Here is a 42,310-nt window from a genome sequence, read left to right as displayed (position 1 = left end):
TTTTCGTACGAGGACTGCGCTGACCCGCACTGCGGTCCATGACCTGTTCGAGTTCGGCGAGCCAGGCCTTGTAGGGGGCCTTGTCGGTGTCCGAGGCCATCCACGTCCACCCTTTCTTTGCGGCGCTCCCCCGGCTTGCCGTCGACCGGCGGTGGGGTGCTGCACGTGATCGCCGAACCGTGTTGGGGCCGGTGGTTGTCGTGTCCAGAAGTTAACGCACACCAACACCACACACACCCCTGACTGCACACCGGTGTGGCCCGAACGTAGGTGCCGAAGCCCGACACCACCCGAGGTCGAAGGCCACAACCACCCTCCAAGGACACCGACATGCAGAGCAAGGAAATCCGCCGCCTGGTCAGTCGATTGAACGACGCCGGCTACGACACTCGTGTTACCTCGCGCCAGCATCTCCTGGTCTCTCACAACAACCAGGTCATCACCTGCTTCGCCGGGACACCCAGCGATCACCGCAGCTGGCGCAACTCGATGGCCCCGCTCAAGCGTCTCGGCTTCAACGCATGACCAGGTTGTCCCCGTCCCCTGTCGAAAGGCACACCATGTCCCTCCACACCTTGATCGCCCGGTTTCGTTCCACCCCGCCTGCCGTCGTCGTAGCTGTCGCGGTCATCGCAGCGATCGTTGCCGGCGGACTGACTGGATGCAGCCTGCCTGCTCGGCCTGGACTGACTCTGGCGTACACCGCCTCCATCAACGAGCCGGCTCCGAGCACCGGACCGATCACCGAACTGATTACCGAGCATGCCGACAGCGCCCGCTACCCCGAAGACGGCATGGTCACCATGGTTGCCCCGGGCACCAGGACGACGATCGATCTGACCCCTATGCGCGGAAGCGAGGTCGAAGCCAATCCCGGCGTGCGCCGCGATGCGATGATCGCCGACAAGAGCACCGAGCTGGCCAACACCGTAGGTGACCTCGCTGCCACCATGCCTGGACTCGACCCCGTAGGTGTCCTCGACCAGGCTCTTCAGATCACCGAGCCCGGCGGCACCGTCATCATCACCACCAGCGGATTCGCCACCGTCGCTCCGCTCGACCTCACCTCGGCTGGTGCGTGGATGTCCGCGCCCACCGCCCTCGCCGACGCCGTCGGCGAGGCGGACTTGCCCGATGCGACCGACAAGAACATCACCTTCGCCGGTCTCGGCTATCCCGCCGTCACCAGTCCTCAGCAGGCCGCCGGCCCGGCGGCAAGGGATGCCTTGACCACGCTCTACACGCGTCTGTGCGAGCGTATGAATGCCGCGAGCTGCACCATCGTCGACGGCCCTGCCGGCACCTTCGAACCCACCACGACGGTCGCGTCGCCGACCGTCACTCTCGACCGGATCGCGACGCATTGCGTCGGTCAGATCGACATCGACAGCAATCTTGCCTTCTCGCCGAACAGTGCGGATCTGCTTCCCGCCATCGACCCTCAGCTCAACCAGGTAGTGGATAGTCTCCGTGCTTGCCCCGCCACCGCAGTCATCACCGCCACCGGACATAGCGCCACCATTCCTGGCCAGGACGAACCGGGGACCAACCTCGAACTCGCCCGCGCCGCAGCCGTACTCACCCGGCTGCGCGACCTCGGAGCCCCCAGCCACATTCTGGGCGCAGCCACCGCCGGAGGACAGATCATCGACAACTCCCCCGGTGGCACGTATCGCGAGGATCTCGCGACTCGCAACCGGGTTGTCACCCTCACCGTCAGCCCCGGAATCTGATCCGACGGTGCAACGAATCCCCTGCCATCATCGGGCAGGGGAGATTCGTCGCGTGCGGATCCCGGCACGCCCTGTATCCATCGCAGTTCTCGCGTCGGACGCTCCCGGGCCTATGTGATGTTCCAGTCGATGATGAGCGTCGGTACGAAATCCAGCTCGTACGAAAAGTCTTGATATGCCGGGTACCGATATACACTTGGACGCTCTGTGCCGCAGCTATTTTCGTGAGGCATGTCGCCAAGCGGCACATTCGTCGGTGCCCGGCTCTACTGTGACGGGTGTGAGCGACAACGAGTCCGTGGCCACGGTGCCTGAGCGCGTGCTCGACGAGCTTGCGCAGGTGGTGATCGACAAGATCGATCAACTACTCGATCGGGTGACCGACCGGGCTGTGGGCGCGCCGACGCCGGGATCGGCTGCGTGGGAGTTGGAGTGGAGCGTCCGGGACACGGCGATCGGACGTGCGCGCGAGGCCGAACGCTCGCGTGTACGAGAGGAATTAGCGCGCCGCGCGTGCGCCGAACTCGGCATCGCCGAAGGTCCCGCACCGGCGGTGCCGGCTCGGCACGCTCCCCCGGTCCGACCCCGTAGGACGAGTGCCCGCGTCGACGAGGCACAGCTCACCTTCTTCTGAACCCCGCCGCTCGAACTCGTTTCCCGATGGGTGCAGGCGTACGACCCCGCTGCTGTCCTGCGGCACCCGTTTACCGACGCACGGTGCGCTTCTTGGTGCCTGCCGTGGATTTGCGGTCCTCGAACTTCAGCTTGAATCCAAATGTCTTGCTGCCCTGGTAGGTACCTGCGGCCAGTGCGCCCTTGGCCCGGTACGTCTTACCTGTCTTGCTTGTGGCGTCGAATTCGATGGTCTCCCCGGCCAGCAGCGACGCGAGTTCCTGCTCGGTGAAGTCCTTGCCCGGCCAGTGTTCGTTGGCACCCCATCCGCGGCCTTTGAACGTGACCTGCTTGCCTTTCCACACTCCGCTGACCAGATCGGTCCGAGGTGCACGCTCCTCGAATTGAGGGTTGAAGCTCACGTGTGGGTACTGCTTGCCGTCTTTCTCCCTCACTCCTGGTTCGAGCTTTCCTGTGCAGGTGAACGTCTTTCCCGACTTCGCGCTCGTCGCGACGATCTCGATGGCCCGGCCGGCGAGCAGTGCCGCTACTTCGGTGTCGGTGAACCGGTGGCCACCGAATACCCGCTTCGCGCGGGTTACGACCGTGCCTGCGTGGGTGAGATGCAGCTCCGGTGGCAGCTCGATCATCTCCACCGCCGCCCGAGTCACTCCGGCTTTGCCCATGCGTGCCTTGAGTTCGCCGGACAGCGTGCTCGAATTTGCCTTCATCCTCTGCAGGTCGTGACGAACGAGATCGGCAACGAGGGACAGATAGTCGGCTGCCTCGCCGGTCCCGGCCTCGATCTGCGCCATCTGCTCGAAGACCTGCTCGGTGATCGTCAGGTCACCGATGTGTGTACCGGGCAGAATGCGGTGGTTGAGTTCACCGATCGCGCTGAGGGTGATCTTGCCGCGCTGCTCGACCATCAGGGCCTTGCCGCCCGAGTTGTTCGTGACCTCGGCGTACGTGCTTGTCCGGGTCGCGCCAGTACCCACGTTCCGCTTCTCGAGCTGTTTCATCAGCCAACCCATCGTCGGGTGCGGGGGCCGAGTGGGGAAGCCCTCGTGGACAAAGGGGTCGGCGACGGTACCGAGCGCGGTGGCTCCCTCCGGCTGGTCGTCGTTCTGCTGGTCCTCCTCATCGCTGTCGAACACGCCCCTCCACCCGGCGACTACGGGCACATTCAGCGAGCCGACGAAGCTCGGGTATTTCCCGACGTGGCCGCGATGCTGGTCGTACTCGTAATCGGGGGCGAGCATCGTCAGGTAGTTCTTCGCGAGGAGCTCGTAGATCTCCCGACCCAGCTCGCCGTAGGCCTTCTCCACTGCCGCGAGGCTCGGCGGTACGTTGAGCCCCGGACGGTTGGCACCGTGCGCGCCACCGGACTTGATGTGGCTCGTACGTTGTCCGCGATGGCTCAGCGCCGCCGGATCCACGCCCACCACACCGGCGATCGCGTCGACCGATGGAAGCAGCTCGTTGAACTGCTCGATCGAGATGAACTTGTCCTCGGTGCGCGGGTAGGACACCACCTGCGCCTCGTACATCTTCTGATAGGTGTCGAGAACGTTCTTCGCCCCGAAACCTTTCTTCGACAACAGAGATGACAGTGCGGCCAGGTCCATCAGTTTCGGCGGTCCCGTTTTCTTGCGTGTGGTCCCGTCGTGGACGACCGGTGACGACTGCAGGCCGCCGGGAACATCGCTCTCGTTCTCGAATCGATCGATATCGGGGTCGGTGTACGTCACGCCGTTCTCGTCCCGAAACCGGTTCTCGTAGAACGCTTTCTTGAGGTATCCGTGGTGCGCGTCGAGCCCGTCACCGACGATTACGACCATCGCGGACTTGAGTCGCCCGTTACGCAGTACCGTGCTCGCCCCGGTCGTCTTGGTCGCGAGTCTGGTGAACTGCATCGAAAGCATGTCCCACTTCGACCGGAAGTCGGCCTTGCGGTAGTCGCCCTCGGCGGCGATCGCGGTGACCGGCCGACGGGCTGTGAAGGCCTTACGCAGCGATGCCGGTGTCTCGTCCAGGAACTCCATGCGTTCGAGCTTCTTGTTCTCGAGGCCCAGGTACTCCACGATCTCCCAGCCGAGGAGTGAGCCTTCACCGGTCGGATCGAGATCGGCTGCATTGCAGATGCTCTCGCAGCCCGAGAGCACCGTCTGGAGTTCTTTGAGCAGGCTTTTCGCGTCTGGATCGGTGACCAGCTTGCCGCCGGACACCCGGCGCCGGATCTCTCGCTCCCAGCGGAAGTCGTCGGCATTCCACGGGAGATGTTCGAGCTCCCAGCTCTTGTACTTGTCGGTGAGAGGCGCGGGCACCATCGCGGCGGGGTCTTTCAATTCCAGCAGGTGCCCGCGAGCGTGGACGATGACGTACTCCGTGCCTGCGAACGTGCCACTCATGCCGCCCAGTGCGGCGGCGAAGTTACGTGCTGCGGAGGGCTTTTCGGTGAGGATTCCCACTCTTCCCATGACAATAGATCCTTCTTCTCTGCGGTGCGTGCAGCGTGTGGTCGGCGCGGGTGTTGTCGGTGGTGAGTCGGCTAGAGGCCTGCGCTGACGAGGCGATAGTTCGCGACTTTCCAGCCGTCAGCAGTGAGTTCGACGTCGACGGCTCCGGTGTAGCCGGTGAACGGGGTGATCTCACCGCTGCGGTGTTGGACGACGCGGTCGATGACGACAGCCACGGTGGCCTTGGCGTCGCCGTCCTTGTCGAGGCTCTCACCGTCGAGATTGACGCTGGTGTCGGGTCGGGCGACGGCGGTGACGATGTCGCCGCTGCGTGCCCACGCCGACCATTCCGGGATCGGTTGCGGCGCTGGATCGGGTGGTGTGGCGGCGGCGGTGGCCATCGATCCGGTCAGATGTTGGCGTTGCCCGTGCATGGCATCCCAGGGCGAATCCTGCACTGCGGGTTGCCAGGTGTACACAGCGGACATCACCGCCGTCGCGACACCCACGGGGTCGGTGGCGGACGGGTCGATGGCGATCCCGGCGTCGGTACCCGGTGGTGGCGGTGTGTCCGAGCCGCGGAAGACGAACACGATCACAGCGGCAATGGCGACCACACCGACGATGCCGAGACACGCGAAAACGATGCCTGCTCTTCGGCTCATCTCGCGCTCTCCTCGGAGCCGGAGTCGTTCGCTGATTCAGCATCGGTGTCGCAGATCTGACCCAGTGCAGCGGCTTTGGCGATGACTTCGAGCCAGTCGACGATCGGTGCGTCCGCTCGGCGGCTGTGGAGGATCTGTGCCATGTCTGTGCTCCTTGGTCTGTGATGGTGCCAGTGTCCTGGTGGCCACCGACAACAAATGTGTGGGTGTGCAGCGCTAACCGACGGTGGGGACTCCTGCTGCGGCGATCACGCTGACCGTCCAAATCGCCCACATGACGAGCGCGGTCGCCGCCAAGTGGATGGCTTTGCGGAGCGCAGTGACAGTCCAGTTCTGCGCTCGCGCAGAGGCGTCGGCGACAGCGACGACGCTGCCTATGGTCATCGCCGCGGTGACGACGATGACGGCCCACCAACCATGCGCGAGAACGTCGCGGGTCGCCGCGGCGCGGCCGCTGTCGTCGATCGTGGTGATCATCGACTCCAGGATCAATCGGGCGACGGGAACAGCCCATACCGTCCATCCGATGACCGAGGTCAGAGCAAGGGCTGTCAGTGCTCGATGCCGGTCGTGGGACGTCAGGTGGTGGCTGGTGCGTGTCGGTGCGGTGCTCATGAGTGGGCCTTTCCGTCGAGCATTGGTCGGTGGCGGCTATCGGGCCAGGTCGTAGTCGGATGCGGTGGCGGTGATGGTGGTGACGTAGTTCTGGGTCTCCGAGTAGGGCGGGACGCCGCCGAACTGTTGGACCGCTCCGGGGCCGGCGTTGTATCCGGCGAGCATCAGCTCGACGGGATCGCCGGTGATGGCCCCGGATTCGATGCCCGGTCGTAGGGTGTCGGCGACCGAGCAGTTGTAGCGGCCCTGCGCCATGACGGCGTCGCCGATGTCGTTGGGATCCCCCTCCCCCGCTGCACCGGTGACGACGCCCTGATCGTCGACGGGGAAACCGAACGACGCCCACGTTCCGGGGAGGAATTGCGCATACCCTTCGGCCCCGGCCGGACTGGTCAGGCCCGGTGTGAAGCCGGATTCCTGTTTGAGCTGAGCGGCGAGGATCGCGGGTGAGAGCTCGCGGCACTGAGCGGCCGAGAGGGCGAGCCACGGCTCGAACTCGGGAGGGATCTGGCCGGCGGCGAGGTTCGCGTGATCACCGAGACCGGCACCGGGTGCGGTGGTGCAGTTCCCGGTCGCCTTCGGTGCGGATCCGCCGCCGCCGGGGACGGGCCCGTAGGTCTGGCCGGGTGCCGGTGCGCCGTGGCCGACTGTGGTGACGTGGACGTGGTCGAAGTGGTTCTGGGTGGGAGATCCCCTGTCCTCCATGGTGTTCGGTTCACCTTGGGAGGGGATGTATTCCTGTCGCCAGATCATGTATTCGATCTGGAGATAGTCGCGGTTCGCCCACAGGTAGTCCTTGACCTGGTCGCCGAGCGCTTTGCCTTCCTCGGAGGACCAGTTGTCGATCATGATGTCCGCGGCCCGGCCGGAGGGGTGGTCGTCGAATCCCCCACCGTCGGCCCGCCACCCACCGATCGTGGTGATCTGGGGGAACTTCGCGTGAACAGCGCGGGCGACGCGGACCGTGTCGACCTGAAAGTGCTCTTCGGATCCGACGCTGGCGGGTAGCGCGGCCATTTCCGCCGTACCGCCTCTGTTCGGGGTGGGCGTGGTCGGTGCACTCGTCGACGGAGACGGTGACGGCAGTGGGCTCTGGCCGGTCTGTCCGCTACCGGGCTCGGCGGCGGCGTCGTAGAACGGCTGCGGGTCGATCGCGTTGTCGGGTGACCAGGGCCCGGTGTGGTACTCGAAGTGCAGGTGCGCGCCGGTGGTGTCGCCGTTGTTGCCTTCGTCGGCGATGTGCTGCCCGGCGGTGACACGTTCGCCTGGCTTGACCAGGACACCGTCGGGGAACATGTGCCCGTACACCGTGGAGACGGTCTGTCCGTCGATGTTGTGCTCGAGGACGATCCACATCCCGAATCCGGTCGCGGGTTCGGCTTTGGTGACGATGCCGTCGGCGTAGGCGTAGATCGGGGTGCCGACGGGACCGGCGAGGTCGATGCCCTTGTGCATCGTTCCCCACCGTGACCCGAACGGGCTCGTCAGCTGCGCCTCGGAGGTCTTCATCGGCTTGGAGAACGACCCGGCCGGAACACCACCTGCAGCAGAGGAAATGCCCTTCCCGGGAAGACAATCGGTGGGCACTTCCTCGCGGACACCGGTGGTGACGAACAGGACCACGAACAGCGACAGTGCGAGCACCACGCTCAGCGCGATCGCGCCGCCCTTCTTCACAGCGCAGCCGCCCCGAACGAGTGCGAGCCGTAGGACTGGGTGGTGATCGCACGCGGCGAGCAGGCGTCGAGTCGTTCAGTGAGAGTGCGGTTCTCGCTGCGGAGCCGCCCGATCTCGGCTTCGGCCGCCCGTAGCTTCGCGGCGACGTCATCGGACGCCGGAGACCGGGAGGATCCGAACTTGTCCTTGACCCACCGTGTCACGGTGTTCTCGTGCGCTCCGATCGCTCGAGCAAGGACTGCAACACATTCGGCGCGCGAGGCGTAGTTCTGGCGTGACTTCTCGTACTCGGTCAATACCCATTGCCGGGTCTCGGCGGGGAACTCGGCTCGCCGATGCTCGCGGGGATCGTCGGCGCGCATCACCACGCACCGACTATCTGGGAGGCGTCCTCGTCGGCCCTGTAGGCATCTGCACCGTCGAGTTCGTGGTGCTGGCCGGCGAAGTACTCGGCGAAGCGGGCGTTGGTGTCGTGGACCCCGGTGTCGTATTCGACGTCGGTGAGCACGGTCTGGATGGGGATGCCGGGGGTGTTGTCCTTTGCGACCTTGATCAGGAACTTGCCGCGCCCGATCGGATTGCGGACGGTGCGGCGTTCGGACCCGCGAAGCGCTGCCCCCCGCGACCAGGAGGTGACCATGCCCGCTTCGGCGTCGGTGAACTTCAGCTCCCCGGACAGGCGCTCGACCTCACCGATCGGCAGTCCCCCGCACACGACCATGCCGGCGCGGTCGATGAATCCCTTCGCGGTCTTGATATCGGCTTCGGTGGGCAGGGTTTCGAGGTCGCGGCCGGTGTGGGTGATCATCAGCAGCCCGGTCGCGTCGGTGCGGTTGAGGCGGGTGATCTCGTTGACGCGGGCGACCATGCCCGGTCCTGCGCCGATGACCTGCCACAGCTCGTCGAGGGCCATCAGGAACAGGCGCTGGCGGTCCAGGCCTGCGTCGGCGAGCAGGTGCGCCGCTTCGACGGTGCCGTAGGCGTCGGCCCAGCAGGAGAGCATCACCGCGGCTTTGAGGGTTGTATCTCCCCGGTCGAGGGAGGAGACGTCGATGCAGATCATCGGTGCGTCGAGGTCGATCGGTTCGGTGGTGTGGTCGGCGAATATGTCCCCGAGCGGGCCGGAGGTCAGTGCGCCGAGGGCCTGCATCAGTTCGGTGATCGCCTCGCGGTAGCCCTCGCGGTCGGTCTTGTAGGCCGCTTGGAGCATGTCCGCCGACCCGGCGTCGATGCGGGTGTAGAGGTCTTTGAGCAGCGGCGGGTTGGTGTAGGAGAATCCGCCGTCGGCGTACAGCTCGCGCAGCGCGATACCGATCAGGGAGTTCTCGAATGCTTTCACCGAGTGGGTGTCGTAGCGGATCAGCTCGACCAGGGCGCAGACGGCGTTGATCTGGCGGGTGGAGATGGTGATGGTGGCGACGTCGATCAGCTCGTCGAGCTCGGCGATGCGATCGGGGTCGGTTTCGGCGTTGCGGGCAGTGATCGCGCGGACGACTGCCTGTCCGAGGGCTCCGGCGGCGAGGGGGTTGAGGTGTCCACCGCCGTGGCCGAGGGTGATGATCTGCCCGCCGAGTAGGCGGGTGAGCTTGACGTATTCGCCTTTGATGTCGCCGGCGACGATCGGGGTCTGTCCCCATCCGCACGCGCCGAGGAGGATCTTGCGGATCAGCGTCGATTTCCCCAGGCCGGGCAGGGACAGGACGAACATCGAGGGGTTGCCGATGAGCTTGTCGCGGAAGTACGCGAACGGATCGCAGGAGACGGCGTTGCCGGTGATGGCGTGCTGGCCGACGATGGTGCCGGCCGAGGGTGCGGCTGCGCCGATCGCCCACGGGTTGAGCCCGCACATCTGCACCGAGGTGGCTTCGTACTCGATCGGGGCCGGGACGGTGGACATGCGGCCGCCGCCGGGCCCTTTGAGGCCGCGTGTGCTCGACGACAGTGCGGCGCGCCACCACGGGTCCCCAGCGGCGTCGTGGACGGCCCGTTCGACGTGAGGGTGATCGTTGCGCCACCGTGCGAGGCCTATGCCGCGTCGGGAGTACTGGTAGGGCTCTTCGGCGTCACCGGTCGCGACGGCTGCGGCGAGCTCGGCGTAGTCGGTGTCGCCGATGATCCAGCGGACGAATGCCGACGGCCGCGCAGCGTCGGTCTCGACATATAGGTCATCTGCGTGTCCCAGGTCGGGGCGGTCGTCGGTCATGGTCATCGGGGAGTCTCTTTCTCACGCAGAGTGGGGGCCGGTGGGGGCGAGCAGTGTCTAGCTGCGGCGCACCAGGATCGAGGTGGAGATCTGATCGGGTAGCAGCACTCCGACGCCGAGACCGGCGACGAACGCGGCGTCTTGGAAGGCGAACGCGCGGCGCAGTCGCAGTCGGGAGCGGGCGGCGAGGGATTCGGTGACGGCGGCGGCGTTGGCGATCTCTTCGACCGATCCGACGGTGATGGTCAGCAGTGCCGAATAGCGTTCGTATCCGGCGCCGGAGACCATTTCGCGGCGGGCCTGCTCGGCGATCTCGTGGCGCTTCTCCGACCCGGCGGAGGTGATCTTGTTGCCGCGAGAGTTGATCGCGTGCAGGGCGTCTCGGTGTTGCTTGTCGACCTTCTTCGCGGCGTCCCCGGCGGTGTAGGGGCGGTAGACGAGAGTGAGGCGCTTGCGTGGGAGGTCGTCGTGCGGCTGCAGCAGGGGTTTGAGGACGGTGTCGGTGAATACCGATTCCGGTGGTGCGGCCATCTCCCAGACGACCGAGACGCCGCCGTCGTGGCGGTAGTGTCCCCATTCGGTCTTGGCGCGGCCGGGGCCTGCGTCGTCCCAGTCGACGCCGTGATCGAGACCGGAGATCTCGAGTTCCTCGAAGTCGTTCTCGGTCGAGGGGTTGTAGGAGCGGTGCACGGCCGCGGTGATTTCGGCGGCGGTCATCGGCTGGGCATCGATCCCGGCACCGGAGAGCGACTCGTACAGATCCGGCAGGCGGCGGGCCAGTTCGGTGGCCATCTCTTCGGGGTCCTTCTGTCGCTCGCGGGTGGTAGCGCGGAAGGTGATCGACAGTCGTGCCAGGGTGCGGTGCCGACCCGAGGGCATCCGGACGGCGGACTGCTCGACGAACGACGCCGCCAAGGGCGGTGCGGTGGGGACGAGTTCGTGTTCGGCTCGCCGCGCCAATCGCAGCCCGGTCGCGGGAATGTTCTCCACCACCACCACGGCACCGACGATGTCGCCGGGCAGGCCGAGGTCGGCGAGGTAGACGCCCCAGTCTGCGGTGTAGAGGTCCTTGTCGCGCTGGACGATCGCTTCGTCGCCGCCGGGAAGGGCGTCGAAGATGACGGTGTAGCGGTGATCGTCGGGGTTGTGGATCATCCCGAATTCGTTGCCGTGTCGGTCGATTCCCATGTAGACCTTGGTGCGGGCGAGCAGGCCGGGGAGTTTGTAGCGGCCACCGGGGATCCTCGAGTGCGGTCCGGCGTGGTACTCGGTGGATTTGTCGATGTGCTTGCGCCGCAGCCATTGCATTCTCAGTTGTCCTGTCTCGTAGAGGGTTCGGCCGTTCGGGGCGATGACCAGAGGGGCGAGAACGAGTGCGCCGACGCCCATCAGCGCGAGTCCGACGACGAAGTTGCCGAAGATCAGGACCGCGAACGAGACTGCGAAAAATCCTGCGCCGTAGGCGATGACCTTCGTCGGTAGTCCGAATGCGAACGTGCTTTGCGGCCGGTTACCTGCCGAGTAGATCGGTGGTTCGTACGGGGCTTCGAGCTGCGCGGTCATCGGAGGTCACCGCGCGCGATCACTGCCGCCCCCGCGACGGCTGCGCTGACGACCACGGCGATCGATGCCAGGGCAGCAGTACGTGCGCTGATGTTCTGCCACCATGCGCACTGCTCGGCGGTCCCCCAGGTGTGGGCGGCGGGTGGCTGCTGCCCGGTAGGGGTTCTCACTCCGATGGCGGGTGTGAATTCGGCGGCGTGCTGTCGCCAGTCCGGTGCGCGGCGAAGGCGAGTGTCGGAGGTGAGGGCGATGGTGCGCGGGTCGAAGAAGGTTTTGACGGTGCCCTTGTGTGCGTGCGGGTCGAAGATGAAGACAGCGCGCTTGGGTGCGTGCGGTGAATTGTGTTGCGTCATAGTTGGATCCGTCCGTGGTAGTTGCCGACTGCGCCTTCTGCAGCAGAGCCGAGAGTGGTCGAGACCGAGCCCGCGGTGCGGCCGACTGTGCCTGCGGTCTTGAGTGCCCCTGCCGCCCCGCGTAGGCCTGCCGAGGATGCTGTGCGACCTGCCGATGCTGCGGCCGAACCGGCTCTGCGGGCTGCGCCCATCGGCCCAGACGATGCGCCCGCGTGCGAGGGACTCGATCCTCCGTTGTAGCGGCCCTGAAAACCGGGGGTGGAACGCGCGCCTGTGCCGTTTCCGCCTGAGGAACCACCTTTGCCGCCGCCACCGGACGATCCGGCGACGGTGTTCGCCGCTGCCCCGAGGGCGCGGGATGCCGCCATTCCGCCGGCCCCCATCACTGCGCCTCCTGCTGCGCCGAGCGCTCCTACTTCCCGCCCACCGGCGGAGATGGATTCTGCTGCGGGCGCGACGATCTTGATCAAGGTGGGTAGGCAGAATCCGACGACGGCCAGGAGGACCGAGCCGATGATGACGGTCGCGATCTGATCCGAGCTCGACGCCGAGGACGCCCAGAACGCGAACAGGTACAGCAGCGTCGCGACCGGCTTGAACAGGAGAGCGCCTAGAGTGAAGGCGATCATCGACTTGTAGGAGCTGCGACCGGTGCCGGTGGCCGACGCTGCTGCGGCGAGCGGGATGACGGCGACGACGACGCACAGCACGGCCTCACGGATCAGCAGTGCGATGAGCTGCGCTACCGAACCGAGGAATGCGAATCCCGCGCAGGCGAGCGCGAGGATCGGGCCGAGGCCGGTCTTGTCGTCGAATGCGGTGATGGCAGTGATCTTCTCGTCGAGGTTGCCGCCGACGAATTTCTCCAGCGCGTATGCCGAGGCGATGTCGCCGCCTTGGTGGAACATCAACACCAGAATTGGCAGAAGTGACACGGTGACGACGGTTCGGACCAACATGGTCGCGGTCTCGGTGGCCCCTTCCATCACAGCTTGTTTGCGGGCGATCGCGAGCTTGATCATCGCAATGATGATGGAGGCGAACAAGGCGACGACGGTGAACCCGGAGATGATGTTGCGTAGGCCCGACATCGCGTTCTCCGCCGCGAGGCCCGGTATGCCGGAGGACATCCAGAACGTCATCACCGATCGGAATGCTTGGGTGTTGCCTTCCATCACCGATTTGGCGAAGTCCCCGACCGGGTCGCCCCAGAATGTCGAGAGTGTGGAGTCGACGGCGGTGGAGAACGCGTCACCGGGATGATCGCTGAAGGCTGAGTCCAAGCAGAAGAACTGGTCGGCGGCATCGCGTCCGCCGACCGCGTCCAGGAATTTGTCAGCAAGCCCGCCTTCGACGATCGCATCCGATCCGTCGGCCAGGCATTCGCGGCGTTGCTGCTGAAAGTCGTTGCCGTCGGCACCGGGGTTGATCTGCTCGGTCAGATTCGGTGCTGGGGCGGGGGTGGGGTCTTGAGCGTGGGCGAGCCCGCTGGCCGCGACGACCGCGATCAGCGACAGTAGCGCGATGAGGATCGCGCGGGCGGCGATGGCCGCTGCGCGCGTCACAGTGCCCACCGGGTGAAACCGTCGAGCGAGTTGTACGGGCCGAATGATGCGGGTCCGGTGGCTTCCCGGGCTTTCCATGTGCCCTGGTCCCACACCATGTTCAATCGCAGGCCTCCGTAGACCGGTGATTGCATGCGCTGGCCGCTGTCGTCGACGTCACGAATCATGGCGAGTTCGACGACGGTGAAAGTATCAGTGCAGGAGAGGATTTTGAATGCAACCGGTGCCCGCAGTGCCACAGTGCCGGTATTGATCGGCCGGTTCTCTTCGACTGCTCGTGCGTCGTCGCCGACGACGTCGCTGCCGTTCAAGATCAGCTTGTCGCCTGCCTCGATAGCAACCTGTCCTCCCGCGAGTGTGCGAGGCAGGATGTTGGCGGCGGCCAAAGCCGCTCCCTGCGGGGTGCGGGTGTAGCCGGCGAGGACCAGCCCGTCGATGTACGACGGCCCATCCGTCTCGGAGTACAGGGTCGAGACACCGAAGTTGCGTTGGATCATCATCGACTCCGGGGACGTCACCGGTTGCCCGTCATTGGTGCATTCGACACGCGGGCCGGTCGGCTCACGCTGCGGGAGCGGTTGGCCAGCAGGGTTGTTCGGGACCATCACCGTGCGCCCGGACAGGTCCGCGTCGGGAACACCGAAGCCTTCCGCGCCGGTGTCGAGCTCGGAGTCACCGGGGGTAGGTGCTGCTGTCGTGGGTGTTGGACCAGCGGTCGTCGGTGGGGTGTCGTCGTCGTTCACGTTCGGGATGACGAAGACGATCGCGCCGACGACCGCGACGACGACGAACACGGCGAGGCCGATGAGGAGTTTGCGTGTCAGGGCGCTCATCAGTTGTGCTCCAACGTGGTGAAGCCGTCGAGCGAGTCCAGCTCGACCGCGTCGATGTTCTCTTCGGTGGTCGGCAGGACAATGCGCCAGTCGTCGGCGATCCACTGCAGAGCAATGGGGTAGGCGTAGAGTTGGTCGTCGCCGCCGATGGTTTGTGCCACCGACACCCCCGCCGAAAGCGGATCACTGGAGTAGTCGGTGACCTCGAACCCGACGAACTTCGGTGCAGCGTCGGCAGGGACCGAACCGGAGACGGTGACGGCGGCGCGTGCGGCCGCGAACTCGTCGCGACCGGGCCCGGGTGCGGTCACGGTGTTGACCACTTCCGGCCACGCGCGGTCGTCGGCGACGGCAAGTGCGGTCTGCCCGTTGATCGCGGCCAGGACAGCACCTTGTGGGGTCTGTGCATATCCGCTGCGATTCACCGATGTTCCAGCGAGGGGCCCGTCGACCCGTGAGGTCGGCACCGATACCCCTGCGACCTCGCGCCAGGTCAGCTCGGCCGGAGCGGAACGCAGATCCGGTGCCGGATCCGGGGCAGCGGCGGGTGTGTCGTCGTTGCCGGATCCGCACGCAGCGAGTGCGAGGACGGTCGCCGCTGTCGCGGCGATCCGGAGTGTGCGGGAGACGGTCATCAGAGGAGGGCCTTTCGGGTCGATGCAGTTCGGGCGCAGGGAATGTCGGGGTTCTCAGGCGAGTACGGCTTGGGCGATTCCGGATGCGGATCCGATGATGGCGGCACAGATCAGGATCCGGGCCAGGGTGGCGTCCTCGACCATCTGCGTGCCGGTGGATTTGCGTTGGTTGACGAACACCGCCCCGCACACGAACAGTGCTGCGATGCAGGTGACGATGGCGAACCAGAGCAGCCACGACAGGCCCGTCATGATCGGCTGCCACACCTCGTCGGGCCACTCGACCGGTGAGGTCGGTGGTTGCGCGAGCACGACGGTGTTCATGTCATCGCCGCCGTGACCGCTGTATTCGCCACTCCAGCAACGAATCCGAGCAGAATCGACACATACAGCAGTCCGATGGCCCGCTGGTTGGCCTGACACCAGCGGCCCCTGAATTGGTCGTACGCAAGCTCACCGCCGCCAACCATGACTCCGACAATCGAGGCAATGATCAGACCCCACAGAGTCCAGTTCACGATGGTCATAGGACGAGCATGTTGACCAGGCCTGCGGCACCACCGATGACGATGGACCCGAACAGTCCGCCGACGAGTTTGCCGGTCGCATTGCCGCCTTGGCCTCCGCCGGAGATTTTCTCGTACGCGAGCATCGCGCCACAGATCATGATCCCGGCGACGGCAGCGATGATGCAGCCCCACATCAGCCAGGACAGCAGGGTCAAGATCTTGTCCCCGGTAGGGCCGTCCGGTGCTTGGGGGCTGACATCGCCGATGTTCTGCGCGAGGAACGTGGTCGTCGATGCGGTGAGGCTGGCAATCATGGTGTTCTCCTTGGGTGTTGGTTGAGAGGGTGCGGTTCAGTGGCCTGACGCATTGCGGGCGGCGGTGAAGATCTCCCGCCCGATCGCGGCGAGTTCGTGGTGTGGGCTGGTCGTCGAGGGGGCCAGTGCCCGCATCCGGCCGGGTGGCGGTGGGTCGGGTTCGGTGGGTGTCCAGATCGCGAGTTCGTTCTGTCTGTGGGTGCGCAGATCCTCGACGTACGGGATCCGCCACACCGCTGGTGCTGCGGAGGCGACGACGTCCGCCCATCGGCGCAGGGTCTTGGGGAGTGGGCCGGGGGCGTCGGGTACCAGGACCAGTCCGAGGAGAGTGCAGTCGCCGACGAGGCCGGCCTGAGCTTGCAGGAGAAGGTCGTGGGCAGCGTCGAGGCCGGCGCGGTCGGTGCGGCAGACGACGACGACATTGCGGTGCCGGTCGGCTGCGGGCCAGCCCCGGCGAGCATCGCCCGCCGGGGCCCAGATCTGAGCGAGGGTGCCTGCGCCGGAGCGCCCGTGAGCGGCGAGGAGCCACATCACGGGCGGGCGACCGCTGACCGCGACCGGGTCGTCGTGAATCGGTGCTCGGCGTGAGGGCGGCGGTATCCGCAGCCCGGCCGGGGTGACCGACACGTCGTCGTCTCGGTAGTAGTCATGGTGCTCAGCTGGTTGTGCGGCCATGTCGGGCGCACCTCCTTCTCCGGCGTTCTCGGTCACCGAGTGGTGGTTGGTGAGACGGTGGTCGGCACAGCGGCAGAAGCAGAGGGGGTCGTCGTGGTGGCCGCTGTGGTCGTTGTGGCGGTGCCGGTGGCTCCGACGGTGGCGTGGGCGGCGAGGATGCTCCCGGCGCTGCGGACGGTGTCGGTGGTGGCGAACAGCGCCGCACCTTGTTTGATCACTGCCCCGACCTTGTCTGCGAGGCTCTGATCGCCGGTCAGGTCAGCGGCGAGGGCGACGATCCATCGCACGGTCAGCTCGACGGGGGTCTCACCTTGGGATCCGACCGGAACACTGTCGTAGGAGCCGTGTTTGGTGGCGGTGTTCCAGTACGAGGTGTCGGTGACGAGCTGCGCGAGACCGGCGTTCTCGTCGATGGTGTTCGACACTTCCTTGAACGCGACGTCGACGGCCGAATCGATCGTGGCTGGGGGCACGAGCTTGACCGCCGAGGACAGCACCTTGGTGGCGAGTATGCCGAGGGCTGCGGGTGGGTTGGTCAGACCGACGGTGGCGAGCTGGCCGATGGTCTCGGGGGTGATGACGTCCTTGGCGACGGTGATCGCCGCGCCGATGGCCATGCCGGCGATCTTGGTGACCGCACCGACCGCTTCGTCGATCATCTCGTCGGTCGAGGTGGCGGAGGGGTCGGAGTACTTCGCCATCTTCGACAGCACCGTTTCCGAGGACGAGTTGACCTCGAATCGTCCTGCCTTGGAGTCGAAGTCGATGTTGTCGTTGATCACCGACGCGCCGGTCATCAGGGCGGTGCGTCCGACGGCGGTGGAGACGTCGGTGAGGATCCGGACGGGGTCGCGGGTGTCCATCGAGGACTGTCCGGCAATGGAGGCAACGAGCTTGGCGGCGGGGGCGTCGATGGGGGTGTCACACGCGAGATCGCCTGCGGTGCAGTACGAGGCGACCCGGTCCGAGACTGCTCCGAATCCTGCGATCTTCGGTGTCGGTGCGATACCGCCGCCTGCGGGGGCGGCTGCGGCGACGGCCGGGGCAAGTTGGACGGTGTCCACTGCTGCGCCGCTCGTTCCCGGTGCCGGGGCAGGAGTAGAGCCGCCGCCGGCGATGACGTCTTCGCCTTCGGCTCGGGTGGGGTCGGAGAACAGTGCTGCGCCGGCGAAGTGGTCGGCGTCGACGGGGCCGTATCCTGCTCCGATGTCGCGGGTGACTTGGGAGGCGACCTCGCCGCCCTGGGAGTAGCCGGAGAGGAAGACCTTGGTGCCGGGGCAGCGTGCTGCGATGTCGGAGATCATCTTGGTGGTGTTCTCGACGCCGATGTCGACGGACTGGGCGTAGGGAACGGCGGAGCGATCGCCGGGCTTGCCACCGAAACTCGCCGGGTAGGGAACGTAGCTGCGTTCGAGAGCGGGCCCGTCACCGGAGTTCGCATCACGCATCGCCGGAACGGTCAACCGGGAGAAGAAGCCCGAATCGGTGTCGGGTGAGGAGTTCTCGTCGATCTCGGTGGTGCCGGGGACGACGACGAGATGCAGCACCGGGCAGTCGCCGTCGGTGCTGGATTGGCTCGTAGTCGCCGATCCGGACGGGGTGGGAGTGGCGGAGGGCTGCGCGGCCGCGACGCCGCTGGCGGAGACCGCGACCGTCATCGCGGCGGTGGCGGCGAGCAGGCGCGGAGTGAGGCGACGAACCTGGTCGATGGATGTGTGCACGGTTTCTCTCTTCTTCAGTGGGGTCCAGCGGATGTGCCTGGTCATAAGGGGTCAGCGCGGGACGATGGCGGAGATGAGCGTCGTGCCGTCCTGCTGCTCGGTGGTGGTGATCCGTTGGCGGCTCATACGGCCGTCGATGCCGGGGCCGCGTTCGACGACGGTGACGTCGTAGATCCCCGCGTCGATCGGGTCGGCCAAGACACAGAACTCGATGTCGGGTTCGAGCTGGTCGATCCCCTGCTGGAGTCTCTGCGCGGACGCCATCACCGCGTCCAGTGCACCTGCTGCGCGGGCTGCGGCACCGTCGCGGTCGAAGTAAAAGGCCTTCTCGAACCGCCAGATCGCCACCGCGCCAGGGTCGTCACTGTCTTCGGTGACCGGGTCACCGTCGGCTTGGCCCTTGCACCAGGTGACATCGGCGGCGGCGGCACCGGCGGCAGCGGGGGCCGCCGATGTGGGAAGGGTTGTGGTGGTGACGATGTCGGCGGGAAGCAGTGCGGCAGGGGCCTGCGGTTCGTCACCGACACCGGTGAGGACCAGAGCTGCTCCCAAGCCTCCTCCGACCAGGACCGTGAGGGCAATCGTGACGGCGACAGCGGCGCGGTGGCGTCGCCACCACGACCGTGGGGGCGGCGTTTGCGCGGTGTAGGGGCCTCCAGTGCGAAGTAGAGAGGTCCGTTCGTCGAAGGAGCTGTATCCATCCGCTGCCCGGGCGGTGCCCATGTCCTCCGCAGAGTCGCCTGCAAACCAGTCGTCGTCGGGATCGACGTCGGTGTTGTGCTGGTCGGTCAGGACGGTCAGTCTGCGCTCGGACGCTGCAGCGGCAGTCTCTGTGTCGGCGACGACAGGGTCGGCGAACCAATCATCGGAGCTGTCGTCGGGGGTCTCTCGAGGTGCCACAACAGGGCCTTTCCGAGTGTCGAAGTGCAGGAACGGGATCGAACCTTCGGATACAGCCCGCCCACCGGTAGTGGTCGGGCTGCACCCGGAGATCAGATCGCGAGGTTCAGGCCTGCCAGGGCAGCGTTCGCCTGGTCGAGAACCGGTGCGACGGCGGTGTTCACCGCGGCTACCGTGTCAGCAACGGCGGGCTGCTCGAGCACCGTCGAGGAGAACTGCTGAACCTGCTCGTAGGCGGGTTCGGTCCATACCGGTGCAGCACTGATTGCCTGCCCGACGGTGGTGTCGACCGTGTTCTGGGTACCGGAGGCCTCGACAAGCAGCGGCGCAGCAGAGGCCGCTGGGACGCTCTCGGGTGCCGGTAGCGGGGCGGGCTCTTCGATGATTTGCTGCTCGCCGCCGAGCACGGTGGCACCGAGGATGCCGCCGATGGCAGCGCCGGTGCCGGTCAGGCCCAGCACGATCGGTGCCGACAGGGCAGCACCGACGCCTGCTCCTGCGAGTGCAGCCGCGCCGGGAATGAAGACCCAGCCGACAGGTCCGCCCCAGACGATCGCGCCGGTGCCTGTGGTGGCGGCGACGCCGAGTGCGCCGCCGATGGCGGCTGCGGTGCCGGTGATCACGGCGGCCGGGGCTACGGAGGCAGCGAGGCCGACAGCGCCACCGGTCAACACACCCGTGGCGGTGCCGGCGGCGATGCGGTCGGCGCGGGGTGCGTCGGCGAACCCGTTGTCCACGAGCCAGTTTCCGCCGTCGGCCTGTACAGCGGCTCCGGTGTTGTTGAACTGTTCGACCAAGTTCCGGTCCAGCACGTTCGGGTCGTACGGTACGAGTTCGCCACCGACGAGGACGTAGCCGTCGGGTGCGTCGATCGGAGCGATGATCTTGCGCTGCACAGTCGGGACAGGCGGTGGAGGCGGCGGGGTCGCTTGCAGGGCGGGCGGTGCCTCGGTCGGCGCAGCCTGCGGCGCGGGAGTGGTCTCGTAGTAGGTGTTCTGGTACGAGGACTGCTGATTACCGGACCGGTAGTCGTCGTAGCTACGCCACTGGGACTGCTGGACCTGAGGTGAGGCCTGGTAGCCGGGCAGGAACTGGCGTTCCTGGGTCGGGGCCGGCGGCGGCGCGACGGGAGTGGTGTCGGTGGTTCCGGACTGGGCGGTGTCGGGTGCGGTGACGAAGTCCTGCGGTGCTGCGTGTGCGGTCGCGGTGCCCCACGCGAGGGCGACGGCCACGGGAACGGCAGTGAGAACGAGAGCCCGGTCCCTGCGGCGGCGGTGACGCCCACCAATTCCTTGCTGAGGAGACATTGTGTGGCTGTGCCTTTCGTAAGCCGCTGTGATGCAGCGGTATTGGGTGATGTGTGACAGGAGTGGTTGATGGTGGAACCACCACCGTCCGCGCTGGGGAACGACCGAAAACGAGGGTCAGCCTTCGGGCGAACCCTCAGCGCGGACGGGTGATGCCTTGGGAGTGGATGCCAGCGGGCGTCCGTTGCACGCTGGCATCCACGAGCACTCAGCCCAGTAGGCCGAGCCAGAACCAGAGCTGCGAGAAGATCCAAGGCATCGGTCGTATTCCTTTCTGTCAGTGGACTAGTGGGAATGTGTTCGATGTCCCGGCGGGGTAGCGCAGTTCGGCACACGATGAGGTCGAAGCGTCACCATGCGACCCTCGCGCCGGTCCACCAATTGAGGGGCTACACGGGAGCCTCAGTGCAGTGAGTTCGCCGCGTAGACCCTCGCGACTGATCGCCTCTTCAGGCGTCAGTCGAGATTGGGGGGTACTAGGCCACGTGGCTGAAGAGCGGAGACCGTGGGAGTGGTTCCAGGAACGTCGCATTGGCGTCAGTCCATTCACCAATCACCGCGCCCGTCTCTTCGCAGATCAGCCTGTGGTGGCTGTGGTGGGGCACGGCTGGGAGCGAACACACGGCCAGGCCCGCAACACGGTCGTTGACCGAGGGGCAGAGGGCGATGCCGGGATTGCAGGTGGAGCCCGGATGTAACGTTCGCGGTTGCGCGACAGATGTCATAGGTGTCTCCGATCCGATTGCGGTTCTGCTAGATCCGCTTAGGCTGGGAGAGCCCCTGCGGATACAAGTTGGGCCCGATATTGGGGCTTTGTTCTGTAGGTGGAGGGGACTCCGGATGCGTTTCGGGACGACCAATCACGGCGCATCTGGAGTCTGCTAATTCGAGTTACTCTGAGCCAGTCGGCTTCTCGCTTTCTTTGGCGCATCAGTGATGCGTAGACGCTGTGGTTGATGCGGTGTGCGTCTGTAAGCCGAATCTTGCTCTGCCGACGCCCCGGGGGTGAACCTCAGTTGCATCGTCTAAACAACTGTATCTATACACTAGCATCAAAACATGCTTTATGTGCTACCGAATTGGGACAAGTGGCATCGTGTCCTCTCGTGAGGTTCCATCGGTGAGGCGTCGGTTGCGTGGTTTCGCACCTGACAAGCTGCGGGCACGACGAATTGAACTCAAGCTGAGTGGTGCCGAGGTTGCGCGCGTTCTCGGAGTGGCTTTGACGACGTACTCACAATGGGAGCGAGGCCAGTCCCATCCCCGTATAGACACTCTTGCTCGATGCGCTAAGGAATTCGGGTGCGAGATCAGCGATTTCGTCTCAGTGCCGGAGGACGAGGAATACCTCGGTGATCTGCGAATATCCAGGGGGCTGACCCAGGGGATGCTCGCGAGCGAAATCGGCGTCAGTAGCCAGTACATCGGGGCGCTCGAGCGCGGGCAGAGCAAACTGAGCGCGCCGGCCGCCCGCCAGATAGCGGAAGCGTTGGGGTACCCGGCGCAACGGGTCAGCGAGGCATACGAGCGTGTGCGGAAGCGGCCACGGGGCGAACCGGCCTGAGTAGGGACCTGACTCTGGATCGACATTCTGGCTCCAAGACGCGTGCTTGTTAGCCACGTGAAATATGTTCCACGTGGTGCTCAAAGGCTGCGTCTGAGGGCCATGCGGCCGACAGGAAATCTTCAACTCTTCGGGAGAGCGGAAGGTGCCGAGGGCGAAGCTATCACGATCAGTTAGGGAGTGGGAACCTCGAGCACCTGCTCGGAAGGTTGTAGCGCGGGGAGCACCGCAAGGACCAGCCGGTCACCAAGCTGTCCAGGGTAGGGCCTTAGTTCGAGTCGGGTTTGCTGCCACTTCCAGCCGGTCGCGTCGCCGCCGTCGATTGCACGGACGCGTACATCAGCTGACACAGGTGACGTATCGTGAGTCCACTTTTCCAGAGCGTCTGACAGTGTCGCTCGGTCGTCGTCGTGCAACACGCCACAGCCGCTTGTGAGGTCACGCCATTTCACCCAGGTTGGAGCTTCCGGTAACCACATTGTCAAAATCCCGGTTCGGCCGTCGAATACAGCGATGCGTGTTCCACCGCTCTCGAGGCCGCTCGGCATTCCCAGCTCAGCCAATGTCGGTTTGTCGGGTTCCGTTGTGTCTGTCACGTCGTGCCATAGCAGCCTGAGGCCGACGTTGGGAGGGTCAGTTCTCCCCCTCCCCCAGCAATGCCAACGCATGATTCGGCCATCTGCGTGGAGAACGGACATCGGGCCCTCCCACTTCTGACCGTGTGTAGGAACCAACGCCTGGGCGAACAACTCCTCGGACCCATCGAATTTGACAGCCTTGGCGTTGTACTCAGCCGGGGTTCGTTCTGGTACGTGATCAGCAGCAGAGACGCCGGACATCGCGGAAGCCTCGACTGTCTGCTCGATGACGGTGCGTTCGAGTAGCCAGGCTATTCCGGAAACGATGCGCACAGGATCGGGTTCGACCTCCGGGTCCCCCACCCAGACCTGTATGCCGTGGGTTTCCCCTGACGGCCCCAGAACTGGTACTGCGCGTATGCGAGCTTCACGCCGACGGCCTTTGAAGAGCACATCTTGCTGGGCGCGAGAACTGCGCGTGAGTTCCAGAAAACCAGGTAGATCGAACTCAGGCCCAGGTGACAAGCGATCGATTTTGGTCCAATCTCGGACCTTCCCCCCAGTACTGATGACTGTCATCTGTCCCGGCACCAGAGTTTCCACCAGGTGCCAGCTGTTCAGGGTGTCCACAGGTTCCCCCTCCTGATCGACTTAGACCGACGACGGTACAGTCACAGCCGCCGCGAAACAGAAAGTCTGACGCCGTGTGGCCTCATTGTCACTGCTTCGCGCACATCGAGCTGGTAACCGGGGTCTGCCCGAATCTCGTACCGACGAGCGATGGACGCCAACGCAAGCACCGCCTCGTGTAAGGCGAATTGGCGGCCGATACACGCTCGCAGACCAGTGCCCCAAGGCTTGTAGATGCGGCGGTTGGTGTCGCTGGCCTGGCCTGTGGCGAACCGGTCGGGGTTGAACTTGTCTGCCTCTGGCCCCCACTCCGGTGAGCGATGCAGCTGTGGAAGGAGAACAAACACCCAACCCTCCGGTACCTCGTACCCGCCCAGCGAAGTTGCTCCGCGCTCACGAGCCTTGCGGAAGTAGCCGGGTGCAGCGGGCCACAAGCGGAGAGTTTCGTCGACTACATGTCGTGTCCGTCGCAGCTTGGGTACATTCTCGAACTCGATGTCGGTGCCATCAGGAGCGACGGCGTCAACTTCGGCCCGTATCCGCTGCATCTCATCGGGCCGCGTGCTCAGGAAATGCAACGCAAAGGCGATGGTCGATGCTGTTGTCTCGTTCCCCGCGATCAAAAAAGTGATGATCTGATTGCGGATGTTCTCCAGGGCCAGTCTGTCGCCCGTATCGGGGTCTGGCGTGCTGAGCATATGTTCGAGCAGATCCGGAGATGTTTTGCTGGAGTCAGGCTGGGCCATTCGCTGTTCGATCAGGGAGTCGACAGTGTGGCGTATGAACTGGAGGTCCTCATCGTGCTGCCTCGTCGCCCTTCGTCCTAAGACAGAGCGGATGATCGGCACATCGTTCGATGACTTGTTCACATAGTGAAGGACGCGAGCGATGGCGTCCGCAAAGGGTACGGCCTGGCGAAACGAGCCAAAATCATGCGACAGGGCGCAACGCCCGATCACGTCGAAGGTCAGCTTTGAGCACTCGTCGTAGGCGTCTACCGGACCAGATCCGCTATCCCACGAGGTCAGAAGTTCGTTGACTGATTCCTGCATGGCTTCGTGGTAACCGCGCATGGCCCCTTTGCTGAACGCCGGCCCTAAAACAGCATGCGCGCTATGCCAGTTCGGCTCCGAGTTGAACGCGGTGAACAGACCGTCTTCGCCGATGGCGCGTAGCTTGCGATGTGGCAGGGCGAGAAATTTTGCCCAGTACTTCTCGTCGTTCACTTCCGCGACAAGCTCCGGTTCCGAGACGACCACGAGTCGGTGGCCGAAAATCTTGCGTTCGTAGATCCCCCCTAGCTCGGTGGCCATTGCCATCTCTTTCTGAACCGGCTTGGCAGTATCGAGGCCAACGATGTCTCCGGCAAACGGCAACCGGTAGCGCGGATGAGGCAGAGTCTTCGAGATGGTTTGGGCGATCTCCATGCCAGATAGTGTCCACCACGTCCACAGACTTTGGTCGACGGCCATTATGTGACGCAGCTGCGAGAGTGGACCGGCAGCGCGTGAAGACCGTTTGAATGACAGAGGTGTAATTCCTGGTGACTTCCTCGGCGTGTCTCAACGCTTCGAAAATGATTCTGGTTCAGGATAGACACCGGTTGGGACCGCGGAAGTAGACGAAGGAGGCCGTGCCATGCCGATGCCCAGTAAGGGTGACCGGACGTCACTGACTGTCCGACTGCCGTCGGAGCTGATTGACACGCTCAAGGCGCAGCGAAGCTCGGCTGGTGCGACATCTCTGAGTCAGTACGTCGCTGATCTGATCGCGATTGCCAGCGACCGCGAAGATCTTGCGCGCGAACTGAATCGCGCGCATGAACAGGGGGTACTGCCCTTGACTGCGTAGCCGTCTCGACCTGAATCGACATTCGGGTCTTAGTCCAACTAAATCTACGCAGCACCTTGAGATGACAAAAACCCCCGGCGTGCGGGCCGAGGGCTTCTGAAGTCAGAGAAGCGAGTGACTAGCTCGCAACTCGTTCTGTGTTGCTTTCCCCGAAGGGACTGTCTTGGCGGACATGTCTCAGGGTACATCGTGCCCTGAAGTAGGTACAAGATTGAATGCTCGTGTCGTCCACCCGGATGCGACTGCGGACCGGCTGTGGCATCGATTCGCACCAGCCATTGCTGCTCGCCGATCGATGCGTCTCTACGACCCGACGACACGTAAATACGTGTCCGCGGGGCCGCTGACGGTCAAACGGCCGGCACTGCCAGCAGCTGTACCGCTGTTCTCACGCGAGCGCGCCTGCATCGTTGCCCTGGACTTCGACACCAAACACCACGGCCACGCCTGCGTTGTCGCCGACGTGACGCGTCTGCTGGCCTGGTTGACCGAATGCGGTGGCCGCGCCGTCGTCGACCAATCGACCAGCGGCGGCCGACACGTACTGATACCGCTGGCACCGGGAAGAACAGTCACCGCCGGCGAGATCCGGCCACTGCTACGTCTTCTTGCAGCGAGACTTCCCACGTTGGACATCACACCGATGACCAACCACAAAACCGGGTGCATCACCGTGCCGGGCTCGCAGTGCAAAGAAGGTGGCTACCGCACCCTCGTCGACCTCGACCCGGCTACAGCGGCCGACATCCTGACCGTCGGGTCCGATGCCGGCACACTCCAACGCCTCGAAGCCCTGCTCGGAGGAACGGGCCGCACGGTCACCAGCCCGATCGACACCCACATCCGCGCCGAGACGTCCACTGAACGCGTCCTCGGCAGCAGCGATGACGCCCGGCTGCACCCACGTTTCTGCCGTTCCGCCCCGCCGCCTCGCTGCGTCCTCGACTTCGCCAGCACCGGCCGCATCGACACCCGCCGCTGGCCCTCACGCTCGGAAGCACGCCAATCCGTCATCACCCACGCAGTCCTCGCCGGAGCCAGCGCCACCGACATCCTCACCCGCGTCACCGAACCCGCGTGGGCGGGTGTGCGTGCCGCATACGCCCGCTACGCCGAACCCGAACGCGCCATCCGCCGCGACACTGCCCGCGCACTCGACTGGGCCGCATCGACACTCCCCGACCCAGTCCGGGATACCGGGCACAAGCAAAAGCACACAGGGGGTACCTACGACCCGGTACTTCGTTCATGGCTCACCCACGCTCAAACCTGGGTCGCCTCCGAGTTTCATCATCGCCGGGATCGCTGGACCACCCATGCAGTCGTTCAAGCACTGGCGTGGGCAGCCGCAGTGTCAGGGCAGATAGTGGAAGGCGTCCCCACTGTCGGTGTCGGTGGGCGGTCACTGTCCATCGCCGCTGGCATGCTCCCCGAATCGACGGTGTGGTCCGTTCTGGAGCGGCTGCGGGACATGGAAGGCTCACCGCTGTTGCTGATCGAACGCGGAGTCGGCCAGAACCCCGACCGGTACGCACTAGTGCCCACACATGCTGGACGAGCGGCGGTAGTCGACACCGCGGCAGGGCCAGCCGAGGTCGAATCGGTACACCCGGCGTGGAGTGTCATCGGCTGGCGTCACCGCATCCTCTACGACGCAGTCCTCGCCGCAGCAGAGCCCCAGACCCCGGACGAGTTGTTCACCGCCATCAGGATGGGACGCACCAGCGGATACGAGGCTCTGCTGGATCTACGCGTCGCCGGGCTCCTCACAATCGAGAACACCCACATCGGTATCGGGCCCGTCGAACTCGACGACATCGGCCATCGTCACGGCCTCACCTCGGCCGTCCGTGCCCGCATCGTGCGCCACCGAGCCGAACGCATCGTCTGGCGAGAATGGCTCGCAGCCCGCGAGGAAGCACGCACCCCGCCGGAGCCCGATCGGTCGGTGTTCGCGGTCGCCGACGATCACCCGGCCGATTCACCCGACCACGACTACATCCTGGCCGTGATGAACACCGGCCCACCGGACCCGTTCTAACGCACCGTGTATCGGCCACGAGTCCAGGGTGACACCGAGCACCGGCCTTGTTCGCGTTACTCGCCCTGGCCCTCCCCCCCAGCGCGGCTGGATGCTGCAACGCCGGACCGAACTGGACTCTTTGTGCAACGGCGCTGTGTGGATGCAGGGCGGCGTGAGCAATCGACGTGCTCGATGTCAGCCCAGTCGACGTCCTTGGGTGTCGAGGTCAGATAATCGGTGCGTTGGGTTGGCGGCGGATGAAGTCCGCCATCCCGGGGACGGTGAACGCAACCAGGCCGCGGGCCGGCGACCAGATGAGTCCTTTGCGTATACAGGAGTCACGGTGCGGTGCCATCGACTGCGGATTCGACCCGAGGGCCTCGGCGAGGGCTGCCGTCCGCGGAGTATCGGTTCCGCTGCGTGCGATCGCCACCAGATAGCGTTTCTCGGCTTCGGTGGCCCGTAGCCACCGTGAGCTGTAGAAGCCGGAATCGAGCGAGGCGTGGCCGGTGTCCACGGCGTCCTCGGCATCGGCGAGGGTGAACGGGGACTGCTGGGCTGCCTGCCAGAGCTCGTGACCGAACACCTGAAGGAAGTACGGGTATCCATCGCTCGCCGCGACGACGTAATCTGCTGCCTCGGCGTCGATGTCCTGGTTCAGCCGGGCGATGGGGGTGACGATCGCATCGCGGGCCTGATCGTCGGCGAGAGGACCGATGGTCCTGTAGTCGAACTGGCGCTCGGCGTAGGACCGTGCGTCGGCCAATGCTTGCGCAAGGTTCGGCAGGCCGGCACCGCACACGAAGAACGGCCACTCACGCTGAGCCGCACGGTGCTGGGTAGCCAGGATCACCTGCAAGAGCGCCGGCTCGAGTTCCTGCATCTCGTCGATGAACAGCCCCAGCGCGGTGCCGTCCTTGCGGAGTTCCTCGGTAAGATCTTCGACGAGGTCCTCGAATTCGACCCCCAGGCTTGGTTTCTCGGCACCGGCGGAGCGAGCGAGCTCGACTCCGACACCGAACGCGGTGGCGGACATCGAGAACTCTTCGGTCAACTGCCGGATCTTGTCCGCCACCGGGCCGGCGAACTGACGACGGCGTACAGCGCGAGAAATATCTTTGGCGATACGCCTCCGCAGGGCCTCGGCACCTTCCACACTGGTCTGAGCTTCGACCTCGACCACCACCCAATCGTGGCGGCGAGCTTGATCCGCCATGGTCGCCAACAGCGTGGTCTTCCCTACCCCCCGGAGGCCCTGCAGCATCAACCCACGGTCGTAGCGCCGCTGTTTCGCGCGTGCGACCAACAAGTCGAACCGTTCGAGCTCGGCGGTACGCCCGACGAGCTCGGGGGGTCGGGTGCCAGACCCGGGTGTGAAGGGGTTCAGTCCGTACTCCATGCACATAGACTATCGGATTGTATGTAGTTGTATCAGTCCTATTCATATACAGTCAGATACATACCGATAGATCGGTGACTCGGTGCAGATCCGGGCGCGCCACGTCGACAAGCAGGGCCGGGCGCAAAGGCAAGTGCTGCGACGTCTCTACTGTGTCGATGTCGGCTGATGGCATGAAGAGCGGCTACACACCGTCAAGGTATGTTGACGATTGGCCCGGAAGGTCTCGAACCCGCGCCTGAGCCTTCAAACGTCATCTGTCGCGGCTCACTGAACCTAGGTGCTGCGCCCAGGTTGCGGCAACGTGGCGGTGTCCGATCTCTGTGCTCGACGAGTTGGACGACGACCAAGGTGTCGGTGTGCCGGGTCGTGAGTGCGCCGCATCAGGTGCTGTCGCCGTTGGTGGATGGGTCGAGGAGCTGCAGGGTGCGTTGCAGGAGTTGCTCGATGCGGTCCTCGACGTCGTCGACCATGTCCGGTACGTCGGCCAACGCCGTGTGGGCGCGTCGACGTGCCTCGACACCCGAGCGGTAGTACCCGGAGTCGAGCTCCAGGGGCACTGGCTCCGGAACGATGGGGTCACGCCGATCGGTACCACCGTCGGTGGGTCTGGCGAGGAGGCGGCGCGGGGTGTGCAGTGGAGAAGCCCCGGTGCGGTGCCTGGCGATCACCGCTCCGACCTCGGCGGCGGTCATCGCCGTCACCGGCAAGGGTAGGTGGCCCCACCGGTCGATCGGCACCGCGACCGGACCACTGCGAAGCGGCAGCCCCGTCATGTCGGGAAAAGTGTTGCGCTGCAAATGTTCTGCCAGCAGCGTGGTCGACGGGTAGCGCTCGGAGAACTGCAGGACCGGGTGCCACCGATCCCATATCGTGACCGGTTCGAAACCGGTGGAGTCGTTGGGGGCGATACGGATGCGGTGGCGGCTGCCGATCCACACAGCGTCGCCGTCGGTGGTGATCTCGGTGCGGTCTACTTTCGCAATAGCTTTGTGGGACAGGCCTGCTCCGGCGAGCATGAGAAGAACGGCGTCACGGCGACCGAACAGTGCCGCTGTCGATCCGGAGGTCGGCAGTCCGGCCGCGATCATCATCTGGTCCTGCTCAGCACGCCGGATCGTTCGCTCACTACGTGCCGAGTCCAGTGCGATCCGAATCGAGGTGACTCCGCCGGGGGCGGGTTGGCCGGCATCGAGGTGAGCGCGGTTGATCGCAGAAACCCGGCGCAACTGAACCGCGTCGCCGGCAGGGTTCTCATCGAGGAACTGCGCCAGCGTGATCGGCGACGCAGGTAGAGCCTCGACGTCGGCCGCAGCGCACCAATCGACGAACAGTGACCACTGATAGCGGTAACCGCTCACCGTGCTGACCTGTCTCGGTGTCACAGTGCGACGGTACCGGGCTGAAGGCCGACCGATCAGGGACGTCGCCGAGGGTCGCCCGCCGCGAACGTGGCACGCATGCGCGTCGACGGCATCGCTGTCGACGGTCGATGGTGCAGGTACGCCACAGGCATCGATGTCGGCTTGCGATGAAGCCACAGGACGTAGCCAGTCTTGTGGCTTCATCGTGTGTGCCGTACTCGAGTCTTACTCGGCGAGCTTGGCGATCGACTGCGCCCAGAGGAAGTACTTGTTGCGTCCGAGATCGCCGATGGTCGTGATGTTGAATGCGGCCTTGAGATGCTCGGCATCGCCAGGGCTAACGCCCTGCAGTGCTTCGACGGGTGCGTCGACGAGCTCGGTGAGTGGCTTGTCTTCGTATGCTTTGTCGAGCTTGTCAGCGATTCCAGCCATGGAGGTGCCTCCTTGCGTCTCGGGTAGCGGTGCCTGTTCGACACCGCCACCCGAGGGTACGGAACGCCCACTAGAAACCGTTGCGCTGCAGGCACTGCGCCGTATCGGCGACCGCCTCGAACGCGTCCTTTGGACCGTGGCCTTCAAAATCCGTAAAACGGTGGGTACGTGGTGGGATTGTCCGGCGTCGTATCGATTCGTGCGGTCCGAAGAAGATCTGCGATAGCGGACTCGCCGGCACCGATGGTGGCGAAGTGGGGGTCGACGTCGTTGGCGATGCACCACGCATGATCGGCTGGCCACACAAACGCAGGTATCGGCAGCTCACCAGTGCCGTCTCGGGCGTCCTTCCACGTCGACACGTCCTCCGCAGTACCTCGAAAGAGGTAGCAGGGCCGCTCCGGGATCGAGACTGTCGCGGCCTGCATGTGGTCGAGGTTTTCGTAGCCCTCCCAGATCAGGAAATAGCAGTCGTCCGGAGTTGTGGTGAACCGGGCGAGGGTGGAGACAGCGATTCCGAGCTGGGCGATCTCGGGCGGTCCGTCGTTGGCGAAGTCGGTGTCCATTTCGCGCTGACCGTCGTAAGTCGGATCCGGGATGAATCTCAACCGTGCGTAACGCTCGTACCCCGACGGGCCGCGGGTGACCAGATCCCACCAGTCGCGTCTTTGATCGATCAACCATCGAGCGGGTGAGCCGTCACGACACGGAGTGATGGTCATCTGGACGCCGCCGTCTGCCGACTACGCGCCTGACCGCACGACACCGGTGGGTGTGGACTGCAACACCAGGTGTTTCGGAGGGTGGCCGCTCCAAGGCCGGCCGCTGGTACCCGTACCGCCATCTCGGCGCTCTCGCCCTGCCACAACGTCATTCGACAATGTCCCAGTCCAGTACCCCGTTGTCGACCGCTGCTGTGTACCAGCCGATCGATATCTGATCGGTCACGGCCGACCTGACGTCGCAAACAAATGCTTCCAAAGACGGCCAGGTTGGCACACCCAGGTGCCCGCCGTCGTCTGATCGGTACGACACACTCCCCCGCATCTCTCCCGAACGGGTGTCGCAATACATCAGATTCGAATCCCAAGCCGCGATAGGGACGTACCCCGGTAGGAACAGGTGATCTTCTGCCTCGACGCCCGCCTCGACCAGGTTGTCGACGATCTCGGCGTAGGTCCCGTCGTAGATATCTGGTTCTGTTGCAACGATATCCGCCATGACTTCGACCATGTCGGAATGCCGCTGAGGTATCTCCGCGACCTGCAGCAGACGTCCAGCCGGAACGACGAGTCCCGCGCCGCCGACCTCGTTCTGACCGTCATGAAGGCCGAAGAATTCGCGAAGCCCGTCCGGCCACGGAACCGTCGCTGCCTCGGCCCGTTTCACCGCGCTCGTCGACGCACATGGCCTGAGCGTTCGCGCCGTCACCGGTGCCACGTCCCGCAGCGCAGTCACGAGGAGGTTCCACTCCTGAGTCAACGACATTGCCCGACCATACTGCGCAGAGGGATCTTTCGATTATCGCAACGCAGATCGCTTCGAGACAGTTACCGCACCGTCAAGACATGTTGACGCCCGGCCGACTCCGTGCGATGTGTTCATCTCGATGCGCTTGCGGATCTTCGATTAGGGCGTTGATGTAGTAGCAAATGACGATCGGGATACAGAAGCGGACGCTCGACCGGTGCAAGGGCCACGAGCGAGCCAGTTTGGATGTAGACAACAGCGTGGCTACCAGCAGTCAACCAGTCACGAAGGTTAAGGTCGACGCGTAAACAGACTTCACAAGACGACGTTGCCGAGCTGCAGCAACGTCCAGGAGGAACACCGCGATGGCGACCGATGAAAAAACGATCGCGTTCTATCGCCTTGTGAAGTACGACGCATCTGGCAACAAGCCGATGGAGCACGCGAATTGGTACGACATACTCACCCAGCTCGATGGCCTTGACCTCGAAGGTCGAACGACCAAAGTCGGCGACCGCATGCTGATTGGCGAGGTCTACTACCACGGTGAACGTGCTCATTTGAAGCTCGCGAAGGTCCGTGACGTCGCAGCGTGGCTGGGGCTCCTCAAGAGCGGCGCTACCTCTCTCGAAGATTTCGAGACCGAAGAGGGAAACAAGCTCTATGAGATATCTGTGGTGTCGTTTCTCGACTTTGGGAACCTGATCGGTCTCGTGCAAGGCTCGGCGGCCTCACCGACGCCGAGTGCGGTCGCTGAATGGTTCGATGAACTGAAGATTTTCACCGGTGTGCACCTCATCGCGGAGGCCGTACTTACCGACGCGGCCCGGGAGCAACTTCAGAAGTCGCCCGAGGTATCTCGAATCGAGACCAAGGTGAGCACCACCAAGGCTCAGGCGCTTACAAACCGAGGCTCGCGACTAGGGAGCGTACTTACCCGCGTCAACGATGAGTTCGGGCCGGTAACAGTAACCCTCATCATCCAGACGTCACGGGCGAAGGAAAACCATGAGGGCCGACAGATCATGCGTGACGAGGCCGGACACCTTGCGGCCGCTGCGAGCGAGAGCGAGGTCAGCAAGGCGAAAGCCCAGCTGATTCACATTGACGCTGACGAGAAGACCCACTCGGAAAAGGTGGACTTCCTCAAACAACGGATCACCGCGAAGCGCAAGATTGCGGCGACAGATGATGAGGGCAATCCCATCAGAATAGTGTCGGCCGTTACCGCCATAATGGGCGTCGCAGCCGAGCATGATAGTGAGCTACGGCAGGCGGTCGGCGTGGAGCCGGCGAACGGTAACAACAACGAGTCTTGAGGTCAGCAGTGTGGTTCCGAAGGAGGAATGCTTTGGAACTAGGACAGTCTCTCCGAGAACATGTCGTCAGACCCATCCGCGAGTTTTGGATTGATCACCGATGGATGGACCTGTTCATAGCCGGGTTTGTCGTGGGAATCCATGCTCTAGTTGTGTGGCTCACCGGGCGCTTCGACCTCTTGAGCTGGAGTGAAGCATCTGATCGCCGTGGCGTTTACTCGGCGTTCGCGGTAGTGGTCTCGTTGACCGGGGCGCTGAGCGGAGTCGCGGTAAGTCAGCTGGGTTCAGCTAAGGGGCCGCGTGCGAAAGCGCTCAAGCGTGACGTCGGCAAGGACCTCGCGCGAAGTTGGCGCAGCATCTATGTCGGCAGTATGGGCGCTGCCTTGCTCGCGATCATCGCTCTCATGCTCGACTCGACGAAAGCTATTCCGCCCGGTCAGAGTCCGGTAGGTCACAACGCGCTAGTGGCACGGTGGATCTTCGAGTTTGCCATTGTCTACGCGACGATGCGGTTCACGCGTCTAACGGCGATATTTGAGCCAATGATCAGTGCCTTTGCGAAAGATGATGTTGACCCGGACGAGGAACCACTGGAACCGGCACTATCGGTTGATCCTGTCGCACTCAACGCTCGTCGACGAGCCGCAGGCTAGCCGACTTCGCCCGCGACTCATGCCCGGTTGTGCGGGCCGCCTGATGGCCTACGCGCGAATGCGTGATGCGGAGACAGGGCGTTCCCGATCTTCGAAAGACTCCTCGACGCTGGACCTCCCGAGCGAGGTTCGCCAGCACAGGCAGGTTCTATCATCGTTAGGTGGACGCTTGACCAGGCGAAAGTTCTGAACGTGAGACGAGAGACAGTCTGGGCCGTGTGTCGATCTCGCCGAGCAGTTTGGCGAGATGATGCTCGGTCCAACGTAATTCGTCGGCAAGATCCGCCCGGCTGTAACCGATTTTCTCGGCCATCTTCAACGCATCTCGGAGGAGAGTAGGCACCTCGCCAGGGAACGAAACTAGAGGCTCTTCGTTACGCAAACCGGTCATGCCCGCCAAACGTTGATGCGCGCGGCGTATGGCGGCCTCGGTCACTAGGTGGAGCTCTCCCATTCGATAGATCAGCGATTCGATTGAGACTCCCCACTCCCGGCTTAGTCCATCCAGTGTGGAGATCCGAACGGTTTTGGGTAGTAACGGTGCGATCTGCGCTTGTGGCGTCAAGAACTCTGCTGCAAACTGATCGGCTTCGCGTTCTTGCTGTCGATCGCCGGGGAGAGCGGTGGGATGCATGAGTAGGTGCCCCAACTCGTGCGCACATGTGAACCTGTACTCCTGCACCGAGCGGAAGCGTTCGGGGGTAAGGACAACAATCGGTCGTCCTAGAGCGTCAGTCGAGTAGGCCTTTACCCGGCCGAGCGCATCGTCGGTCATTGAGATGAGGCATACGACAATGCCGTTCGCTTCCATGGTGCCCGCTAAGTGGGGTACAGGTCCGGCGGATACTGCCCACCATTTACGAAGCACATCAGCAGCTTCGGTAGGTGACGCTCCACTGGGCAAGACAGGCAAATTGACGTCAGGGAACCTGACCTGCTTCTCCAGCGCGTGAGTCAGTTCCCATACTTGCTCAGCATGCGCGGCCGCTTTCGAGCGATCTTTGGATCGCGTCGATCTGAGACTTCTGAAATGCGCGTCGGCAGCGTCAAGACGCCCTATGGGGCGACCAGCTGCAAAGTACCGGACCGGCACGCCTAGAGTCTTGCTCAAAATCGGTAGATGCTCGGGACGTGGTTTTGTGATTCCGGCTTCAAACTGACCGATCGCGGCCGCCGAGACACCGACTTGTTCGGCCAGCTCAGATTTGGTCAATTCGGCCAGGACCCGTGCCTGAGTGAGTCGGGCAGGCTCGAACGCCACCGCGACCGACGAGAGACCATCATCGACAGCCGATGTGAAGAGCTCAAGCTGTGGCCGATCGTCATTCATCGGTGCCGGACGCCTCGCCTGGTCGTTCCGTTGGGAACTTCTTTGGTACCGGTCCGGATGTGAAGGTCCGCCGCGGCGTGGTCGATACTGGTCGAGTCGGAGTCTGGTTGAGAAGGTTCTCCGGCTCGGCAACCCAACTCACGAAGCCGCTGGCGCCGAGCTCCGCTTCGCCCCAACGCACGTCGAACAGTCCGCGAGTCGAGCTGCAAATCGCAACCAAGACAAGCCGACCCGTCTCCACCACAGGATCTTTGGTGTAGCTGTCGAAGCTGGAGACTAACTCCCGCTCCTCGTCGGTCAACTCCGGATCGGGAACCTCGATGTCGAGCTCCCCTTGCAAAGCTGGCGGCCGAATCTTCGCTATCGACGACCGTGTGTCTGAGGTGCCGAAAAGGACTGAGTCAATACTGCGTTCCAGGGTTCGGGAGTATCGCCACGGGAAGAGGGCGACGCCATTTACGACTGGGATCTTGTACGGTGCTCCGTCTGGCCGAACCATTGTTGCGCCGGGCAGGTTGCCGAATTCCTCGAACTTCTCCAGGATTCCCCTCCAGAACTCGCCATAGACCCCGGTGGACCTATGGCCGGATGCTTCTTGTGCGTCAACCGAGGCGACATGCTCCTCATTCACGAGCGCAGGGATTCGACTACGAATTAGTGCGCCATGCCTTCCGAACGTCTCTAGCGCCCACCGACGGTTTGTATCCAACGAGTCCTCCTGAGTAGGCGTTCAGGATAGCATCTAACTTTAGTTTTTCGCGCGATATGCACCTTCTGGCTTCAGAAACTATCCAAATCTGTTCTAGAGCCCGATGTCAGCAACGGCGTTCCCGACAAGAGGTGCATGTTCGCGGCGGTAGACCTCGACCGAGTCGAGGCTGGCGTGGCCGGTCTGTCGGGCGATGGCGGAGCCGTCTGCACCGTTGCGGGTGCCTTGAGTGACGAAGCCGGCACGGAGCGAGTGTCCGCCTAGTTTGGTGAGTGCGGTTGCGTCGTAGCCGGCGTGCTCGGCGCGTCGGCGGATGGTCCGGTGAATCGCCGCTCCGGACAGCGGAGTATTGCCAAGGTTTCCGTTCTTGGCGATTGCGCGGAACAACGGAGCGCGGGCTGCGGTGCGAGGTACTCCCCCACGGCAAACATGTCCTGCGAACGACTCGCGTTTGCGTAGGAGCCGGATCACCGAAGCCCTGCCCCCAGCATCGAATGCGGCGACGACTTGTGCCCAGCGGACGTAGGCGCAGGGTGGGCAGGTTTCGTGGGACCCGGTGTAGGGGAGCGCTTTCACCGCTCCCCTGCCTTCTTGATCCGTCTTCGACTTCCGCATTCGTACGTGGAGACCGTCATGCCGGTGCACACTGACGTCCCCACACGCGAGCTCCGATAGCTCGCTGCGTCGGAACGCGCCGGCGAACCCGAGCAGCAGGATCGCGGAATCCCGGCGTTCCAGCACCTCGTCGGCCCAACCCCGGCACCGCTCTCGGGCGGTTCTGACGAGGAGTTTGATGTCGTCGACCAGCAACGGGTCTCGCGGTGTGCGGGGCCGGTCCCCCGCTGCGGCGTACTCGCGCCGTATGCCCGACAGGGTCGCGGTGACGAGCTCATGGGCCGACGGGGACAGATGCCCGGTGGTGCGGTGCTGATGGTTGATCGCCGCGGTCCAGGTGCCGAAGGTGGCGACGGCGTAGGCCCGCTCCCCTGATTCGGTGCGGGTGTCGGCGGCGTCGACGAGGTAGGCAGCGACGGTGATCGGGTGAGCCGGCAACGTCACGTGACCATTCGCCTCGCACCACTTAGTGAAGCGTCTCCACGCGGCCGCATACGTCTTGCGCGTTCCCTCGGACCGGGAAGACTGCACGGCGCTCGCGATCCGCTTCGCGACGGCCGGCGGGATCTCCGGCTCGACCGCCACTGACCCAACACCTGCAGGAATGCCCACGCCCGTAGTTGCCGACGGTGCACGACCTGGTCGAGAGTCCATAGGAGCAGCCTAACGCAGGTCACCGACATGTCTGCAGAGCAAAACTGTGCTGAACTGGCACTTTGGCACCGATGGTGCGGAAAATGCAATTTACGTGCGTCTAATCCCCAGAACTACGGGTGACAAGGGCCGCGGTATGAATGTCCCTGATGATCAACTTGAGAGAGCCGCCGTAGCAGACCCCAGTTTGATCTGGCCCGAGGCTGCACCAGGCGATCTTGCGGGCGTTGCCTCCCCCGGTGGACACAACGACCGGCAGTTTCGCATCTGCTTTTGGGGGCCTCGAACTGTGGGATCTCTTCGTGGCCGCAGGACTGGCCGTTACTGCAATATTCCGCCGAATCATTGGTTGCGTTCGGGCGCAGTTGTGGTTCCGACCGTTCCTACGACTTAGACAGGGAACAGCCTCGCGGTGCGGCGCTATGTCTTGAGTATCGGTCAGACGCACGTTGCGCACCTTGAGAATGGTGCCGGAGGTGCTTGTGGACGCAGCCAACCGTCAAGTCCCCATCCTCGACGCTGAACTCGCCGCAGGCTGAGTCGGTTGCAGCCGACGAGTCGCGTGACACCTCATAGGTCATCATCGTGTGAGACGTCCGTCCAACCTGTTGTGATGAATGCCAACGCTAGTGATGATAGCTATCGATGCTAGCAACGCTAGCGGTGCTGATTCCGGGCATGATTTCGCCTGGGTTGAACAAAGCGCCCAATCCGTACGTGATCACCGCTCGCGATTGTTCGGTTTGCAATGTTGCTGCCTGGCGCAGTCCGTCGCAGTTTTATCGCCTCTCAGTTCAATCCGGCTAACCAAGGTTCCGGCGGATTCGGCTGACGCACTGTGGAGCAAGGCGTTGCAAGGCTCTGCAACGCTAGTCCTGCACAGACACTCTTGGGCTTCGGCATACGCGAGTGCTAGGCCATCTAGCTTTGCTATTTATCCTGCTGAGGGCCGTTGCACGTGAGATACGCCTGCGTGCAGACGGGCGGTCAACCGGGTTCACTCCGTTCGTGTTCTGTTGAGCAGTAATTGAAGAGATATGGGTGCAATGATAGCTAGCGGAGCTAGCAAAGGATGCAAAGCGAGCGGAGTGGCAGTACGTAAGCTAACGTAGCTGACATAGCTAGCAAAACAACGCTAGATAGGCTTGATGCACTAGATGCGAGTGCTACACATGCGGTACTAGCGACGCAAGTGAGAGTTGCTCGTCTAGCACGGTTGTCTTGCGTAACTAGATGCGCTTGGCTAGATCCGCAAGGTACTGCAGCGCGGCGTGCAAACAGTGCGAGACAAGCGAAGCTAGCTGCACAAGCGAGCAGAGCACTCGTCGCAAGGTTCGCTCCGCGTGTTAACGCAGCACGCGAAGCAAGTGGCTATAGCGTAGCGAGCCAGAAGGCTTGCAGGGCATAGGTCCAGGGTGCGAGCCAACGCAGTTTTCCTCGGAGGAGAGTTCGTTGGCCTTGATCCTCAAAACAGAGAAAGGAACGCGAATCCCAATGTCGACGCCGTCGAAGCAACCCAGGAAGTTCGCGATATGCAACCAGAAGGGTGGGGTTGGGAAGACAGCGACAACACTCGGATTGGCGAGTGCATTGGCAGACAAGGGCAAACACGTCCTCGTCATCGATATGGATCCTCAGGCCAACGCGACGACCGGTCTGGGAGTCGACGTTGATGACGACATGCGAACTACCTTCGACCTGATGTCGGTCACTGGCGAGGGTGCAGCAGCGGATGCGGTAGTAGCAACCGAATGGGATCGGGTCGACCTGATCGCGGCGACTCAGAGTCTCGCCAATCTTGAGGCTGACGGTGCAAACGACTTGATCTTTCGGTTGGATATCGCGCTTGAGGGTGTCGATCTGTCGCCTTACAGTGCAGTTTTCATCGACTGCCCGCCGTCGCTTGGAAAGTTACTTTTCGCGGTCCTCTGCGCCTGCGACTCAGTCATCGCGGTCACCGAACCCACCATCGACAGCGTGCGAGCGATTACCAAGGTTGAGGAAACCATCACCAACGTCAAGCGGCGTGCGAACCCTCGTCTTGAGCTCGAGAAGATCGTCTTGTCTAAGAAACGAAGGACCTCGGAGCATCAGTATCGCGAGGACGAGTTGCGTGCTGCGTACGGCGAATTGGTTGCAAGAGCGGGGATCCCGGAGCTGGCGGCGCGCCAAGACGCTCATAGCAGCCACACTCCCATCCATTCTTACAAGGGAGGCCGGGCGATAGACCTGCAAGTCGCCTACGACGCCCTGCTGAAAGAACTGTCTATCGACCTCCTAGGAGAGCCTGCCGCATGAACGCACAACGCGAACCCGCCATCCGCCGCCATCCGGCTGCAGACCTCCCTTCGCGTCCGACCGCTTCACCCCGGCGCGTTGGGCTCGAAGCACAGCAAGAATCAACCGGGTCGCCGAGCGTCGACGTTCCGACCAGTGCTGGCGGTATCAGACCGACAAATGAGCCCACTCTTCCTGCAACGAACGAACCGTTGGCTCAGCACAATGCGCGGCCGGCGGCAGGACCAGGCGCAGAGAAATTTACTGAGCAGCACAATGTGCGGATACGGAGTTCTACCAAGCTTCGTTTGAACAGAGCCGTCGATAGGCTGCGGTACGAGACAGGGGACCGATCAATCAGTATTGCTTCCTTGACCGACGCAGCGCTGTGCGAGTACCTCGACAAGCGGGGCATCTAGACCGTTGAATGAGGATGCCCGCTTGCTGTGCTAGCTAGCGTTGCTAGCACAGCCCTTTTGGTCACCCATAAGTATTCAGTCACGTACATGTGCGCGATGGCAGACCTACGGCGGGACCGAGATTTCAGGCACCCCCACCGAGGCTCGGCGTCCCCTTTGACGATCGTCTATCGAGACACCTCAGAGCCGATTCGGTTGTCAGTTTCAGGAGTGCGCGTCATGCTTTCCTGGGGTTTCACCTCCGATTGCAGTCGTCTTCTGACATTCTGAGTGCAGAAGTGCACTGCACAATCGGTCACCCAGGCTGGGCGTTCGGAGGCTGCGATGGACGCGGACAAGTTCGACGTCGCCGAGACCGGTGTGCTGACCGCGTCGGCCGAGCAGTGGGAGCAGGCGCGGACGCGGTTTGCAGTGCTCAGCGAACTAGCGGATCGATCCTCGATTGGTACCGCAGTGGTCGAGGATGCAGCGCAGCAGTTGGGGGTCTCGCGCGGCGTGTGTACGTGCTGCTGTCCAGGCTCCGGAATGGGGGAGGGGCGGTCACCGATCTGTTGGTCTCCGCACCTTCAGGCGGGCGCGGACGCTCCCGCGTGCCGACCGAGGCGGAAGTGGTAATCGCCGAGCACATCAACCGTGACTTTCTGGCTCGCCAGAAGCTCAGTGTGGCTGCGCTGCATCGTCGTATCGCGCTCGCCTGCCGCCGCGCCGGACTCCCGATCCCAGCCCGCAACACAGTCAACGCGCGGATCGCAGCAATGCACCCGGGCCGCGTCGCACGCTCACGTGGCGGACCGGACGCGGCCCGATCGCGGCAATCCGCTGGCGACGTCCCGCCGCCGGTGACGGCCGTTCTGCAACAAGTCCAGATCGATCACACCGTGGTCGATCTGATGATCGTCGACGAATACGACCGGGCACCGATCGGACGTCCGTATCTCACGATTGCCATCGATGTCTTCAGCCGCTGTGTGCCAGGGTTCGTCGTCACACTCGATCCGCCGTCCGCAGGGGACTGCCCCGAGTTCGGTTGACTCGTTGGGTTGAGTGAATCAGGCCGCGTGTGCGGACTGATTGATTGTCTCAAACTCGGTTGGGGTGAGTTTGCCGAGCCGGCGTTGGCGACGCTTGCGATGGTAGGTCCGTTCGATCCAGGTGACGATCGCCAGCCGTAACTGCTCTCGCGTGGACCAACGTTGTCGATCGAGCACGTTCTTCTGCAGAAGCGCGAAGAATGACTCCATCGCAGCATTGTCTCCGCACGCCCCAACCCGCCCCATGGATCCCTGTAAACCGTTGCGGGACAGCTCATGTACGAATTTTCGTGAACGGAATTGGCTACCTCGATCGGCGTGGACGATGGTGCCGTCCGGGTCTCGTTGATCGACGGCGTTTCGCAGTGCAGATACTGCCAGTGAGGCTTTCATACGGCTGTCGATCGAGTATCCGACGATCTTGTTCGAGTACAGGTCTTTGATGGCGCAGAGGTAGAGCTTGCCTTCGTCGGTACGGTGCTCGGTGATGTCGGTCAGCCAGATCTGGTTGCGTTCCTGTGCGGTGAATTGGCGGTCGACGAGGTCGTCGTGGACGGGCGGGCCGGCTTTCTTGTTCAGGCCGCGCTTCTTGGAGAACACGGACCACAGCCGTTCTTGTGAGCACAGTCGTGCGACTCTGTTCTCGCTGGCGGTGATGCCGCGGTCCGGCAGTTCGTCGGCGATGAAGCGGTAGCCGAATGCCGGGTCGTCGGCGTGGATTTCACGAGCGATGTTGATCAGATGCGCGTCGTCCCAATCACGTTGTGTGACTGGTTGTTTCTTCCATTTGTAGAACGCTTGGGTGGAGAATCCGAGCACCCGGCAGGTCACTGTGACGGGGACTCCGTCGGCAGCAAGGTCGAGGACCAGCGGGTAGATCATTTTGGGTTGACATCCCGGGACAGGTAGGCGACCGCACGGCGCATGACCTCGGCTTCTTGCTCGAGGAGCTTGATCCGTTTGCGGGCCTCCCGTAGCTCGGCGGACTCGTCCAAGCCGGCCGGCGTCGTGCCTCGTTCGATGCCGTCGTCGCGGTCGGCGATCTTCAGCCACCGATGCAGACAGCCCTCGGATATTCCGAAGTCCTTCGCGATCTGACGCAATGGGGCCTCGCCCTTGCGTGCAACAGCGATGACGTCGCGGCGGAACTCCTCTGGGAACGCTTTCGGCATGGTGAACATCCTTCCACCGTGAGGAGCGATCCTCACAGATCAGATGTCAACCAAACCTGGGGCAGTCCCCAGTGTCCGTCGGGTTGTGTCTGGGCAGGGTGTGCTCGGACAAGAGCGTACGGATCGACGCTTTGGGCCTTGGCGCGGATGTGCGGTGGCCGATGGTCGGAAAGCCGCACCGCTTGTACGTCGACAACGCCGCCGAGTTCAAAAGCGAAGCGCTCCAGCGTGGTTGCGAGCAGCACGGCATCGACCTCGGCTACCGACCACCCGGCCGGCCGCATTACGGCGGGATCGTCGAACGCATCATCGGCACCGTCATGACCCAGGTCCACGAACTCCCCGGCACCACGTTCTCGAACCCAACGCAGCGGGGCAGCTACGACTCGGAGGGCACAGCAGCGCTGACGTTGCGAGAATTGGAACGCTGGCTGATTCTCGCGATCGCGGCGTATCACGCGGACGTGCACACCGGCCTGAG

At 63.8% G+C, this 42,310-nt stretch carries 40 protein-coding genes and 1 pseudogene; 11 read left to right on the top strand and 30 right to left on the bottom strand.

All coding sequences use genetic code 11. The features are described from left to right. Positions 1–330 precede the first annotated feature (330 nt). From ABZ677_RS26280 to ABZ677_RS26270, 3 genes are all read left to right on the top strand, one after another. Positions 331–525: a hypothetical protein gene (locus ABZ677_RS26280; RefSeq protein ID WP_358374723.1), complete on the top strand. Its 195-nt coding sequence runs from the start codon at positions 331–333 to the stop codon at positions 523–525. Between the two features lie 35 nt (positions 526–560). Beyond that, the gene (locus tag ABZ677_RS26275) at positions 561–1,733 is read left to right on the top strand and encodes a hypothetical protein (protein ID WP_358374720.1); all 1,173 of its coding nucleotides are present in this window, start codon (positions 561–563) and stop codon (positions 1,731–1,733) included. A 280-nt stretch (positions 1,734–2,013) separates the two neighbouring features. Beyond that, positions 2,014–2,367: a hypothetical protein gene (locus tag ABZ677_RS26270; RefSeq protein ID WP_358374717.1), complete on the top strand. Its 354-nt coding sequence runs from the start codon at positions 2,014–2,016 to the stop codon at positions 2,365–2,367. Between the two features lie 70 nt (positions 2,368–2,437). On the opposite strand, the gene ABZ677_RS26265 is transcribed toward ABZ677_RS26270, so the two are convergent. From ABZ677_RS26265 to ABZ677_RS26175, 19 genes are all read right to left on the bottom strand, one after another. Beyond that, complete coding sequence (locus tag ABZ677_RS26265; protein ID WP_358374714.1) at positions 2,438–4,825, bottom strand: DNA topoisomerase; 2,388 nt, start codon at positions 4,823–4,825, stop codon at positions 2,438–2,440. A 71-nt stretch (positions 4,826–4,896) separates the two neighbouring features. Beyond that, positions 4,897–5,469, bottom strand: a complete 573-nt coding sequence (locus tag ABZ677_RS26260) for a hypothetical protein (protein ID WP_358374711.1) — start codon at positions 5,467–5,469, stop codon at positions 4,897–4,899. Next, positions 5,466–5,612 (bottom strand): hypothetical protein, encoded by a 147-nt coding sequence (locus tag ABZ677_RS26255; RefSeq protein WP_358374708.1) that lies wholly within the window; start codon positions 5,610–5,612, stop codon positions 5,466–5,468. The genes ABZ677_RS26260 and ABZ677_RS26255 overlap by 4 nt, the downstream gene beginning before the upstream one ends. A gap of 73 nt (positions 5,613–5,685) precedes the next feature. Then, positions 5,686–6,084 (bottom strand): hypothetical protein, encoded by a 399-nt coding sequence (locus tag ABZ677_RS26250; RefSeq protein ID WP_358374705.1) that lies wholly within the window; start codon positions 6,082–6,084, stop codon positions 5,686–5,688. Between the two features lie 36 nt (positions 6,085–6,120). Further along, complete coding sequence (locus ABZ677_RS26245) at positions 6,121–7,761, bottom strand: M23 family metallopeptidase (RefSeq protein WP_358374702.1); 1,641 nt, start codon at positions 7,759–7,761, stop codon at positions 6,121–6,123. Then, on the bottom strand, positions 7,758–8,123 hold the full coding sequence (locus ABZ677_RS26240; RefSeq protein ID WP_358374699.1) for a transposase: 366 nt from the start codon (positions 8,121–8,123) through the stop codon (positions 7,758–7,760). The genes ABZ677_RS26245 and ABZ677_RS26240 overlap by 4 nt, the downstream gene beginning before the upstream one ends. Beyond that, positions 8,123–9,970, bottom strand: coding sequence for an ATP/GTP-binding protein (locus tag ABZ677_RS26235; RefSeq protein WP_358374696.1), 1,848 nt, complete (start codon positions 9,968–9,970; stop codon positions 8,123–8,125). Before ABZ677_RS26235 ends, ABZ677_RS26240 begins: the two co-directional genes overlap by 1 nt. A gap of 51 nt (positions 9,971–10,021) precedes the next feature. Further along, positions 10,022–11,527, bottom strand: coding sequence for an SCO6880 family protein (locus ABZ677_RS26230; protein ID WP_358374693.1), 1,506 nt, complete (start codon positions 11,525–11,527; stop codon positions 10,022–10,024). Continuing rightward, on the bottom strand, positions 11,524–11,880 hold the full coding sequence (locus tag ABZ677_RS26225; RefSeq protein ID WP_358374691.1) for a hypothetical protein: 357 nt from the start codon (positions 11,878–11,880) through the stop codon (positions 11,524–11,526). The genes ABZ677_RS26230 and ABZ677_RS26225 overlap by 4 nt, the downstream gene beginning before the upstream one ends. Continuing rightward, on the bottom strand, positions 11,877–13,454 hold the full coding sequence (locus ABZ677_RS26220) for a hypothetical protein (RefSeq protein ID WP_358374688.1): 1,578 nt from the start codon (positions 13,452–13,454) through the stop codon (positions 11,877–11,879). The genes ABZ677_RS26225 and ABZ677_RS26220 overlap by 4 nt, the downstream gene beginning before the upstream one ends. Then, complete coding sequence (locus tag ABZ677_RS26215; protein ID WP_358374686.1) at positions 13,442–14,278, bottom strand: hypothetical protein; 837 nt, start codon at positions 14,276–14,278, stop codon at positions 13,442–13,444. Before ABZ677_RS26215 ends, ABZ677_RS26220 begins: the two co-directional genes overlap by 13 nt. Beyond that, the gene (locus tag ABZ677_RS26210) at positions 14,278–14,913 is read right to left on the bottom strand and encodes a hypothetical protein (protein ID WP_358374683.1); all 636 of its coding nucleotides are present in this window, start codon (positions 14,911–14,913) and stop codon (positions 14,278–14,280) included. Before ABZ677_RS26210 ends, ABZ677_RS26215 begins: the two co-directional genes overlap by 1 nt. A 54-nt stretch (positions 14,914–14,967) precedes the next feature. Then, on the bottom strand, positions 14,968–15,237 hold the full coding sequence (locus ABZ677_RS26205) for a hypothetical protein (RefSeq protein WP_032386869.1): 270 nt from the start codon (positions 15,235–15,237) through the stop codon (positions 14,968–14,970). Next, the gene (locus ABZ677_RS26200; RefSeq protein ID WP_358374680.1) at positions 15,234–15,440 is read right to left on the bottom strand and encodes a hypothetical protein; all 207 of its coding nucleotides are present in this window, start codon (positions 15,438–15,440) and stop codon (positions 15,234–15,236) included. Before ABZ677_RS26200 ends, ABZ677_RS26205 begins: the two co-directional genes overlap by 4 nt. After that, on the bottom strand, positions 15,437–15,736 hold the full coding sequence (locus ABZ677_RS26195) for a hypothetical protein (protein ID WP_051364808.1): 300 nt from the start codon (positions 15,734–15,736) through the stop codon (positions 15,437–15,439). The genes ABZ677_RS26200 and ABZ677_RS26195 overlap by 4 nt, the downstream gene beginning before the upstream one ends. A 36-nt stretch (positions 15,737–15,772) precedes the next feature. Further along, positions 15,773–16,411 carry a DUF6668 family protein gene (locus ABZ677_RS26190; protein ID WP_358374677.1) on the bottom strand — a complete coding sequence of 213 codons (639 nt, stop codon included), beginning with the start codon at positions 16,409–16,411 and terminating at the stop codon, positions 15,773–15,775. A 32-nt stretch (positions 16,412–16,443) separates the two neighbouring features. Then, positions 16,444–18,132 carry a cutinase family protein gene (locus ABZ677_RS26185; protein ID WP_358374674.1) on the bottom strand — a complete coding sequence of 563 codons (1,689 nt, stop codon included), beginning with the start codon at positions 18,130–18,132 and terminating at the stop codon, positions 16,444–16,446. 51 nt (positions 18,133–18,183) lie between these two features. Continuing rightward, entirely contained in the window at positions 18,184–19,032 is an 849-nt protein-coding gene (locus ABZ677_RS26180; protein ID WP_358374671.1) for a hypothetical protein, read from the bottom strand. A 92-nt stretch (positions 19,033–19,124) separates the two neighbouring features. After that, positions 19,125–20,339, bottom strand: coding sequence for a hypothetical protein (locus tag ABZ677_RS26175; RefSeq protein WP_358374668.1), 1,215 nt, complete (start codon positions 20,337–20,339; stop codon positions 19,125–19,127). 1,066 nt (positions 20,340–21,405) lie between these two features. Here ABZ677_RS26175 and ABZ677_RS26170 point away from each other — a divergent pair. After that, a complete protein-coding gene (locus ABZ677_RS26170) occupies positions 21,406–21,903 on the top strand; it encodes a helix-turn-helix transcriptional regulator (RefSeq protein ID WP_080731984.1) in 498 nt (165 codons plus the stop codon). Between the two features lie 173 nt (positions 21,904–22,076). Here the strand turns inward: ABZ677_RS26170 and ABZ677_RS26165 are convergent, their stop codons facing one another. After that, a complete protein-coding gene (locus ABZ677_RS26165) occupies positions 22,077–23,111 on the bottom strand; it encodes a GAF domain-containing protein (RefSeq protein WP_358374665.1) in 1,035 nt (344 codons plus the stop codon). Positions 23,112–23,152: 41 nt separating this feature from the next. Then, positions 23,153–24,538: a cytochrome P450 gene (locus tag ABZ677_RS26160; RefSeq protein WP_032370878.1), complete on the bottom strand. Its 1,386-nt coding sequence runs from the start codon at positions 24,536–24,538 to the stop codon at positions 23,153–23,155. Between the two features lie 211 nt (positions 24,539–24,749). On the opposite strand from ABZ677_RS26160, the gene ABZ677_RS26155 reads away from it, so the two are divergent. Both ABZ677_RS26155 and ABZ677_RS26150 read left to right on the top strand, forming a co-directional pair. Then, positions 24,750–24,962: a hypothetical protein gene (locus ABZ677_RS26155; protein WP_032370879.1), complete on the top strand. Its 213-nt coding sequence runs from the start codon at positions 24,750–24,752 to the stop codon at positions 24,960–24,962. A 211-nt stretch (positions 24,963–25,173) separates the two neighbouring features. Continuing rightward, complete coding sequence (locus ABZ677_RS26150) at positions 25,174–27,003, top strand: hypothetical protein (protein WP_358374661.1); 1,830 nt, start codon at positions 25,174–25,176, stop codon at positions 27,001–27,003. A 208-nt stretch (positions 27,004–27,211) separates the two neighbouring features. On the opposite strand, the gene ABZ677_RS26145 is transcribed toward ABZ677_RS26150, so the two are convergent. The 5 genes from ABZ677_RS26145 to ABZ677_RS26125 all read right to left on the bottom strand — a co-directional run bounded on the left by ABZ677_RS26145 (position 27,212) and on the right by ABZ677_RS26125 (position 31,668). Then, positions 27,212–28,384, bottom strand: a complete 1,173-nt coding sequence (locus ABZ677_RS26145; RefSeq protein WP_358374658.1) for an ATP-binding protein — start codon at positions 28,382–28,384, stop codon at positions 27,212–27,214. 383 nt (positions 28,385–28,767) lie between these two features. Further along, the gene (locus ABZ677_RS26140) at positions 28,768–29,769 is read right to left on the bottom strand and encodes a hypothetical protein (protein WP_237606104.1); all 1,002 of its coding nucleotides are present in this window, start codon (positions 29,767–29,769) and stop codon (positions 28,768–28,770) included. 204 nt (positions 29,770–29,973) lie between these two features. Next, the gene (locus ABZ677_RS26135; RefSeq protein ID WP_027494117.1) at positions 29,974–30,180 is read right to left on the bottom strand and encodes a hypothetical protein; all 207 of its coding nucleotides are present in this window, start codon (positions 30,178–30,180) and stop codon (positions 29,974–29,976) included. 143 nt (positions 30,181–30,323) lie between these two features. Further along, on the bottom strand, positions 30,324–30,902 hold the full coding sequence (locus ABZ677_RS26130; RefSeq protein WP_027494116.1) for a hypothetical protein: 579 nt from the start codon (positions 30,900–30,902) through the stop codon (positions 30,324–30,326). Positions 30,903–31,050: 148 nt separating this feature from the next. Further along, positions 31,051–31,668: an SMI1/KNR4 family protein gene (locus tag ABZ677_RS26125; RefSeq protein ID WP_027494115.1), complete on the bottom strand. Its 618-nt coding sequence runs from the start codon at positions 31,666–31,668 to the stop codon at positions 31,051–31,053. Positions 31,669–32,015: 347 nt separating this feature from the next. Here ABZ677_RS26125 and ABZ677_RS26120 point away from each other — a divergent pair, with 347 nt between their 5' ends. Both ABZ677_RS26120 and ABZ677_RS26115 read left to right on the top strand, forming a co-directional pair. Continuing rightward, positions 32,016–32,969 carry a hypothetical protein gene (locus ABZ677_RS26120; protein ID WP_094648444.1) on the top strand — a complete coding sequence of 318 codons (954 nt, stop codon included), beginning with the start codon at positions 32,016–32,018 and terminating at the stop codon, positions 32,967–32,969. A gap of 104 nt (positions 32,970–33,073) precedes the next feature. Next, positions 33,074–33,622 carry a hypothetical protein gene (locus tag ABZ677_RS26115; protein WP_068050850.1) on the top strand — a complete coding sequence of 183 codons (549 nt, stop codon included), beginning with the start codon at positions 33,074–33,076 and terminating at the stop codon, positions 33,620–33,622. A gap of 157 nt (positions 33,623–33,779) precedes the next feature. Here the strand turns inward: ABZ677_RS26115 and ABZ677_RS26110 are convergent, their stop codons facing one another. The 3 genes from ABZ677_RS26110 to ABZ677_RS26100 all read right to left on the bottom strand — a co-directional run bounded on the left by ABZ677_RS26110 (position 33,780) and on the right by ABZ677_RS26100 (position 36,930). Then, positions 33,780–34,952 (bottom strand): XRE family transcriptional regulator, encoded by a 1,173-nt coding sequence (locus tag ABZ677_RS26110; protein ID WP_094648445.1) that lies wholly within the window; start codon positions 34,950–34,952, stop codon positions 33,780–33,782. Further along, positions 34,945–35,583 (bottom strand): hypothetical protein, encoded by a 639-nt coding sequence (locus ABZ677_RS26105; RefSeq protein ID WP_068050852.1) that lies wholly within the window; start codon positions 35,581–35,583, stop codon positions 34,945–34,947. Before ABZ677_RS26105 ends, ABZ677_RS26110 begins: the two co-directional genes overlap by 8 nt. Positions 35,584–35,754: 171 nt before the next feature. Continuing rightward, complete coding sequence (locus ABZ677_RS26100) at positions 35,755–36,930, bottom strand: site-specific integrase (RefSeq protein ID WP_358374650.1); 1,176 nt, start codon at positions 36,928–36,930, stop codon at positions 35,755–35,757. 1,494 nt (positions 36,931–38,424) lie between these two features. Between ABZ677_RS26100 and ABZ677_RS26095 the strand changes: the two genes are divergently transcribed. Together ABZ677_RS26095 and ABZ677_RS26090 are read left to right on the top strand one after the other, a co-directional pair. After that, on the top strand, positions 38,425–39,228 hold the full coding sequence (locus ABZ677_RS26095) for a ParA family protein (RefSeq protein ID WP_358374726.1): 804 nt from the start codon (positions 38,425–38,427) through the stop codon (positions 39,226–39,228). A 988-nt stretch (positions 39,229–40,216) separates the two neighbouring features. Continuing rightward, entirely contained in the window at positions 40,217–40,657 is a 441-nt protein-coding gene (locus ABZ677_RS26090) for a hypothetical protein (RefSeq protein ID WP_358374647.1), read from the top strand. An 18-nt stretch (positions 40,658–40,675) separates the two neighbouring features. Here ABZ677_RS26090 and ABZ677_RS26085 read toward each other — a convergent pair. Beyond that, a protein-coding gene (locus ABZ677_RS26085; protein WP_358374644.1) for an IS3 family transposase occupies positions 40,676–41,829 on the bottom strand; the annotation gives its coding sequence in 2 pieces (ribosomal slippage) (positions 40,676–41,541 and positions 41,541–41,829; 1,155 coding nt in all). A 65-nt stretch (positions 41,830–41,894) separates the two neighbouring features. Between ABZ677_RS26085 and ABZ677_RS26080 the strand changes: the two are divergent. Then, positions 41,895–42,310: pseudogene (locus ABZ677_RS26080) on the top strand (transposase); the annotation flags it as partial.

Source organism: Rhodococcus sp. NPDC006774, assembly GCF_040636045.1.
Lineage (GTDB): Bacteria > Actinomycetota > Actinomycetes > Mycobacteriales > Mycobacteriaceae > Rhodococcoides.
Note: the sequence above shows the minus strand (reverse complement) of the source record. Positions and strands in the feature narration are given on the sequence as shown.

Excerpts from the sequence above, each read along its gene's own strand:
- ABZ677_RS26200 (WP_358374680.1), bottom strand. The coding sequence starts at position 15,440 with ATGACCATCGTGAACTGGACTCTGTGGGGTCTGATCATTGCCTCGATT.
- ABZ677_RS26125 (WP_027494115.1), bottom strand. The coding sequence starts at position 31,668 with ATGTCGTTGACTCAGGAGTGGAACCTCCTCGTGACTGCGCTGCGGGAC.
- ABZ677_RS26190 (WP_358374677.1), bottom strand. The coding sequence starts at position 16,411 with ATGGCCGCACAACCAGCTGAGCACCATGACTACTACCGAGACGACGAC.
- ABZ677_RS26155 (WP_032370879.1), top strand. The coding sequence starts at position 24,750 with ATGCCGATGCCCAGTAAGGGTGACCGGACGTCACTGACTGTCCGACTG.
- ABZ677_RS26235 (WP_358374696.1), bottom strand. The coding sequence starts at position 9,970 with ATGACCATGACCGACGACCGCCCCGACCTGGGACACGCAGATGACCTA.
- ABZ677_RS26280 (WP_358374723.1), top strand. The coding sequence starts at position 331 with ATGCAGAGCAAGGAAATCCGCCGCCTGGTCAGTCGATTGAACGACGCC.
- ABZ677_RS26130 (WP_027494116.1), bottom strand. The coding sequence starts at position 30,902 with ATGACCATCACTCCGTGTCGTGACGGCTCACCCGCTCGATGGTTGATC.
- ABZ677_RS26250 (WP_358374705.1), bottom strand. The coding sequence starts at position 6,084 with ATGAGCACCGCACCGACACGCACCAGCCACCACCTGACGTCCCACGAC.
- ABZ677_RS26120 (WP_094648444.1), top strand. The coding sequence starts at position 32,016 with ATGGCGACCGATGAAAAAACGATCGCGTTCTATCGCCTTGTGAAGTAC.
- ABZ677_RS26175 (WP_358374668.1), bottom strand. The coding sequence starts at position 20,339 with ATGTCTCCTCAGCAAGGAATTGGTGGGCGTCACCGCCGCCGCAGGGAC.
- ABZ677_RS26215 (WP_358374686.1), bottom strand. The coding sequence starts at position 14,278 with ATGAGCGCCCTGACACGCAAACTCCTCATCGGCCTCGCCGTGTTCGTC.
- ABZ677_RS26095 (WP_358374726.1), top strand. The coding sequence starts at position 38,425 with ATGTCGACGCCGTCGAAGCAACCCAGGAAGTTCGCGATATGCAACCAG.
- ABZ677_RS26265 (WP_358374714.1), bottom strand. The coding sequence starts at position 4,825 with ATGGGAAGAGTGGGAATCCTCACCGAAAAGCCCTCCGCAGCACGTAAC.
- ABZ677_RS26135 (WP_027494117.1), bottom strand. The coding sequence starts at position 30,180 with ATGGCTGGAATCGCTGACAAGCTCGACAAAGCATACGAAGACAAGCCA.
- ABZ677_RS26240 (WP_358374699.1), bottom strand. The coding sequence starts at position 8,123 with ATGCGCGCCGACGATCCCCGCGAGCATCGGCGAGCCGAGTTCCCCGCC.
- ABZ677_RS26195 (WP_051364808.1), bottom strand. The coding sequence starts at position 15,736 with ATGATTGCCAGCCTCACCGCATCGACGACCACGTTCCTCGCGCAGAAC.
- ABZ677_RS26205 (WP_032386869.1), bottom strand. The coding sequence starts at position 15,237 with ATGAACACCGTCGTGCTCGCGCAACCACCGACCTCACCGGTCGAGTGG.
- ABZ677_RS26100 (WP_358374650.1), bottom strand. The coding sequence starts at position 36,930 with ATGGACTCTCGACCAGGTCGTGCACCGTCGGCAACTACGGGCGTGGGC.
- ABZ677_RS26110 (WP_094648445.1), bottom strand. The coding sequence starts at position 34,952 with ATGAATGACGATCGGCCACAGCTTGAGCTCTTCACATCGGCTGTCGAT.
- ABZ677_RS26225 (WP_358374691.1), bottom strand. The coding sequence starts at position 11,880 with ATGACGCAACACAATTCACCGCACGCACCCAAGCGCGCTGTCTTCATC.
- ABZ677_RS26145 (WP_358374658.1), bottom strand. The coding sequence starts at position 28,384 with ATGGAGTACGGACTGAACCCCTTCACACCCGGGTCTGGCACCCGACCC.
- ABZ677_RS26210 (WP_358374683.1), bottom strand. The coding sequence starts at position 14,913 with ATGACCGTCTCCCGCACACTCCGGATCGCCGCGACAGCGGCGACCGTC.
- ABZ677_RS26160 (WP_032370878.1), bottom strand. The coding sequence starts at position 24,538 with ATGGAGATCGCCCAAACCATCTCGAAGACTCTGCCTCATCCGCGCTAC.
- ABZ677_RS26255 (WP_358374708.1), bottom strand. The coding sequence starts at position 5,612 with ATGGCACAGATCCTCCACAGCCGCCGAGCGGACGCACCGATCGTCGAC.
- ABZ677_RS26260 (WP_358374711.1), bottom strand. The coding sequence starts at position 5,469 with ATGAGCCGAAGAGCAGGCATCGTTTTCGCGTGTCTCGGCATCGTCGGT.
- ABZ677_RS26275 (WP_358374720.1), top strand. The coding sequence starts at position 561 with ATGTCCCTCCACACCTTGATCGCCCGGTTTCGTTCCACCCCGCCTGCC.
- ABZ677_RS26170 (WP_080731984.1), top strand. The coding sequence starts at position 21,406 with ATGTGCTACCGAATTGGGACAAGTGGCATCGTGTCCTCTCGTGAGGTT.
- ABZ677_RS26230 (WP_358374693.1), bottom strand. The coding sequence starts at position 11,527 with ATGACCGCGCAGCTCGAAGCCCCGTACGAACCACCGATCTACTCGGCA.
- ABZ677_RS26115 (WP_068050850.1), top strand. The coding sequence starts at position 33,074 with ATGGACCTGTTCATAGCCGGGTTTGTCGTGGGAATCCATGCTCTAGTT.